Consider the following 57,066-nt stretch of genomic DNA (forward strand, 5'->3'; position numbering starts at 1 on the left):
TTATTAATAGAAAAGGTATGAGTGAGGATCAAAATACGATCCGATTTTTAAAAGATAATAATTTATGTAATTTAATTACGTGGGAAGAACTACAGAATATAGATATTAGAAGGTACATGGATACCCAAGATTCCATATATCAAAATGAGGTTCATAGTATTGTATCTCATATTTTCGAATTTGTTGTATTGTAATTTTTAGTAGGAAAGAAGGGTTTATACAAGAATGAAATCACCGTTATTTTTACAACCTGTTCTTCAAGAAAGGATTTGGGGAGGCAAATCATTAGGAAATTTCAATTATGATTTATCTTCAGAATCAATTGGAGAGTGCTGGGGGATTTCAGCTCATCCGAATGGTATGAGTGTTGTAGTAGGGGGGACGTACAAGGGGAAAACCCTTGACGAATTATGGAAGAAAGAGAAACACTTATTTGGAGAATACCCATCAAAGAAATTTCCGTTATTAACAAAAATACTAGATGCTAATAAAGATTTATCGGTACAAGTACATCCAAATGATGAATATGCAAAAGTTTATGAGAATGGTGAACTTGGTAAAGCAGAGTGTTGGTACATTATTGATTGTAAAGAGGATGCTCAGCTGGTATATGGGCATAATGCCTACACAAAATTAGAGTTTGAAGAGATGATTAGAAAAGGCGACTGGAGTAGTTTACTGCGTAGGGTTTCAATTAAACCAGGTGATTTCTTCTATGTACCGAGTGGAACTATTCATGCTCTTTGTGAAGGTACAGTAGTACTAGAAACACAGCAAAGTTCTGATACTACATATAGAGTATATGATTATGATAGACTAGATACAAATGGTAAGAAGAGAGAGTTACATTTAGATAAAGCAGTTCAGGTTGCGAGTATCCCACACGAAGATTATCAAGTTCGGCCAGAAGCCCAGAAAAGAAATGGTGCGCTAATTACAACATATGTGCATGAAGTATATTTTTCCGTATATAAATGGGAAATTGAGGAGGAAGCATCATTTCAACAAAGAGGAATCTTTCAATTAGTAAGTATAATTGAAGGAGAGGGTACGCTGGTTACTATTGATGGTGAGTTTTCTATTAAAAAGGGAGATCATTTTATTTTACCGATAATAATTGAAAAATTTGTTATAAAAGGAAATATTACTGCTATTGCGTCTCATTTGTAGAATAATAAATTCTCTTTTATTTTTAGCCAGTCTTAAGGTAGTATAAAGTTATTGCGTTATTTATAAATACTGATAAAGAAGGTAAAAAATTATGAAAAAGAAAATTTTATTTTGGGTTTTAGGTATAATAGGTTTTCTTGTGATTGCCGGAGGAGCTTATGCATACTATGTATATTCTAATGTATCAAATGCATTAGATGCCGTTCATAAGCCGTTAGATCGCGATAAATCTGATAAACGTTCAGAAAAAGTAAATGTGTCGGATAAAAAGCCCATTTCAATATTAATGATGGGTGTAGATCAACGTGGTGAAGATCAGGGACGTTCAGATTCTTTAATGTTATTCACACTAAATCCTAAAACAAAGTCAATGAAAATCACTAGTATTCCACGTGATTCTTACACAGAAATTGTGGGTAAAGGAAAGAAAGACAAAATTAATCACGCTTACGCTTTCGGTGGGATTGATATGTCCGTAAAAACAGTAGAAAACTTTTTAAATGTACCAGTCGATCACTATATTGAAGTTAACATGGAAGGTTTTAGAGACATTGTAGATGCGGTCGGTGGTGTAGATGTTAATAATGATTTAGATTTTAAGCAAGAGGATTTACAATTTGCAAAAGGAAGTATTCACTTAAATGGTGCTGAAGCATTAAAATATACAAGAGCAAGATATAATGACCCACGTGGTGACTTCGGTCGTCAAATGCGCCAACGTCAAGTTATCCAAGCAGTAATTAAAAAAGGTGCTAGTGTCTCTTCTCTAGCAAACTACGATGATGTACTAAAAGCCATTGAGAAAAACGTTAAAACAAGCTTAACGCAAGATCAAATGTTTGAGATTCAAAAGAATTATAAAGATTGCTTGCAGAACAGCGAAGAAATCCAAATCCCAGGAGACGGTCACAAAGCCGCTGATGGGATTTGGTATTACTATGTTCCAGATGCAGCGAAACAAGATTTAACGAATAAGTTAAGAGCGCATCTTGAATTGACTAAGTAATATGTAATAACCCAACTCCTTTGGAAGGAGTTGGGTTTATTTTTGCTTAGATTTATATTAGTATTATATATTGTGAGATTAATAGATGAGGTGAATCGATGAATAAGAAAGCAGTACTTGTCCTTGTGACTTTTGTATTGTTTGTCGCTTCGATTGTGAGCGGTAAATTATACTGGAATAAGAAGGTTGCGAATGCGACAGGACAGACGAGTGAAGTAACGAACGCAAAGGCTGAAGTGAAAGATAACGGAGCGAAGAAAGAAGAGAAAAAGCAAGATGCGAAATCATCTTTTAATGAAGCATATGCGAAGAATTTACCAGATGAAGTGAAAGAGAAATTGAAGAAAGCTGCTGCAGATAAAAAGGCAGTAAATCTTGTTATTGTTGGTGATGAAGCTTCTTCATCTGAAAAAGATGCTTGGGCAGCTAAGTTTACGGCTAATTTAGAAACTGCTTATGGTAAAGGTTTATGGAATGTGACAGTTAAGGAATATAAGGGTGAGAGTACAGAAGAATTAATCTCGAATAAACGTGATAAAGAGATTGCGAAAGAAAATCCAGATGTAATTTTATTTGAGCCACCATTTATTACGGACAATGGGAAAAGTGGTAATGGAAACTCTGTCGTGAATACACAAAAGTTTGTTCAAATACTTTCTACTAGTGCAAAAGGCGCTACGATTATGATTCAACCATCGAACCCAGTGTATGGTGCGAAGAATTATCCGAAAGCGATTGAAGCATTGAAACAATTTGCGACGCAAAATGGTTATACATATGTTGATCATTGGACAGCTTGGCCTGATGCAGCAACGAAGGCTATTTTACCTTACTTACAAGAAGAGTTCGGTTTCCCAAGTGCTAAAGGTCATGAGGTTTGGGCACAATATGTAACGGATTATTTTGTTGCTAAGTAATAAAGGTACACAAAAGGTATACGAGCAATCGTATACCTTTTATAATAAGAAAGTGAGTAAGTAAGAAATCCTAATATATGTATGTAGGAGGAAGACAATGAATTCAATCTTAATCTGCGGTGGAGCTGGCTACATCGGTTCTCACGCTGTGAAAAAATTAGTAGACGAAGGTTTATCTGTAGTAGTGGTAGATAACTTACAAACAGGTCATGAAGATGCGATTACGGAAGGTGCGAAGTTTTATAACGGTGACCTTCGTGATAAAGCATTTTTAAGAGATGTTTTTACACAAGAAAATATTGAGGCTGTTATGCATTTCGCGGCTGATTCTTTAGTTGGGGTTAGTATGGAGAAGCCTCTTCAATATTATAATAACAATGTGTATGGTGCACTTTGCTTATTAGAGGTAATGGATGAGTTTAAGGTAGATAAGTTTATTTTCTCTTCTACTGCGGCAACGTATGGTGAGGTAGATGTAGATCTTATTACTGAGGAAACGATGACAAATCCAACGAATACGTATGGAGAAACGAAGTTAGCAATCGAGAAGATGCTTCATTGGTATAGCCAAGCTTCTAATTTACGTTATAAGATTTTCAGATACTTTAACGTGGCTGGGGCGACTCCAAATGGTATTATTGGGGAAGATCACCGTCCAGAGACGCATTTAATTCCTCTTGTGCTGCAAGTAGCATTAGGGCAACGTGAGAAGATTATGATGTTTGGTGATGATTACAATACACCAGATGGTACTTGTATCCGTGATTACATTCACGTTGAAGATTTAGTAGCGGCTCATTTCTTAGGGCTTAAAGACCTACAGAACGGCGGAGAAAGTGATTTCTATAACTTAGGAAATGGTAATGGTTTCAGTGTAAAAGAAATCGTGGATGCAGTTCGTGAAGTTACAAATCATGAAATTCCAGCTGAGGTAGCACCGCGCCGTGCGGGAGATCCAGCACGTTTAGTTGCTTCTTCTCAGAAAGCGAAAGAGAAGTTAGGTTGGGATCCACAGTATGTAAATGTGAAGACAATCATTGAGCATGCTTGGAATTGGCATCAGAAGAAACCTAACGGGTATGAGAAATAAGTTTAATAAATAAGTAGCGAGTATCGTCGACAAAATATGTTCGACAATACTCGCTCTTTTTTTGTATGATTTTTGCTATACTAAACTGTACTATAATACAGAACGGAAGGAGGAAAATGATGAAAATACTTGTAGTTGATGATGAGTCGAGTATTCGTAATTTGATTCGTATGCAGTTAGAGATGGAAGGGTATGAAGTGTTGACAGCAGCTGACGGAAGAGAAGCTGTAGAGAAATGGAATGAAGGACCAGATGTATTGATTTTAGATGTTATGCTTCCAGATACAGATGGGTATGAGTTGCTTCGTTTGTTCCGTGAGAAGGATAGGGATATTCCAGTACTCATGTTAACTGCAAAGAGTCAGATGAATGATAAATTGCTTGGCCTGCAACTTGGTGCAGATGATTATGTGACGAAGCCTTTCAATTATGCGGAGCTTATTCTTCGTGTGAAGAATATGAGCAGGCGTGTGAAGAAGACAGAGGTAACTGTAAGTCACGAGGTAATTCGAGCTGGAGAGTTAATCATTTGTCCTAAGGAAAGAAAAGTACATGTTAGTGGACAAGAAATTCAGTTAACGTACCGAGAGTTTAATTTATGTCAGTTGTTTGTTTTGAATCCACAGCGTGTATTTATGAGGGATGAGTTGCTTGAGAAAGTCTGGGGTTTTGAGTATATCGGAAATACGAGAGCGGTTGATATTATGGTACAAAGACTTCGGAAGAAGCTTGGTACGAGCGGGGAGTATATTAAAACAATTTATGGCGTTGGCTATAAGCTGGATTGTTAAGTGGTGATGATATGTCGTTGAAACGAAATATGGTATTTGGGATAGTTGGGCTTTTAATCCCGATTCTTGTTCTTTTGTACGCGGTTGTTTATATTACGTTAGAAAAGAATATGTATCATAACGCAGCAGATTCTTTAGAAAAATTAAGTGTCGAAGCACAAATTTATACGATGAATTATTTAGAGAAGGAAGCAGAGGTGGAGACGCTAGGTCAGAATTCGCTTTTAATTGCTTCTTACTTGGCGAAGCGGATGGATGTCCGTGTACAGATGATTGGGAAGAACGGTGACGTTGTTGCAGATACACAAAAAGGGGCATTACTTCATCGGAATATTGATATTGAGAGTTCTTTGAAAGGGAAGAAATCTTATGTTTTCGAAGAGGGAGACCCAGCTCCAATTCTTTTGTTTTCCAGCCCAGTTTATTATGGAAACGATGTCATTGGAAGTATTCGTTTTATAAATGAGTTAACGGGTGAGAAGGAAGTTTTAACAAATGTGAGTTGGACGTTTTTGATGACGTCTCTTTGTTTAGTGGCTGCTGGTATTTTCTTTGCAATTCGTTTGGCAAAGTCCCTTCATAAGCCGATTGATCAATTAAGACAAATGGCCCAGCGGCTTGCGAATGGTGATTATAAAAGTAAGATTGAACTAAATGAGTATGTGGAAATTGCGCAGCTTTCAGCATCCTTTAATGCGATGGCTGATGGAATTGAACTGCATATTAAGCAATTGAAGGAAGAAAAAGAGAAACAGAAAGATTTCTTAGACCGTATTACGCATGAGCTGAAAACACCGCTAACAGCGATTATTGGTTATGTGGATTTAATTCCGAAGTTACAAGCGAAAGAAGATGTGCAGGAGAGTCTTCGTTATGTGGCTGTGGAAAGTGAGCGGTTATTATCACTTGTAGAGGAATTACTTAAATCTTCAAAGTACGGGACGAGTACGTTTGAAGTGTCGCCTACAGTTGTGAATATAAAGGAATTAGCAGAAGAAGCAGTTTCAATTGTGAAACCTCGTCTGCAGCAGTTTGAAATTGAAGTTATAAATGAGTTAACGGATGTATATGTTGTTGCAGATTTTGATAAGACGAAGCAAATCTTCTTAAATGTACTTGATAATGCGATTAAATATAGTGATGCTACGCAAATACGCATGAATGTAATTGTAAATGAGCATGAAGCGAAGATTTTTGTTCATGATGATGGTATTGGTATAGATGAAGCCGTGCTTGTGGAGTGGGGTGCATCGCCAGTGGGGAAAGTACTGCCTTCTAGTTACGGGAATGGGTATGGTTTGTATATTTGTCAGGAGATTATGAATAAGCAAGGCGGAAGTATGAAGATTGAGAGTAGTGAAGAGATAGGGACTACAATATTTATTACATTCTTACTTCCAAGACGGATGGAAGACATAAAAAACTTGAAAGCGGTTAAATGATACATTTATGAAACAATTATGCGGTATTTTCGAAACAACGTTTTTTTATCTTGGAGGTAGGCAGAAATGAAAAGGCTATCATTTCAAATTCTTATGTTTGTCCTTTGTATGATTGTTTCTCTCATTTTGTTTTATGTGATGGAGAAGCAAATATATAATCGAATTACAATTGTAAATGACAAACAAGCCGTTTTACAAAGAGTGAATGAATCCCTTCCAACTGAAGTAAGAGTAAGGCATGAAAAGTGGGGAGAAATTGTTGTAACGGATGAAGTTCGTTTACATACGATTGTTTCATTCTTTGACCGAATTCGAATAGAGCCGCGGGATGTTAAGAGCCAAGAACAAGTATTTACTGGAGAAGTAACGTACTTGAATGGACATAAGCGTACTTTTGCAGTAGGTGACTTGTTCCAGTATGAGGCGAACGTATACGGAAAGAATGGTATGGATCCAATGATTTCAGCACTTCAAACGTATTTGTTAAGTCTGTACTACACGCCAGAGCGTATTAGCGATTTCTTTGCTTCAGCAAAGGATGTCGTCGTCCGCCAAGGTGATGTAGAACGTGCGATGGACCTTACGCACATACTTGATTCGATTCGGTACGCAAAGCAAATTACAGATTACGGAGAAATACAGAAATTATTACAATCACAGAATGAACCAATTGCTTATATTACAGCTTATAAAACAGGGAAGCGTATAAAGAATGAGCGAGAAGACATACTTACGATTTCTGTATATCCATCTTACTTTGTTGTGCAATATCTCGGTGATAATAACGGGAATGTCATGTATATGAAGGGCTCCCTAGCAGATTTACTCGTAAAGGAGAATGTATCATGAGAAAGATAGCCCTTTTCTTCTTTTTGCTAATATTCGGAGGAGCGATGTCTAGTTGCTCTCGAGATACAACCTCTATTAAATATAATAAAAGTGGTCTCCCTATTTTGGATGATCGTCATCTTGTTGCTTACGTGGCAGCCCGCGAGGAAGTTGGGGAAGCATTGCTTTCATCATTTTGTAAACCACGCGGATGTACGTATGAATTTATTCGCCTTTCGACGGAAGAGCTTCTTCGGAGAGTGGAAGAGGAAGCTGGAAATCCGAAAGCGGATATTATTATTGGTGGTACAGTAGATGCACATCAAATGATGAAGCAACAGAACCTTTCTATTCCTGTTATGAGCCAGCATGCGAATCGTATTCCGAAGACTGTGAAAGATAAAGACGGTTATTGGTACGGTTATGAAGTGGAGAAACTGGCGATTGCGATTAATAAAGAGCGGTGGAATGAAGAAATAGCACCGCTCGGTCTCTCGTATCCATCAAGGTGGGAAGAGTTATTAAATCCAATATATAAGGGAAAGATTGTCATGCCCGATCCAAATGTTTCAGGTACAGCATATACGTTGTTTCAATCACTTATTGATACTTTAGGTGAAAAGGAAGCGAAGGAATATGTTAAGAACTTGGCAGAGCAAGTTGGAGAGGTAACGGTTAATGGTTACATACCAGCAGAACTTGTTGCGAGTGGTGAATATATGATAGGCATCAATTTTATGGGAGATCAAAGAATGCTTCAAAAACAAGGCTTTCCTATTGTAAGTAACGAACCTGAGCAAACAGGATTATCTGTTAATGCGATTTCGAAACTAAAGCGTGCGCCGAGTGGTATTATTGCGGATTTATTTATTGATTATTGTTTATCGGAAGAGGCAGGGCACATTTTAGAAAAAGTTTCGTTTGGTGTACCAACGATGTTTGCGAAGAATGAGAAAGAAATAGAAGGACAGCCGGTTAGAAGAACGAATCAAAGTATATCAAATAGTGGAATAATCGAGATATGGAATAGACAGCGTCTCTCTCAGAAGTGAGAAAAGGAGACGAAAATATATGTTTAAATGGCTTAAGCCAGCACCTGCAATTGAGCGATTACCAGCGAATATGATCGACCGTGTATATCGATTACTACGTATTCGTGTGTTAATCGGGATTTCAGTTGGATACGCTGCTTATTATTTAGTTCGTAGTAACTTTAATTTATCTACTACGTATTTAGTAGATGAATTTGGATTTAGCACGACACAAATTGGATTATTAGGCGCAGTAATGGCTGTTGTTTACGGGCTTAGTAAATTCTTTATGGGGAATTTATCGGATAAGGCTTTTGCGCAACGATTTATTGCAGTAGGTTTATTTTTATCTGGTCTTGTTAATATTTGTTTCGGCTATGCATCTTCCTTTGGGATGATTTTAACATTACTTGTTCTAAACGGTATTGTACAAGGTATGGGAGCACCACCTTGTAGCATTGTTATGACGAAATGGTTTTCAAAGAAAGAACGTGGTACGAAAACAGGTATTTGGAATATTTCACATAACGTTGGTGGATTACTTGTTCCACCATTCGTTGGAATTGGTGTAGGTATTTTTGGTGAAAGTCATTGGCAAGGTGGCGTATTTATTTTCCCAGCCATTATCGCTATGGTAATTTCAGTTCTTGTTTGGATTAATGCGAAGGATACACCAGAATCTGAAGGTCTTCCTCCAATTGATGAATATCGTAATGACTATGAAAATCTTGAAAAAGCAGATAATGCTAACAAGATGTCACCAAAAGAAATTTTAATGAAATATGTAGTGAAAAATAAATTTGTTTGGTTCTTATGTATTGCGAATGCATTTGTTTACTTAATTCGTTTCGGTGTTATTAACTGGGTACCAATTTACTTAACAACAGTGAAAGGTTTTACAAAAACAGAAGCGCATGCAGCGTATTCAATATTTGAGGCAGCAGCAATTCCGAGTTCTTTAATTGTCGGCTTTTTAAGCGATAAATTATTCAAAGGAAAACGAATGCCATTATGTGTTATGAGTATGGCTGGGGTTGTTGTTGGAACAATCGTATATTGGCAAGCAACTAATGTTCTTGTTGTGAGTATTGCAGTTTCTATTATCGGTTGTTTAATTTATGTACCACAATTTTTAATTGGTTTAAGTGCAATGGAATTAGTACCAAAATTTGCAGTAGGTACAACAGTTGGTATGTGTGGTCTGTTCGGTTATGTTGGAGGAAGTTTCATAGCAAACGCAGCAATTGGTATTATTGTTGATCGTTCTGGCTGGGATGGTTGCTTCATATTACTGTTAGCAGGTGGTTTATTAGCAACAATATTCTTACTGATTGTTCAAATGGGACATGAGAGAAAAGGTTCTAAAGTAGCGTAATAGTTTTATTCGAAAAGCTATCCAATTATCATTTTGGATGGCTTTTTCCATATAATATAATCTTTCCTTAAAACTATCTTAAAAGATAGGATGTCATATTTCTAATCATTGGAATTTTTGTTACAATATAAATGAATGTGTAAAACTTTGTAAAAATAATGTAATAATATGTAATTAGTTTTCAGAAAGTTTTGTACAATTTTTATATTAAACTATTAAGTTATAAAAAGGAGAGAGACTATGTTACCAAATACGGTTCGTACTCCAAGCAAGAAGAAGAAATGGATTATTGTCGGGGTTATTGCACTAATTGTTATTGTAGCAGCAGTTAATATTTTTATTATGCAAGGCAAGAAGAAGGGCGCAGCAACAAATGCTGATGCTGTAAGTTTTGAGAAAGTAACAGAGCGTAAGCTAAATAATACGAAGTTAATTTCTGGTCAGGTGAAGCCGGGGAATATTGAAAGTTTCTATGCGGATCCTACTAAAGGAAAAGTGAAAGAGATTGTTGTGAAAGAAGGGCAAGAGGTAGAGAAAGGTACGAAGTTATTCTCTTATGATAATGAGGAAATTAATCTTCAAATGAAGCAAGCTGAGCTGGATGAGAAGATGGCTGATATGCGTTATGATCAAGGGAAAAAGAAGATTGATTCGCTCAAGAAAGAAATAAAGAAGGCGAAAGATAGCGGAGCTGGGAAAGAAGTAACAGATCCGATGGAAGAGCAAGTAAGTGAGTTAGAGATGGCTCAAAAGACAACTGATCTTGAGAAAGAGAAAGGGAAGTTGCAGAAAGAAGAGTTAAGTAAAAAGCAGAAAGAGCTTACGATTTATAGTAATTTTACTGGTGTTGTTCAAAAGTTAGATAAAGATGCGGCGCAAAGTTCATCTCAAGCGTTAGGTGGTCAAGGGAAAGCCTTCTTACAAGTGGCGTCTAAAGATCCGTTCCAAGTTCAAGGGACGTTAACTGAGCTTCAAAAGTCACAAATTCAACCAGATCAAACATTTACTGTAACAGCGAAAGCAAATAATAAGAAGAAGTGGACAGGTAAGATTACAGAGGTAAGTGAGTTCCCAACGAGTGCAGAGATGGCTCAAGCTGGCGGTATGGGTGAAGCGACTCAAAATATGTCTCAATATACATATAAAGCAAGTCTTGATAGTCAAGATGGTTTATCTCCAGGTTATCACGTTTCATTGCAAGTAAATTTAGAGAATAAGACGATGATCGCTGTTCCAAGTAAGAGCATTGTAGAAAAGGACGATGATGCATTTGTTTATGTTGAGGATAAAGGTAAGCTTCGTAAACAAAATGTGAAAAAAGGTTCGAATGATGGAGATTGGACAGAGATTACTGAAGGCGTAACAGTGGGGCAAAAGGTGGTTAAAAATCCTTCCGACAACGTGTATGACGGAATGGAAGTGAAAGAGAAATGATTACGTTAAATCATATTGCTAAAACGTATTATCAAGGAAAATTGGCAGTGCCGATTTTGCACGGTATTAGTTTAACGATTCAAGGCGGGGAGTTCGTTTCGATTATGGGACCGTCTGGTTCTGGTAAATCAACGCTTATGAATATTATCGGCTGTTTAGATCGTCCAACAGAAGGCGAATATATGCTGAATGATGTGAATATCTTAACAGCAGACGAGTCAAGGCTTGCTTTAATTCGTAATGAATATATCGGTTTTGTGTTTCAGCACTTTAATTTGCTTCCGCGTCTTTCTGCGGTGGAAAATGTTGAGCTTCCGCTCGTATATGGTGGCGTGAAGAAAGCAGAGCGTCGCAAACGTGCTTTAGAGGCGTTAGGTAAAGTTGGATTAGCGGACCGCGTGCATCATTTACCAAACGAATTGTCAGGTGGACAGAAGCAGCGTGTAGCAATTGCAAGAGCAATTGCTAATAATCCAACGTTCATTATGGCCGACGAGCCGACTGGTGCACTTGATACGAAGTCTGGTGAGCAAGTTATGGATATTTTCACGAAGCTTAATGCAGAAGGTACAACAATTGTTATGGTTACGCATGAAGAGGAAGTAGCAGCGTATTCTTCCCGCCGTATTGTACTGCGAGATGGGAAAATTACAGAAGATAGAAGGTGTGCGGTATGAGTTTACTAGATAGTATAAAAATTGCCCTATCTTCTATTTTAGCTCATAAACTGCGTTCAGCTCTTACGATGCTCGGTATTATTATCGGAGTAGGTTCGATTATTACTGTCGTTGCAATTGGGCAAGGCGGGGAAGCGATGCTGAAGTCGAAATTCGCAGGTTCTGGTGGTAATAATCTTATGCCAATTCAATTTAAAGCAGATATTAATGATGAGTTTGCTATGGGCGGATTTCAAATACCGAAGTTAACGGAAGAGGATATTTTGGAAGTAAAACAAGTGAAAGATGTTTCACACGTTATTACGACAAACCAGAATTCAGAGGTGCTTGATGTAAATGATAAAAAAGCAAATCTGAATATTATTGGTCTTGATAATGAATATTTTGCGGTTAATAAAGTAAAGGTCGTAAAGGGACGTACTTTAAGTGAATCAGATATTACTCATGCAAATAATGTTGTGATGATTAGTACAAAAACAGAGGAAACATTATTTAAGGACGTAAACCCAGTTGGACAAATTATTGAGATGAAGGGGCAGCCAATGCAAATTATTGGTGTATATAAATCTGATAATGAGTTTATGGGATTTGAAATGGAAGAAGCGTTAATCCCCCTTACGTTATGGCCTGTTTTATACGGAACAGATGATATTCAAAATATCGCAATTCAAGCTAAAAATGTAGATGACTTAGAAGCAGCGGGGAAAAAAGCTGTTGATGTATTAAATAGTCGTAAGCCAAGTGAAATTCCAGGTAAATATGAACTGGTAAATTTAAAAGAATTCCAAGAAAATGTTTCTAAAGTAACTGGTATTATGACGATGATTATCGGCGGTATTGCAGGTATTTCATTAGTCGTTGGTGGTATCGGTGTTATGAATATTATGCTCGTATCTGTAACGGAGCGTACGCGCGAAATTGGAATACGTAAAGCACTTGGAGCAACACGTAGTAAAATTTTATTACAGTTTTTAATTGAAGCAGTTATGTTAACGCTTTTAGGTGGTTTGATTGGAATTGGTCTTGGATATGGCGGAGCATATATCGTTTCTACATTCGCAAAATGGCCACCACTCGTTTCATGGGAAGTTGTCGTTGGAGGCGTATTATTCTCGATGACACTTGGTATTATTTTCGGATTAATTCCAGCGAATAAAGCTGCGAAATTAGATCCAATTGAAGCATTACGTTATGAGTAAGTAATAGTGTAGTAGAGAGGGGGGCTCTCTACTGCAAATTACCGTTCTAGTGGGCGGTTCGTAGCCTCTATGTGAGGAAGTGAACCGCCCGTTAGAACGGGTTATATAAATAGAAGGAGGCGTTATAATGGAAGCTAATGTGAATACGCAAAAAGCTAGCGGCGAGAAGCCATCATTGTTCGGAATGATTACTTCTCCTGGTTTACAGTTTGAGAGAATGAAGACGACTGAGAAAGTTTGGGGTATGTTCTTCATAGTGGCGCTATTACAAGGACTAGTGGGTGGTTTAAATTCGTATATTACGTATACATCACCTGAGATGATTGAAATGCAAAAGAAATTAGGTGGTGCACTTGCAGAGCAGGGATCGCTTGTATCAAATTTAATTTCTAGTACGATATGGGGAATAGTAGGTGTTATGATTGCAACATTAGTTGTTGCAGCTATTTATAAAGTGTTTATGATGTTTTACGGGAATGATACTTCTTATAAAAAAATAGTAATGATTATTGTATACGCGGATATTATTGTTATTATTGGTGGACTCATTAATGGTATTATAGCTTTAATTTTAGGTGCTGCACCAACTGCGTATACAAGTTTAGGTCCGTTATTTGAGAAAGGCTCACTTGCATATGGAATCGCTAATTCAATTGAAGTGTTCTATTTATGGAATTTAGTTTTAATTTGGTTAGGATTACAAGTTACAGCAGGATTAAGTAAAGTGAAAGCAGCTATTCCAATTATCGTTTTATTCATTATTAAGGCGGTATTCTTAGCTGCGATTGTTGTATTGATGGCAAAGTTTTTACCTGGTTTGCCGGTATAATATGGTTGGACTAAAAGGTGGCTCTCCCGAGAGTCACCTTTTTTATTTTTACCCCTATTTCAAATACGACCAGTTGAATTTCAAATTCTGCCTAGTGTAATTTCAAATTTGGATAGCAGTATTTGAAATTACTCACAGTGAATTCTCTTCTTTATTTTTATATTGTGAAGGTACCGGCGGAATAACAAAGAGGTATACCTTTTAGAAGTGGGTACTGTGTGAAACCAGCAACTTTTAAAGAGGCAGTTGTGTTGTATGAAGGAATGATTGTAAATCAAATAAAGAAGCTAGGTATTCGGAAAGATTATGAAGAGTATTATCAATGTGGTTTAATCGGTCTTTGGCATGCCTATGAAAGGTTTGATGCGGAGAAAGGAAGTTTTCCTGCATATGCAGTTGTAACGGTGCGTGGTTATATATTAGAAAGGTTGAAGAAAGAGTTCGCAGTACAAGAAAAGTGTGTATATGTAGGAGAGTATGAGGATATCTTCCATGCTGAAGATATTGGAATGAGAGCGAAGGATTTGATGAGTGTATTAAATGAGAAGGAGAAGTATATTATTTTTGAACGCTTTTTTGTAGGGAAGACGATGGGGGAAATCGCTTTAGAGACAGAAATGACATATTATCAAGTGAGATGGGTGTATCGGCAAGCACTGGAGAAAATGCGAGATAGTTTAAGAGGATAAATAGTAACAAGTAGAATGGAAGGCAAGAGATGTTGCTTTCCATTCTACTTGTTAGTTTAAGGTAGTAAATGCAACAAGAGGTTTTTAAATTGTAGTGAATCTTGCATGTTCATACGTGATAGTACGTATCCAGCTTTTAATACTTGTTGTTTTAACTTATGGGGACTGATGTGTATTGTAGTAGTAGTACCATTTGAAAAATGAATTGTAGCTTGCTTGCTCTTTTTGAAAAATTCTATGTCATCTATATGGTTATAAAATAGCCATATACAGTTTGGAGAAGAAGGAGATTCTGTTGGAAAAGCGCAAATATATTCCCTATGATTAATTGGAATTGGGACGTTTTGTTTGAATTTAAAATTTGTTTGGACTGCATTACGTCTGCCTTGATAAGTAGAGTGAACATTCGTTAGACAAGATTTCTTTATGAGTTGGATGGCAGTTTGACTGGAGTGTATATGATTACCGCTACTGTCGATAAGTGTTGTGCAATAATAAGGGTGTTTGCAAGGCTCTAGCATCATTGTAGAATTAGAAATAAAAATATCATTTTCATCATTAGACATAATTCTAAGTCCTCCCTTATAAAATATTATTCTTAATATTATTATATACAAATTAAGTAAATTAAATGTTAATCTTTTGTTTCGTATTGTAAATTTTGGTTGTTCGTTTACAATACAATATGTAATAGTTTTTCTAATTTGCATCGCTTGTACATATATATGAAAATAGAAAAGAGTAGGCGGTGAGATAGTATGAAGAAAAAGTATATTATTATGGCTCTAGTTGTTGTTCTCCTAGTATATTTAGCAAATAGCAATCCGAGTAAAGGAGAATATACAGAATGGGCAGCGAAGCAGTTTATGAAACGTAACGATGTGAGTAAGAAACTAGATGAAGTTCAAAAAGAGAACGAAGAGGGTCTCCTTGGCGATTTAGCATCGGCTAGTAAGAAGTTGGCGAAAAAGTATGTTGAGCCACAAGTTGGATTATTAATCGATCATTATACAAAACGGAATGATTATATTTTCTTCTCAACATATACGACCGAGTTTGATTTAGGCGGAGAAAACTATAAATATGTTTGTGTTGGTGTTTCAAAGATCTTTATCCCAATTGAAATGCCGAAGAAAAAAGACGAACCTGCAAAATGATGCAGATTCGTCTTTTTCATTTATCCCGCTATTTGCGGGCAGTAAGACACCTCTCTCAAAATTCGGCTGGAGAAAAGAAGTTAGGTGGAGATCAACTGCCCGTAAATGCCCGATTGGTGAGGGCTGATAATCAGTGGGGATGAAAAAAAACCCACTGATTAAAGTTTCACTTTATAGCGTAATTGGAACTTCAGAGACATTTCTTTCTACGAGACGTGCTTCTTTTTTTCGAGTATTTTCATCAATTGATGAGAATACAGATGAGGCAAGAATGGTATCCATTACTTGATCTACGACTTGTGTATCGATGGGGATGATGGGCTTCTCGATAGAAAAAACAACTGTTTTTCCATTTTCTTTCGCGAAAATTAATTCTAGTACTTGCATGTGTTTTCCTCCTTTTTATTTATCACGTAAACGTCCGATTGGTGCGGGTTAATAATGAGTGGGGATGCCCCCACTCATTAAAATTTCACTCTATAGGCTAGAAAGATCTGATATGCTTACAAGCTGTACAGCGTGAAGTGATGATTCTTGTAATGAGGCAAGAGCACGTGCTACGTTGTGTACTTGCTCTAAGTTTGCGTTTGTTTTTACATGCTTAAATTGTTTGTTCTTGAAAACTGTTTTGCCGTTCTTATCTAATCCTTTGTTTAATACAAGACGTAGTGTTAAATCCATTACGATTGTTTCAACTGCCATGTTTATCACCCCCTTTCACTTTATAAATAGGGTGCAAATGTCATGTTTGGGCGTGAAATTTTATTTTTTTTTTGGTACTCTTAAAAGACTAGGAGAGGAGTTTCGGAAGAATGAATCGTAAATTATTTTGGATTCCTGTATTACTATGGATGGGGCTGATTTTCTATTCTTCAGCACAACCGTATAAAAAGCAGGATATGCGCTCAGATATTGAACAATATATAAATGTTGAATTTGTGAAAGAGCATTTTTCATGGGTATCTATCGATTATGGCGGAGGTACACCGGTTAGTATTGAAAATAAAGGTGTAGGCGGATTTGTTGAGTTTTTCCTTCGTAAAGGCGCTCATTTTATGGTGTTCTTTATGCTTGGTTCATTGACGTATTACGCTTTCTATCGATCGGGCTATTCGAGAAAAAGGTGCTTTATATACGCTCTCCTTTTCATTGCGGGGTATGCAACATTTGATGAAATTCATCAATCGTTTACAGGAGATCGTACACCAATGTGGCAAGATTCATTGCTAGATACGTGCGGCGGGTTAACAGGAATTATAATAAGCAATTGGTTTTGGCATAGAAAAAGGAGCTAATCTCATTTAGAGATTTGCTCCTTTTTATGTTTATACACCAAGCAATTCTTTTAATTCGTCCGTCGATAGTTCAGTCATCCAACTATCGCTTGTAATGACAGCGTTGTTTAATGATTGTTTTCGTTCTAACATTTCATCAATTTTCTCTTCTAATGTTCCTGTAGTAATGAGTTTATGAACATGAACGAATCGTTTTTGACCAATACGATATGCACGGTCCGTTGCTTGATTTTCTACAGCGGGATTCCACCAACGATCATAGTGAATAACATGGTTGGCAGCAGTTAAGTTTAAGCCTGTTCCGCCAGCTTTTAATGATAGGATGAAAATATCATACGTTCCGTTTTGGAACTGCTCAATCATTTTATCCCGCTCTTTCTTTGGTACACTACCGTTTAAGAAGAGGACGCGCTGACCGAACTTTTCTTCTAACACACGTTTTAGCATGTTCCCCATGCCAATGTATTGCGTGAAGATGAGGCAACTTTCATTTTGGTCTTTTATATTTTCGATGAGCTCCATTAGCGTTTTTGTTTTCATAGAGCGTTCAACGACATTTTGTGGTTCTTCTTCTTTTAAATAAAGAGCTGGATGGTTACAAATTTGTTTTAGCTTGTTCAGCATAAGTAATATAAATCCACGGCGCTCAATCCCGCTTAATCCTTCTACGTTTTGTAACGTATCTTGAACAAGTTGTTCATATAAGGAAGCTTGCTCTCCAGTAAGAGGGCAATAAGCTTTCTGTTCTAGTTTATCCGGTAAGTTTAATGCGACCGTTTGATCTTTCTTCGTTCGGCGCAGTAAAAATGGTGAGATAAAACGTTGAACTTGTTGGATTTTCCCTTCATCACGGTCTTTTTCAATTGGTGTGACGAAGCGGCGTTGGAATTGACCTAAGCTTCCGAGATATCCATGATTAATAAAGTCGAAAATGGACCAAAGTTCGGCGAGTCGATTTTCCATCGGCGTACCGGTTAAAGCGATTTTATGATTCGCCTGCAAGTTTCGTACTGCTTTCGACTGTTTCGTATGCGGGTTCTTAATATTTTGTGCTTCATCCAAAATAACAGCGTCCCAGCATAACGAAGTCAGTTCTTCCTCATCGAGCTGAGCTAATGCATAAGAAGTTAATACAACATCTGCCGATTGAAGGAAATCTTCAAATGAATTGCCCTTATCTCGGTTACTTCCGTAATGTAATTGAACACGTAAATTCGGCGCAAAACGCTCAAATTCTTTTTGCCAATTCCCAAGAACGGATGTCGGCGCTACGATTAATGCAGGGCCTGTTTTGAGATTGTTTTCTTTTGCATATAGTAAGTAAGTGATTGTTTGAATACTTTTCCCAAGCCCCATATCGTCGGCTAATAATGCCCCAAATCCAAGTTTTCGCAAATATAATAGCCACTCAATACCGTGTTGTTGATACGGACGGAGTGTTGCATTCAGTGAAGAAGGGACATCTACTTTTGAGATATCGCCAATGTGTAAGAGCTTTTGGAATAGTTCTTCATAATATCCGTCTAGTTCAATTTCAATATCCGTAAATGGGCTATCCTCTTCTACAATTTCTGTTTCAGCTGTATTGGAAAGATGTTGCTGAAGGACATCTTTCATTTCTAGTCCGTATTTATCGGCACGGCTCATGAGTTTTCTTACTTCTTCAATGAAGGCTGGATCTAGTCGCATCCATTGACCGTTTATATTGAATAACCGTTTGTTTTGCTCAACAAGTTCGAAAAATTCGCTTTCGGACAAATCAATGCCGTTCGTTGAAATACGCCAGTCAAAATTAACGAGTGTATTCATGCCGAAGAAAGATTGTGTTTGCGTGGCATTTTGCTTCAGCTGAACACGTAATTTTGGTTTTGTAGCTTTTAAATTTTGCCACCATGATGGTAGTAAAATCGTAATACCAGCTGCGAGTAATTCGTTACTTGCTTCTGTTAAGAAGTTCCACGCTTCTGTTTCAAAGAGTTCATTTCGGAACGTATCATCTTCCTTTAGCCACGGTACGAGCTTACTAAAACCTTCTTGTGTTTCGGTAACACGCTCTTCATAATCGTGCCATCTTTTCGGTAAGGACTCGATGTTTTCATATACATATATGCGATGAGCTCCGCGCTTTGGTGTAACAACCGTCTCAAGCTTCCACATTTCAAATTCTTCTTGCGGTTCTTGTAGTCTTAGGCCGACTGTAAACGGAAGATCATCTTCAATATAACCAATTTTTCGAAGCCAATCTTCTTCATGTAGTGCTGTTTCCAGCTGTCTTTTCGTAAAGTCATAATGTTCATATAGCCTTTTTGCATCTTCCCAGCCGTCATTTGAACGGTTATCTTGCAATATGCTTTCATTTACCGCCGCTGAGAATAGAGATGCTAATGTGTCATCTTCGATTGGTCTATTTTGAACTTTCCAAGATGGCTGTTTGGGCCAACGCTCCATATCGGGTACGAAGCTACCGCTTGTGAAAGTATCCCATAATTCATTTGCATCTTTCGTAAGAGCTGTAATAGGACCGTTCATTTGAATATGTGCAAAGGAGTTCATTGGTTTGTTTGCGATGTATTCAAATGTTTGTGCGTTTGTTAGTATAACACCTTGTTTTCCTTCAAAGGTTGCTTCTTTTAGAAACGTACCGTAGAAAGAAGTGGAGTGCCATGTAAATGCATTTCGTTTCCAACTTGTTACGGATAATGGAGTACCGCTGTCATCTTCTCCCCAAAGGAACCAACCTTGACTAATGTGCTGGAGCCTAATTGTTACTTCAGTTTGATTGATCATCGATTAATTTTCCTTTCCGTAATTCCTCTTGTAGTGCACGCAGACGTGAATGTAAATTGGCGATGTGAATAATGAAAGCGTCCCATTCGTCGGTACGTTTTAATCGTTTATATAATGTACGTAATTTCTTTAAGTAACGAACTGCACGTCTATATGATTTACGATTTCGCTCTTCAATTGCTTCTACGGCAGCAAGATGATAAAGAGGAAGTGCTGCTTCAGGCGCTTCTTTTTCAATATCTTTCAGTGGTTCCTTTAATAGTTCAATTGCTTCAAATCCATATAAGAGATGAAGTTCTGCCCATGTACGATACTGTTTCTTCGCGAGTACGTATTGTTCATAGTTTGCGAAACTATACGGCAGGAGTTCTTGCAAAATCATTTCGAATCCAGCTTGTTCATTTGTATGTGTTGCATATGTTTCATACATGATTACAAATAACCGAACGATATCTTTTATGAAGATTGTATTTTCATGTTCATGTATCGTCTCCTTTACTTGTTTGTACGTAAAGGAAAGCCAGTTTTTCGTACGATCCCACTGCATGGCACTTAATAGCTCTTCTAACCAATAGAAATACAGACTTACAACAGAAGCAGGTTGTTTTTTTAGTAACTCCATTGCTAATTGGTCTTCTTCATTTAAAAAGAGTAGATGAGAAGATGCTAATGCTTTGGAAAGTGGATTGATTTTCGTATCAATTCGTTTTTCTTCCTCTTGCAGTTGCTCTTTATTGTTTAAGAGTTCACTCCATACGTGACGATAAATGAAATATCGCTCTTGTGTATAGGAGTCAGTTGAGAAGAATACTTCGTGAATGAGACGAGCTGTTTCTTGCAAAATTGATTCCACTTCTTGAGGAATCGCTTCTGATTGTAAGTCCCGAACGATGGATTCTACTTTATCTACAAATAACCGAACGACGTTAACAGGCTGATGATAAGAATATGTTTTGTTTACTTCAAATGCCTGAATTTCTTCTAATAATTTTTGGAAGCAATAAAGTGCCGCGTGTAGGCGGAATAATTCATGTATCGCAATGACGCGCGGAGCTTTTCGCTCAAGTTTCGTATAGAAGTCCGTAAAGATACTCATAAGAAAATACATTTGTTTATAAGTAAGCCGCGCTTGTTCTTTTTTAAATGCATCATATTCTTTGTCAAAATACGATTGCCAACTTTTATAATCCGTTTCTTCAAAAGCTGATGATTGCAATACTTGTCTTGCAGTTCGAATAGGAGGAAGGGAAGGTTTCGTATTATTTTTAAATAAAGTTAATACATCCCCTACTTGCCCGAAACTAGACGCTGCAGATAGTAATACAGCTAGCATATGCTCACATTGTGTTGGTGCGAAGCAATCGCAATAGCTTTCAGAGACATTACGAATCGGAATGTGAACGCTATATACACTGCCTTCCGCATCTACAGTTCCTGATAGTGTATAACCATCAAAGTCAACGTTATAGACAACACCACTACGATATAGGTGCCGAGCTGTAGCGACATGTTCCTGATCAGCCGTTTGCTGTGGATCTAGTCCTTGAACGAACTCATTCGCAATCATCATAATTTCATCTTTCGTAATTGAGTGTTGCAGCATAATATTCCTCCGTACACAGATTTCTTTCCTTTACCATTATAAACAAAAAACGACCAAAACAGAAAAAATGAAATTTGAATTACAAAAAAGGATGTTGCCTAGTTAAACTTTCCTACTAAGCAACATCCTTTTTTGTAATTAAGAGCGCGATTTCTGTAATACCGCTTTTACATATGGATCATGTAATATTTGTTCTATAATTGGTAACATGTTTTCTTCGAATGGTATGTCGATGGGAAAAGGCTTTTGTGAACCTGGTTTGATTCCATATTGGACAATTTTGTAATGTGTATTTCCTTCATGGCCGAGCACAATTAATTTATAGCGATTGTCATCGCCAGCGAGTGAGAAATCAATGGAAGTAGCGTCATATGTGACTTCATCTTTATATATATACGGTTTTGGTGTACCGATCCAGTCTACTTTTGCTTGTATATTCATGGGTATAACCTCCTTATATGTATTATAAAAAAATAAAAGCCAGTTCTCAACAAAGAGAACTGGCTGTAGCAGTCATTGGTTATTTTAAAATTTTCACTTTAACAGTTTTGCGTCCCCATTTTTGGGCAGCGCTATCTGATCCAAGTAGAATGTCGATACGGTTACCTTTAATTGCACCGCCAGTATCTCCAGCGATAGCTTCTCCATAACCTTCAACCCATACTTTAGATCCTAATGGGATTACTTTCGGGTCAACAGCAATCATTTTCATATTTGGATTCGCTGTTAAGTCATGACCCATTGCAGTTAATACGCGGCCACCATATGTGCCACCGTTTTCGCTTGGGTGAGCTGTATATGCTGTAGCTACAACTGTTAACTCACGACCACCAGAAGGTTCGCTAGTTTCAGCAGCTTTCACAGCAGGCTTAGCAGCTGGTTTTGCTTGTGCTGCAGGTGCTGGAGCTTTAGCTGGTGCTACAGTTTTAGCAGGAGCAGGTTGTTCTTGTTTCTCAATAACAGGTGCTGTACCTGTTAAGAAAGGAACGTGAACATAAGCTGTTTTCCCGTTATATTCAAATTGTAACCACTCATTTTGTACTTGGTTCGTTGTTTCGATCATATCGTCTTTCTTAAGCGTCCCAAGAATTTCTGAGTTTGTGTTCGCTTCAGCACGTACGTTTAATACGTTAGCTGTTACGTAGTAGATGCTTTTTGTAAATTCTGTACTTACGAATGCGTCTTTACCATCTAAAGTGATTTTTGACCATCCGTTTTCTGTGTTTTGAACATCTATTTTATTACCGTTTAGTAATTTACCGACAACTTTTGATTCCATAGTAGGGTTTTCGCGTACGTTTAGTACGTCTGTTGTTACAACAGTTTCTGCATTGGCAGATGATGTGAAAATCCCAAGACCAAAAACTGCTGCTGTTGCTATTCCAATTAATTTTTTCATGATAGCCTCCATTGCGTTTGTTTTCGTGTCCTCATTATAGCAACAGATTTTTTCGGATTTCGGGAAAACACACAATTACAAACCATTCGTAATAAGTCGTTAACATCCTGTAATATAGCAAAAAATATAGGAAAGCGTTTTTCACTCTATGTGATTGTTAGGTTTCTAGTTATATTCAAAATATTTAATGCAACATATTTTTTTCGGCGTAAATAAAAACATTACAAGAGTGTTACATGATGTTTACTAAACGATTACATTCCTTGAGTATTTTACCGTTTTATGGGTAATATAGTTATATAAACATAAACATTTCGTTTGTGAATCTATAAACATGTGCTATATACTAACAAAAAAACCGCATAATTGTTACAAGGAGAAAGGGTTGCAAAGAAGAAAACTACCCTTTTTTACATCTGTAACACATCCTTTTTTGGGAAAATACATTCCCATCCGCATTTTTCTCGCACAATTTGACAGCAGTATTTCTACCTTGTAGCTCTTGCAGAGTGAAAAGGTTATACGGAAGGTAAGGCTGTCCATCAGAATTCTAATTGGTGAAGGTGAAAGTAAGAGAGTTGAAAGAAAATCACCGCAAAAGTTATAGTTTTCTATCCGATTTAACTTATCGGAATTTATGTTATTTATAAAAGTGAAACCTACGAAGGGGGATTTGATGAGGAAACTGACAAAAACATTCATCGTATCATTAACATTATGTATTGCATTTACAATTTGGGGGATTATTCCCGAATCTATTATTGGAAAAGGTAGCCTTGGAAATGTAACAACCGCAATTCAAACTGCATTAGTTAGTAAGTTTGGATGGTTTTATATTATTTCTGTTTCTATTATTTTAGGTGTGTCTATCTTTTTAATTGTCTCGAAATACGGTTCTATTCGTTTAGGTAAAGATGATGACGAACCTGATTATAGTTATATGACATGGTTTGCTATGTTATTTAGCGCTGGTATGGGTATCGGCTTAGTTTTCTGGGGCGTTGCTGAACCATTAAACCATTTGTACGCACCTCCGTTTGGAGAGGGTGCGACGGAAGAAAGTGCGCGTCTCGCACTGCGCTTTTCATTTTTCCACTGGGGATTACATCCGTGGGGGCTATATGCATTTGTAGCGCTGTGTATTGCTTACTTTACTTTTAGAAAAGGAAAAGCAAGTACAATTAGTGCGACAGTAGGTCCGTTATTTAAAGGCGGGGAACATGGGCGTATCGCTCATTCATTTGATGTGTTAGCTGTTTTCGCGACTGTGTTTGGTGTTGCAACGTCATTAGGTCTTGGCGCGAAACAAATTGCAGGTGGTGTTAGTTATTTAACATCTATCCCGAACTCATTACCGACACAGCTTGTTATTATTGCAATCGTAACTGTTCTTTTCATGTTATCTGCGCAAACAGGTCTTGATAAAGGAATTAAATATTTAAGTAATGCGAATATTATTTTGGCATTTGCACTTATGATTATTGTATTGTTTGCAGGTCCAACAAACTTTATTATGAATTACTTCACTTCAACAATTGGTTCTTACATTCAGGAGTTGCCAAGCATGAGCTTCCGTTTAAGTCCATTAGATGAAGGCGGAAATCAATGGATTCAGTCATGGACAATTTTCTATTGGGCATGGTGGATTGCATGGTCTCCATTCGTAGGTACGTTTATTGCTCGTGTTTCACGAGGCCGTACAATTCGTGAGTTTGTTATCGGTGTATTACTCGTACCGACCGTAATTGGTGCACTTTGGTTCTCTGTTTTTGGCGGAACTGGTATTCATATGGAGTTGTTTGGTGATGCAACTATCTTTGAGAAAGTGAAAGAGATGGGAACAGAAGTAGGATTATTCGCTATGTTTGATCAGATGGGAAGCTTTGGATCAGCTTTATCTGTTTTAGCTATTCTTCTTATTTCTACATTCTTTATTACATCTGCAGATTCTGCGACATTCGTTCTAGGGATGTTAACGACACACGGTAGTTTGAATCCACCAAACCGTATTAAATTAGTTTGGGGTATCGTTCTAGCCGCACTAGCTTCTATCCTATTATATGTTGGTGGATTAGAAGCATTGCAAACGGCAGCTATCATTGCGGCATTCCCGTTCGTCTTTGTTATTTTCTTTATGATGGCAGCATTATTTAAAGAGTTACAAAAAGAAGGACGTATGAAGCGACATAAATAATAGAAGGAAAAGGGCTGATTTTATATCAGCTCTTTTTTATATAGAAGGAACTCGAACTGCAAGTAAGGGAAATAAAGTACCTCACTATATAAGTAGTATGCCTTTTATACAAAGAAAAAATGATAAATTTCGACAATGTTCGATATTTTACAAACTCTATTCACATTTTTGACAAAAAATTGTCGGAAATGTGTTGTCACGTTTATGTATATGTGCTATATTATTCCCTGTAAGCGATTTCAAATAGTTTTAAAGCGTATTCAAGGGGGACATCTAGAATAATGAAACGTTACGAAAGAAAGTGGAAGCATATTTGTTTGAAACGTGTGGCACATCGTAGTGTCCAAGAAAGCACGGAACCTAAGACTGAAACGCGCAAAGAACAGCAAGAGAAGCAATTGGTTCTACAAAAATAGCAATCACTTTTTCGTATATAAATGAAGGTCGATCGTTCGTTGGGGGATGGACGTGAAATTACTTTCAGCTAAGGGGTATTGTCTGATATATAATTTATACGGCAATAAATAAGCACAGAGCTTACGGCGCTCTGTGCTTATTTTTATTATTTATCTTTTTTGAATCGAACTGTTTTATCCCAGCCAATGACTTGTTTCTTGCTCTTTGCACGTAAGTATAAGATTAAGCTACGAATAAATAAGTACGTAAAGAGCTGTGCGTACGTAAAGTACATAATGACACTAATGAAAATATTAGTCGGTGTAAAGGTTCGTTCGACACTTTGCGCACTAAATAATTGCGAAACATATGTAACATATGCGACGTACCACATAAATAGCAGCGGAATACTATATTGAATTTGGAATATCCCAAGTAGCCCGATTATAAACCAAACGTTTGAAATGATTAGGAATAGCCAAAATACGACATACACTAAAACTTGCTGTAAGGAATGGACAAGAAGTTTTCCTTTAAAGAAACTTAAGGAAGAAAACATCTTTTCTAAAATGTATAAATTTCCTTGGAGCCAACGTGTACGTTGTTTAATAAGAATTTTTAAATGCTCAGGTTCTTGTTCCCATGTAACTGATTCTGGGACGATTGGTAAGAGATAGCCTTTTTGGGTAATTCGTAATGTTAATTCAGCATCTTCTGCAATAGCATAAGGATCATAGCCACCAAGCTCTTCTAGTGCGGAGCGACGTAGAAGCATGTTCGTTCCTGTTAGTGAACCTGTTTGGAATAATAGCCAGCGTCCAGACTGCATAAGGAGCTGGAAGATTTGAAACTCTAGTGAAATCATTCGCGTTAGCCAGTTTCTTTTTTCGTTTACTGTCCGAACGTGTCCAACAGCACCAACAGCATCCCGGGTTGTTTCAGCGTGTTCCACAAGCATTCGCAGAGCATGTGGTTCAGGTTGATTATCTGCATCATAAACACAGAAATATTCACCATCGGAAATGCTAAGACCGTAGTTTAATACACGTGATTTCCCTTTCGGTTCACCAGCCGGGACACGAATGTGCCGAATGTGAGCATAAGCTTTGTCAAAGTCATCACCAATTTCAGGTGTTTCGTCTTGCGAGTTATCGTTTAATAAATAAACGGTTAGTTTTCCTGGATATTCAATCTTTGCCATTGCTTCTAATGTATCTTTAATTACGACACCTTCGTTATGAGCGGGTATTAAAATATCGACGCTCGGATAATGTTCCAGTGTACGATCTTTTCGTTTACTATTTCGGTGAACTAAGCCTGCGATTGTTAAGAACGAGTAGTAAACGAGTAAGCCCGAGAATAGGAAAGCTGTAAAGATTAATACATATTTAATGGAGAATGTAATGCTAATCCAAAAGACAAGTACACAAAACAAAATAAATAGTAGGAGCATAACGAGTGTCATCATAATGCAGTCGGTCCTTTTGTTGCAATGTGTTCTCGCGTCATTTTAATGTCTTGAATTGCTTGATTGGCAAGCCATTGCTCCATTTTTGGCTGTAGACGGTTCATGACGATATCTGCACCGGCATCATTTGTATTTTGTAATAAGATGACTAACGTATTGCTGTCATACTCGGCAGCGAGGTCAAAGTCAGTTCGTACGGTTTCAACTAATAGGGAAGCGACACGATCCATAACACTTTCTTTCGTATACTTACTAAAGGAAGTGAAATCAAAATAAATAATAATGCCTGTTTCATTACGACGATTCATTGCAGTCGTTATTAATGCTTGTCGTCTTTCAAATTCTTGTCTTGTTAATAGTTTCGATTCTCCAATGTATTGTTCCAACTCTTTCACGCGTGCAATTAAATTTCTATTTTCGTGAATGACCTTTTTTAATAAGTGGGTTGATATATAAACAATGAAGAAGTTAGCTGCCATCAGGAAGTGGGTAATAATATATTCCCATTGGTCTGATGTACTCCATAAGTGAAGCCATGCTTCATAAAATAAATAGAACACGGAAATGATCGTTCCGAGTATGAAGAAAACAAATGCTGTTTTATCAGCTAAGAATAGGAATAGTACATTTGCAATTACATATATAATTGTAAAAATGAGCGCATGCTCATATTTCGTTACATGTACAGTAGTAAAATAAAATACAATTTGTAAAATCCACATAGATAGGATTTTGTAGAACTTATCTTTCACAAAACGTTCCTCCTTAAAGGTAATTCATACAAGGACACTTGTAGTATGTGCAATTATTAAGAATTAGACTATAAATCCTTTTAAATAGCACAAGAATGAGTAGTATCCTTTTAATACAAGAAAAAATAAACAGACTTACTAATTATTGTATCATAATGTCTATACATCTAGATATGGAGTGTGTGTATATTATATAAAAAATCCCCCTCTTTAAAAGAGGAGGATTTACATAAAAATTTATAGGAACATCATACCTGCAACTGCTGCATTTAAGAAGTTCGCTAATGTACCAGCGATAACTGCTTTAATCCCTAATTCTGCAATTTGTTTACGGCGAGTAGGAGCTAACGTTCCTGTTACACCTAATTGAATTGCGATAGAAGAGAAGTTTGCGAAACCACAGATTGCGAATGTTAAAATTAAGTTTGTTTTTGCAGAGAACTCTGCCATGTGTGGTCCTAAGTTTGCGTATGCAACGAATTCGTTGATTGCAAGTTTTTGACCGATAAAGCTAGCTGCTTGTATAGCTTCACCTGGAGAAACCCCGATTAAGATTGCAAATGGTGATAATAAGTAACCAAAGATTAAATCAAGGCTAAGTTTAATATCGAACCAAGAACCAACCCATCCTAATAATCCATTTAATAAAGCGATTAATGCGATGAAAGCCATTAACATTGCTGCTACGTTAATAACAAGTTGTATACCTTCAGATGCACCGCGTGCAGCTGCATCAATAACGTTTGCATCTTCACGTTCTGTAGAAAGTTCAACGTTATTATCTACCTGTTCTGTCTCTGGCATAATTAGTTTTGCAATTAATAAACTTGATGGAGCTGCCATAATTGCTGCTGCTAATAAGTGTTCTAACGGAATTCCCATTGCTGCATAACCGACAAGAACGGAGCCGGCAACAGCTGTCATACCACTTACCATAATAGTGAAGAATTCACTGTTTGTTAAGCGTGCTAAGTAAGGTTTGATTAAGATTGGTGCCTCAGTTTGTCCTAAAAATACAGTTGTTACTGAGTTTAAACTTTCTGCTTTAGAAGTTCCAAGAAGTTTACTTAATGCACCACCAACGATACTAACAAATTTCTGCATAATACCGAAATAATATAAGATTGCAACTAATGAACTAATAAATACGATTGGAAGTAGTGCTTGAATAACGAAGATAAATCCCCAAGGTCCTTTTGCGTTGACTAAATCCCCAGCAACGAACTTAATTCCCTCGTAAGAAAAATTAATTAACCCTTGAACACCGTCAGCAGCGTATTTTAGACCTGCTTTACCAGCATCCCATCGTAGTACGATAAATGAAAATGACATTTGTAATGCTAGCGCGATTAAAATTGTGCGCCAATTAATAGCTTTGCGGTTGGAAGATAGTAAGAAAGCAATTGCTAATACTCCAATCACGCCGCCAATTCCCCATAAAAGATTCATGCAGTGTAGCTCCTTCCTCATAGTAAAAAAAGTGTATAAACCAGTTGTCTATACTTTTGCGAATATAACATCTTAAGTAACTTATCATAATGGACATCGGAGGTCAAACGTCTAACGAAAAGTTTAAATAAAAAGAAAATTCTTCAAAAAAACACATATAAAATGAATCATCATGAAATAGGTTACGTTTTTTATAAAAATATATACATTATGATAACGTTATGGATTATTTTTGCAGAATATGGTGTATGAAATGGAAAAATAGATGCATTATTTTTATAGAGAGAAGATACGGAAAGGGAGTACTGAGGTGAATGCATAACAAAAAGCCTTCTAGTAATCTAGAAGGCTTTGAAACTATTAATTAAGGTGCTTTCGTGTATCCTAAGAAATGGCTCTTCCAATAAGAGTTACTTAACGAAGCGATTGCTACACCTTTATCTCCAGCTTGGATAAAGGATCCGCCTCCAAGGTAAATACCCATATGAGAAGGACCTGATTTATAAGTATTTTGGAAGTAAATTAAGTCACCTGGTTGTGGATTTGAAGTTTTTTGTAGGCTGCTCCAATATCCTGCAACACTTTGACGACTAATGTTATGACCAAATTTCTTAAATACGTGGTAGATGTAACCACTGCAGTCAACACCAGTAGCAGAAGTACCGCCCCAAACGTATGGTACGCCTTGCATTGATTTTGCGTATGCAAGTACGGAAGAACTGTCACCGCTATTATTGCCTGTATTATTGTTGTTATTATTTTGGTTATTATTTTGGTTGTCGTTAGGCTTATTATCTACTGCGCCACCAACTGGTGTTTTAGATAGGAAACGTGTTCCGATGTAACCAGTTTGACCGTTGTAGTTAATTTTACTCCATCCAGAGTTTTCAGAGATTACTTGAACCTTCTGTCCTTGTGGAAGTGCGCCTATGATTCTATAATTTGTACCTTCGCCGCTACGTACGTTTAATGCAGAAGCATTAATGTAGTAGTCACCAATTGCACCTTGATTAGGTTGTTCAGGTTGTTTTGGTTGCTCAGGAGTAGCAGTGCCACCTTTAACGAATTTCATGAATTCGCTACTAACGTAGCCTGTTTTTCCTTGATAGTTAACTTTAAACCAGCTACCTTCAGAGCCAATTACGTTTAATGTCGTACCATTTAATACGCCACCAATTACGCTATGGTAAGTAGCAGGGCCTGTGCGAACGCGTAGAGATGTTGCGTTAACAACGTAAGTACCACCAGTTTGAACGGTTACATTATTGTTTTGTTCTTGTTTGTTATCTTGATTGTTTCCTTGTGCAACGTTTTCGTTAGAACCGCCTTTTGTTACGTAGTCTTTGCTTACGTAAGCAGTTTGTCCCGCATAGTTGATTTTGAACCAATCTTGCACTTCGCCAACAACTTGAACTACTTGTCCTTTTGTAACAGAACCTACAGTTGTATGAGAAGTACTAGGACCTGTACGAACACGAAGAGAAGATACATTTACTGTATAGTTTCCACTTGCTGGTTTTATAGATTCTTGGTTGTTATTATTCGTATTGTTGTTTGAAGAACCTGCATTAGAAGAAACACCAGATACGAATTCGCCACTTACGTAGCCAACTTGTCCATTATGGTTGATTTTCACCCAACCATTTTCTTGACCAATCACGTTTAATGTTTGTCCTTCATATACACGTCCTGAAACAGAACTAGAAGTGTTAGGAGCTGTGCGCACACGCAATACATCAGCAGTAACTTTATTGTTTCCACCTGTTGTACTTACATTGGAACTGTTTGCACCATTTTTTGATACAAATTCACCGCTAACAAAGCCAGTTTGTCCATTATGGTTAATTTTGAACCAACCATTTTCTTCGCCAATCACATTTAAAGATTGACCGTTATAAACGCGTGAGATGATGTCGTGAGAAGTACTTGATCCTGCACGAACATGTAATACGCTAGCGTTTACCTTATAAGATGAGCTGTTTGATGCAGAAGCTTGGACAGTTTGTGTAGCAGCTTTTTGTGTATTTTGTTCAGGGGCAGCTTGAACGCTATCAAGTGTAGGTGCTGCTCCTCCTGCTACAGACACTGCCGCAAGACCGGCAAGGTATTTTTTCATAATTTGTCGATTCCTTTCTGTCTGTAATGTAGTGAAGAAATATTTACCAACTGTTAAAAATTCTAAAGAGCATGTCGATTACTGTCAAGACTTATGCGGGAATCTGAATATGACAAAAAGATTACAAGAAAAAATCAAGGCATGAATTTCACACCTTGATTTCCATTTAAATACATATATTGAATGCAGACAGGATAGAAATTATTCGGATTTAAGAAGATGACATGTTGGATTGAAACAAGCTTTGAGAAAAGGATTTTTGTAACATTTTTGTGATAGGCCCAACTTGACCATCTTGAATCGCTGTTCCATCCAGATGTGTCATCGGTAAAATTTCAATTGTAGTTCCTGTAAAAAAGCATTCATCTGCTTGATAAACGTCACGAACACTGAAAAGTTCTTCTTGCACAGGAATGCGAAGGGTTTTTGCTAAAGAAAGGACATATTGACGAATAATGCCGTTTAAAATAAGGTGATTGGCTGGATGCGTGTACAAAGTGCCATTTTTGATTAGAAAGAAATTAGAACAGCTCCCCTCCGTTACAATACCATTTCGTACAAATAGTGCTTCTTTACAGCCTTTGCGCTCAGCTTTCGTAGCAGCTAGTACATTTGGTAATAAATTTAATGATTTAATATCGCAGCGGAGCCAGCGAGTATCTGGTTCTGATATGGCACGTACACCATATTCAATCCATAAAGCTGGTCTTTCCTTTTTGGTAATATAGGCATAGATTGTCGGAGGAGCGTCATATGAGAATGCATGGGTACGAGCTTGTACACCGCGAGATACTTGCAAATAAATGGTTCCATCTTCGTGGAAATTATTACTTTCAATGAGCTTGTAAAGTAATATGATGAGTTCTGCTTTTGAGAAAGGGAGAGATAATTCTATTTCTTCCATGGAGCGATATAATCTTGTTATGTGTGGATCTAATAAATGAAAGTTCCCTTTATATAGGCGCATAACCTCATAGACACCATCTCCAAACTGCAAGCCTCTTTCTTCAAGTTCTATGTACGTTTTTTGCTTTGTTGTATCAATAACTGCATCATTCCAAAGTACAAATCTTTCATATGCCAATTGTCGTCCCATCCTTTCGTAAGTACATAAGTAACATGAAACTTTCATTCGGAATAAAAATCACTATAGTCATTTTTATGTGAGTAATTCTTTACATATGACGTATATGTATTGGTAAATCGCAAAGAAAATAGTGGTAATTTATAGCATTTTGTATATATAAATTCGAAAATAAGAAATAAGAATCCTGCTTGTAAATAAAAAAAAGCAACATTCTTATGGAATGCTGCACAAGGAGGGTAGCTATCTTTCATAGGGACATCGTCTTATTGAATGTTTTGTTTATGGAAACAAAACATGTTGAAAGACAATTATAAGAAAGTAGAAACAAACGATTCACACATTTCTTTAAGGGATCTTATTGAAGATGAGAGATAAGAAATATGTAGAACCTCGTTTACATATTTTATTATAGAGATGTTTCATTAATCCTATGTGAATATTTGGTAAAGGTTATGTAATTTTAAAGTTAATGAATATAAGGGAGAGGAGGGAGGAAAATAAAAAAAGAGGCTGAGATTACTCAGCGCTCTTCTTTTCTTCTTTTATAGCGGTTTTTACTTCACCAGTTTTGATCTTGTTACTGTCAGAGAAGCGAAGTAAGTCACCTTCAATGATCTTGTCAGACATATGCAATTCATTTTGGGCACGATCAATTAGTGGTTGAGATTCTTCTTTCGGTAATTGTACAACTTCACCTGTGTTACGGTCGTAGAATGTACTGTTCGTGTACATGTACTTATCTGTAACGAAGCTACCGTCACGAAGAACAACGAAACCTTTATTATCTGGTGAGAATACATCATGACCGAATTGGATTTGATTCGTAGAATCTACACCAAGTAAGTTTAGAATTGTTGGTTTAATGTCAATTTCACCAGTTGGTTTTGAAATTGTTTTACCTTCTTTTTGACCTGGAACGTGAATAAACATCGGTGTTTTTTGTAAGTTCATATGGTCAAATGCAGTAATTTCTTCTTTTCCTAAGAACTGTGCCATTGCACGGTTATGGTTTTCAGAAATACCGTAGTGGTCACCGTAGAATACGATAACAGAGTTGTCGTAAATGCCTTCTGCTTTTAGACGCTCAATAAAGTGTTTCATCGCTTCGTCTAAATAACGAGCAGTTACCATGTAACGGTCAAATACGCCATCACCAGAATTGTATTCATCGATTAATTTCGTACTGTCATCATAAGTGAATGGGTAATGATTCGTTAAAGTAAGGAAGCGAGTATAGAATGGTTGCTTCACTTCTTTTAACATATCGATAGATTGATCGAAGTATTCGATATCTTTTAATCCCCAGTTTAATTTTGTTTCTGGCGTAATCTTGTAATCAAGCTCGTTGTAGTAACGATCATAACCAAGTGCCGGATACATAATGTTACGGTTCCAGAACGTTGCGTTGTTTGCGTGGAATACCGACGTGTGGTACCCTTGCTGACGTAAAATTTCTGGAGTTGCTGTGTATTCATTGTTACCGTGTGTGAAGAATACGGCACCACGGTCTAGTGGGTACATTGAAGTATCTACTAAGAACTCAGCATCAGATGTTTTCCCTTGACCAGTTTGATGGAAGAAGTTATCGAAGTAATAACTTTCTTTCGTAAATTGGTTTAAGAATGGTGTAACTTCTTGTCCGTTAACTGTTGCGCCAATTAAGAATGTTTGTAATGACTCAAGAGAGACAACAATTACGTTTTTCCCTTTTGCAGTACCGAACATATTTGGATCTGGTTTACTTTGTGTTGTTTTCACATAGTTTTCTGTTTCTTGTAATTTACTACCGTCAGCAAATGCTTTTTGTGAACTAGATTTCGCTTGTAAGCCAAGGTCGTATGCTTGGTGTACATATAATCCTAAGTTTTTAACAAGCATAACGCGGTCGAATGAACGTGTTAATAGTTCTGGACGCTCAGCTTCTGCAAATCCTAGGTTTACGAAGAAAATAGCAATTGTTGATACGAAGTATAGGGAACGCATCGGACGTGCTACACGCTCTGTTGGTGCAAAGTTTTTCTTCTTTTTCAATAGAACGAAGAATACAAGAATATCCGCAAATGCAAGGATAATTTTGTAGTTAAATAACTCTTTCACACTAGAACCTAAGCTTCCAAAGTTAGATGTTTGTCCTAGTACTGGTAAAGTAACGAAGTCATTGTAGAATCCGTAGAACATTACGTTACCAACAAGAATGAACGTTAAGACAAAATTAATTCCCAGTGCTATATAGTTACGTTTTTTTCCTTTTGCAAATAATGCAAGGCCCACAAACAGTAATGATGCTGCTAATGGACTAATGAATAAAATGAATTCTTGCATGAAAGATTCAAGTTTTAAATCAAAGCTTGTGCGTGTAATAATGTAGGTTTTCAGCCAGACGGCCAAAGCTACGAATAAAGTGAAGCGCACATTTTGAAATTGTGATTTCAAGGTTTCTTTCATTCATTTCCACCCTTTCTCTATCAGGCTTGGTCGATTTTGGAGCGAAAAATGTTAAAATAAAAAACACATAGTTTTCTTGGCCATAATTAGAGGTTCTATATTCACCCATATACGACTATAACTATGCATACCCTTTTTTAGTTTCTTGTGTTGCTCATAAGCATAACGTCATTTCTGTATTATACAACAAAATTCATTTCTGAGAAACACTATAACATTTTACATTTTTTGTATGTGATTTGCTACTACCAGAGAAAACTTTAACATTCGTTTATATGCTCGTCAACTAGAAAATATAACAAAAATAGAACAGAATGTTAAGTGAAATTGAAAATTTCCATGGTTGAGAAATAAGAAATGAATATGTGTAAGTGGTTATCTAGAAACCTAGTATATGAAGGAAAGTATGTAAAAATTAACGAACACTTGTTCTTTTTATCTTTGTTTGTTACAATAAAATTCATTGGTAGATTATGTGTAATTTTGATGAACTTTTACTGATATCATATTGTAGCTTATTTTTTTAAAAAAATAAGGAGGCTTTTATATGGAACAAAAATTTTCAGTTGAAGCGTTTTGGAAGAAGGTAAAACATGTTGCAAAGCAAGCCGGGCAGTCAGTCATTTATGCAAGTTTATTATTGTTTTACGTTTTGCAAAGACGAGACGTTCCGAAACGAGTGAAAATGATTGTAATTGGAGCACTTGCTTATTTTATTGCACCGATTGATGCCATCCCAGATTTCATTGCTGGAATTGGTTATACGGATGATTTAGGGGCGTTAATGGCCGCACTATTACAAGCGTCGTTATACGTCAATGAAGATGTGAAAGATAAGGCACGAATGAAGTTGGCAGAATGGTTTGGTTCGGATATAGACACATCATTTATCGATCAGAAATTAGATCAATAGGTGAGAACTGTCATATGGTGACAGGGCGAACGTAAGCGAGGAAGTGCATTATGCCATCAGGAAGAACGCATACGAAAATAAACTTAATATCCTTGCCGGTTGTTTTGTTTATGCTTTTCTCGTATGGATTAACAGATTTTGATTTTTTATTAACTTTTGCAATTGGCTTTTTAGTGGGCACTTCATTTTTAACACCGGATTTAGATACGTACAGTAATGCGTACAATAAATGGGGATTCTTGCGTATATTTTGGTACCCGTATAAGAGAATAATGCCGCATCGCTCCTTTTTTACGCACACGATTATACTTGGTGATATAATTCGTATCGCATACATGTTAATTGTGTTTTCTCCGTTTTTATTCCTATTAAATGTAATCGCACTTGACGGGAATTTAATAGAAATTGCGAAGGAACATGAGGTTGAACTTGTAACGTTCGTAATGGGAATTGTCGTAGCGAGTACGCTCCACATTATAGCGGATAAAGTGAATACGCGCCGAAAGAAAATGATGAGAAAAAAGAAGAAACGCAGAAGATAAAAAGACACTTGCAAATTGCAAGTGTCTTTTTTTAATCAAACGTTTGTTTAAAAAGGAAATTATGCTTTCAGCACTTTAATACCTTTCACGATATTCCAAATGAAGTAGTATAAGCTAATGATGCCGCAAATACATAAGACAATCATTGCTCCGATTCCAAGTGTTACGTCTGGTTGATCCGATCCGATACCCATAATTCCTAAAATAGTTACGCCGATGAATGTAGCGATACTTGGAATAATGTGTGTCCATAGAGCACGTTTTGCATGTGGTTTTGTTTCAGCATCGCCTACAATCCAAACGATAATAGGGAATAAGATAGGGGCAAATAGTACACTAAAGTATGATAAAGCAGCTAATATTTTGTTTCCGTTCATATATATCACCTCATAAATAATGTCCGTTGTTATACTATTATTATGCAATAATTTTTGCGAGCTTCCTATCGATGAACATTACAAGAACGTGACGTTTTTGTAAGATTTTCTAGTGAAATAATAAAATTTTCAAAAAAATCTTTTTTGAAAGAAAATAATGTGCTAAAGTATAAATGAAAGTTATTGAAAACGTTTTCCTGAACGTTTTTTATTTTTAGACTAAAAGGTATGATGACCTGATAGTCTATTGATGAGGTTATTCTATTTAAAAGGGGATTCTTTAGGGGGAGAGAACAATGAACACATGGACACAAGTTTATGATCCGTTCGGAAACATTTGGATTTCGGCGGCGGTCGCACTTATTCCGATTATCTTTTTTTTCTTAGCTTTAGCAGTTTTCCGCATGAAGGGGTATGTGGCAGGATTTATTACGGTTGTACTTACAATTTTAGTAGCGCTGTTCGCTTATAAGATGCCGTTCACGATGGCGATGGCAGCAACCGGATATGGTTTCTTATACGGATTATGGCCAATCGCTTGGATAATCATTATGTCGGTATTTTTATATAAAATTTCTGTGAAAACAGGTCAATTCGATGTGATTCGTGCATCTGTATTATCTATTACAAATGATCACCGTTTACTCGTTATTTTAATCGGATTTTCATTTGGAGCATTTTTAGAAGGAGCAGCAGGATTTGGGGCACCGGTAGCGATCACGGCGGCGCTTCTTGCAGGTCTTGGTTTAAATCCTCTATATGCAGCTGGTCTTTGTTTAATCGCAAATACTGCACCAGTAGCGTTTGGCGCAATGGGGATCCCAATTACAGTTGCCGGACAAGTAACGGGTATTGATCCACATAAGATCGGACAAATGGCTGGACATCAGTTACCGTTCTTATCATTATTTGTTCCGTTCTTTATCGTATTTTTAATGGATGGATTTAAAGGGGTAAAGCAAACGTGGCCTGCGCTGTTTGTAGCGGGTAGTTCATTTGCAATTACGCAGTTTATTACAGCGACATTCTTAGGACCAGAACTTCCGGATATTACATCAGCGCTTGTAAGTTTAGTAAGTTTGGCGCTGTTCTTAAAAGTATGGCAACCGAAAGAAATCTATCAATCAGGGCAAGCAAATAGTGAAGTAGCTGCGGCAACGACTTCGGCATCGATGCCGAAATTAACGTTAGGAAAAGTCGTAAAGGCATGGTCTCCATTTATCGTATTAACAGTTATGGTAGTTATTTGGAGTCAAAGTTTCTTTAAGGCGTTATTCGCTCCAGGTGGCGCTTTAGAAAGTCTTGTATTTAAGTTTGAAATTCCAGGCTTGCACAATTTAGTAATGAAAGCAGAGCCAATTGTAAATAAACCGACGCCTTATGAGGCGATTTTGAAGCTTGATGTATTATCAGCAACTGGAACAGCGATTTTAATTGCTTGCATCATTTCCATGTTTATTTTGAAAATGAGTGCAAAAGATGCAGTAGTGACATTTAAAGAAACGTTAAATGAACTGAAAATGCCAATTCTATCAATCGGATTCGTATTAGGATTTGCATTTATCGCAAACTATTCTGGCTTATCTTCTACATTAGCGTTAGCGCTAGCTGGAACTGGCGGATTATTCCCGTTCTTCTCACCATTCCTAGGATGGATTGGCGTATTCTTAACAGGATCTGATACGTCAGCGAACGCACTGTTCTCAAACTTACAAGCAATTACAGCACAGCAAGTCGGTGTATCTGAAGTGCTTCTCGTTGCAGCAAATACAACGGGTGGTGTAACAGGGAAAATGATTTCTCCGCAATCGATTGCAATTGCTTGTGCGGCAGTTGGACTTGCTGGAAAAGAATCAGATTTATTCCGCTTTACAGTGAAGCATAGTTTGTTCTTCGTAATTATTGTTGGTATTATGACGTATGTGCAGGCATATTATTTAACGTGGATGATTCCATAAATAATAAAAGAAATAAACTTTGCATTTTTCAGATTATCGTGTATGATGGGAAAGTATTGAAAATTAAATCAGTGATAAACTAGGGGTGCCTAACGTATGCGTAGGCTGAGAGAGAAGCGCGTGATCTTCTTAACCCTTTGGACCTGATCTGGCTCGTACCAGCGTAGGGAAGTTAACGGCTTTACATAATGATGTCTTTTATGAGCCAGGTCCTTATTTTTTTATGGACCTGGCTCTTTTTATTTTGGCATGCGCTGGCCATATCTCGTCCTTGTCACGAACAGGGGAGGCAACAAAGGTTATGAAACAATCTGTTTCAGCTGAGCAAATTGAATTGAAGTCGAGTTTACCAGGGAGTAAGAAAGTATATGTGGATGGACCACGCGCAGGCATGAAAGTGCCGATGCGTGAGATTGAACAAAGCGAAACGAACGGCGTCCCGAATCCTCCAGTCCGTGTGTATGATACGAGCGGTCCTTATACGGATCCGGCGTATAAAGTGGAGCTGGAAAAGGGAATTCCAACGCCGCGTCACTCTTGGATAGTAGAGCGCGGAGACGTAGAAGCATACGAAGGGCGCGAAGTAAAACCAGAGGATGACGGTGTGAAAGTGGCTTCGAAACATACACCTGTTTTTCCGCAAATGGATCGCCAGCCGCTTAGAGCGAAGCAAGGTGCAAATGTTACGCAAATGCATTATGCGCGTAATGGCATTATTACGTCTGAGATGGAATACGTTGCAATTCGTGAGGGAGTAGAGCCTGAGTTTGTTCGTAAGGAAATTGCAGAAGGCCGTGCTATTTTACCAGCGAATATTAATCATCCGGAAGCAGAACCGATGATTATCGGGCGTAATTTCCACGTGAAGGTAAATGCAAATATCGGAAACTCTGCTGTATCTTCTTCTATTGCAGAAGAAGTAGAGAAGATGACGTGGGCAACGCGCTGGGGTGCAGATACGATTATGGATTTATCTACAGGTAAAAACATTCATACGACGCGTGAGTGGATTATTCGTAATGCGCCTGTACCAGTTGGAACTGTGCCGATTTATCAAGCGCTTGAAAAGGTAAATGGAATTGCAGAAGATTTAACGTGGGAAGTGTATCGTGATACGTTAATTGAGCAAGCGGAGCAAGGTGTGGATTACTTTACGATTCATGCTGGTGTATTACTTCGTTACATTCCAATTACTGCAAAGCGTACGACAGGTATCGTTTCGCGTGGTGGTTCGATTATGGCGCAGTGGTGTTTATTCCATCATAAAGAAAACTTCCTATACACTCATTTTGAAGAGATTTGTGAAATTATGAAACAGTATGATGTTTCGTTCTCTCTTGGAGATGGATTACGTCCAGGATCGATTGCAGATGCAAATGACGAAGCACAATTCTCTGAGCTTGAAACACTTGGTGAATTAACGAAAATTGCTTGGAAACATGATGTGCAAGTGATGATTGAAGGACCTGGACATGTACCAATGCATTTAATTAAAGAGAATATGGAAAAAGAACTTGATATTTGTCAGGGCGCGCCGTTCTATACACTTGGACCGTTAACGACAGATATTGCACCAGGTTATGACCATATTACATCGGCAATTGGAGCTGCAATGATTGGTTGGTTCGGAACTGCAATGCTTTGTTATGTAACACCGAAAGAACATTTAGGATTGCCAAATAAAGATGATGTTCGCACGGGGGTTATTACGTACAAAATTGCAGCACATGCGGCTGATCTTGCGAAAGGGCACAAAACGGCTCATCAGCGTGATGATGCACTTTCGAAAGCACGCTTTGAATTCCGTTGGCGCGATCAATTTAATTTATCTTTAGATCCTGAACGCGCGATGGAATATCACGATGAAACGTTGCCAGCAGAAGGAGCGAAAACAGCTCATTTCTGTTCGATGTGTGGACCGAAGTTCTGTAGTATGAGAATTTCACATGATATTCGTGAATATGCGAAAGAAAATGATTTAGAAACGACAGAAGCAATTGAAAAAGGTATGAAAGAGAAGGCGCAAGAATTTAAAGAAACTGGTAGTCATTTATATCAATAACACGTTACACCTCTTTACTTGATTGATCACACTGTAGTACCTAATTTAATTATAGAAGAATCCCCCTTTGCTAAGACGGTAGCAAAGGGGGATTCTATTTTTTATAAGGCGAAGAATAGTTGTACCCAGTAGTATAAGAGGAATAATGTGACGACTGTTGTGAGCGGAATAACGATGAGAGATACGCTTAAATAGTCTTTCCATTTCACTTTAATTTTGTTTTGTTTCAGGATATACATCCAAATGAGAGAAGCTAACGTACCGATTGGTAATAATAGTGAACCGATGTCGCTACCAATGATATTTGCGAGATAAATCGTTTTTAATGTGACTGGATCTAGTCCCATTTCTGTTAATGTGATTGTACCAATCATAAGGGCAGGGTGATTATTGAAGATGTTAGAGAGGATAGATACAAGTCCGCCCATCGTAAAGCTTGCATAGAGTAGATGTTGATTTACAACAGGTCCGAGCCAATTTACAAGTGCCGCTGTTAATCCGACATTGTGAAATCCGTAAATAATGACATACATAGAGAAAGCGAAAATTAAAATGTGCCACGGTGTCTTTTTCAAAATATCGACTGGGTTTGTTCGTAAGTAGTACCATCTCCAAATGAGAAGAACGAGTGAACCGAGTACAGCAACAATTTCGATTGGAATCGCTAAGAAGGATGCAACGAATAGAAGACAGCGCATAAGGAAGACGAAGCCTAATACTTTTAACATAAATTTTGTACGTTTTTGTTTCGTATCAACAGAATTTTTTCCTTTTAATGGATGGAAGTTTTTCGTGAAGAAAATCTCTTCAATATCATATGAAGAAACAGGTAATTTTTTCGGAAGTTTTTTCTTTAAAACTGTGTACATGAGCCATGACATAAACAATAGTCCTAGTGTTGCAGGTACAAACATCATAGCTGTATGCATGTAAAGAGTCATATTAACGATATTTAATGCGATTAAGTTTACGATATTACTTACACCGATTGGTGCACTAGATGCCGTAGCGATTAAAGCACCGCTTAATAAATAAGGAATTTGTTGATGAGGTTTTAATTGAAGATTTTTTAGAAGGAGAATTAAAATTGGAGTTGTAATTAAAATACTACCATCGTTATTGAATAAAAGAGTCATGAGAAAACATAGCAATTGAATATACCAGTATAAACGGTGACCAGATCCCTTTGCTAAATTTGCAAGCTTCGCTGCGGACCAATGGAAGAAGCCGAAGCTTTCTAATATAACCGCCATAACGATGGTCGCTAATATTGTTATGGAGGCACCGCCAATTTTACTTATAATGTCCATGACGTCTGGTTTTGATACAAGTCCAGTAATCAGGATAATACCAGCACCAATTGCTGCTGGCCACGCCTCATTTAAACCACGAGGTCGCCAAAAGATAACAATCATCGTGAAGAAGAATACAATAATAGTAATCCATATTTCAGTACTCATATTTTGCCTACCTTTCTATTTTTTCCTTGAACGAATGTAGCTTGTCTCAAGGTTATATTGATAGTATATTCGGCAAAAAATAAGAAGAACTAGACATATAATGGAATGAAGTGAATATGTGTTTTTTCAGCTATAGGACAAGTATCATTAATAGTGAAATAACTATTGTGAGAGGAGTCTATAAGTTTGGTGGACACTCAGATAGTAAGTGGGTTTTATATCGGCGTAACTCAAAATATATCAGCGATTTACCGATAAAACATGACAAGAGGAGTCTATCCCCAAAATACCTCTTGGAACAGACTCCCCCGCTATATTATTTTCCCTTTAAAAAAGTTCGATCCTTCAAGAATAAATTCCAGAAGAAAATGAATCCTGGGAGTAAAATTGCAATCCCAATTGCGTAAAGAATAAGCAGTGCATAAAATGTTTCAGGTGTCGTAAAGCTTGTAAATACAGTTACGTCTGGATAAATGATGTACGGTAAATGGGCGATGCCGTAAGCGTAGCTTGCAAATCCATATTGAGCAACGACAGCCAAAACGGCGATGCGAGGAAATCCAAGTGTGTCGTACTTCTTGTTTGTCCACCAAAGTGAAGAGTACCCGATAACGAATAAAACGATAGAAACGGTAAACCATTGGAATTGCTTGATTAACCCTTCCATAAGCCAGTGTGTTTCGGGATCCATTACAACGAGGGCGATAATAGCTGTAACGAGCGTTGCAGGACCAAGTATGATAGCATTTCTTCTATAAATTTTATATGCATCTTCTGAACCTTGTTCTCTCGAAAAATCAGCAAGAAAGAGAGAAGATAGAAATAGTTCCGAAGTTAGTCCGAAGAGCATATAACAATAAATAACAGGACTAGAAAGAAGTTTTCCATATAGGAGTACTTCTTTTCCTTCAGACATTGTAATATAAGCACCTTCTGTAACGGGTAGAACGGTAATTAATAGAGCTGGAATTAAAAGCCCTGTAATACCTGAAATAATACGAAGAAGATGTTGGTATTTTGGCAGTGAATAAGCAAATACCATAAATGTACTACGAATTGCAACGAGTACTAGAATTAGCATAACTGGCACGAACATAACGGTTGCAAGGGTAAAGGCAGCCTTCGGAAAGAAACCGAGAAAAGCGACAACGACAAAGACGAGAAATGTATTGGTTACTTCCCAAGTTGGTGATAAGTATCGATTCGCAAGTTTAGCAGCAATCGTCGGATGTTTCGCGTATACCATGCCCCAAAAACCAGCTCCAAAATCAATGGATCCTAATATGCTATAAACAAAAATCAGAGCCCACAAGATGATGATTGCAATACTTTCCTCATGCACGAGAATCGCCTCCTTGGTTATGCAAGTCATTCTTTAACGGATGTCTCTTAAAGAATGTCCGTAGTACAAAGACTGTTAAAATACCGAGTCCAATATATAAAATGATGAATAGAACAAATAAAGGACCGATGAAATCAGCGCGTGTAGAAGCGTCCATCGTACGTTGCATACCATAAATGGTCCATGGCTGACGACCGCTACAGCTGAAAACCCATCCGAACTCAATACCGAGCATCATAACTGGTCCACATGCGGCAGCTGCCCAAAGAAGCCATTTCGGTAACTCCGCTCCTTTTTTTCGGTAAACAAAGTACCAATATAAGAGAGCAATCGCCGCAACTGCGAAGGTAAAAGCAGCTGTGCCGACCATTAAGTTGAACAGTGTATGTGTGTAAAATGGTGGCCACGTTTCTTGTGGGAATTCATTGAGCCCTTTTACGACGGTACTAGGATCGAGCCCTACTAATAAGCTGAGCATGTTCGGAATTTCGAGTGCATAGTTTAGTTCAAGTGTATTCGGATCAACAACCCCACCAATTGATAACGGAGCGTGTGATGTCGTTTCGAATAAAGCTTCAGCAGATGCTAGTTTTTCTGGTGAGTGTTTATGTAGGGCAATCGCAGATTCATGTCCCGAAATCCACATCGTAGCACCTGTGATGAATGTAACAACAAGTCCTAACAGTAGCCCCTTTTTATGATAAGCAATCTCACGTTCACTCAAATTCTTCTTTAATAGTTTAAATCCAGCGATAGAGGCAATGACAGCTGCCCCGGCCGCATAGGCCGTAATAACAACGTGGAATGCACTTGTGCCAAAGCTTGGATTAAAGAAAGCTTTCCACGGATCAACGTTAAAAACTGATCCATCTGGCCCCATTGAAAAGCCTGCGGGTGTATTCATCCATGTATTTGCTGATGTAATCAGCACGGCAGATGCCGTGGCACCAAGCATTACGAAAAAGAGCGATATTAATCTCATAAACGGAGGTAGTTTATCAGCTGCGTATACGTAAATAGACATGAATAAAGCCTCTAAAAAGAAGGCGAAAATCTCAATTTGAAAGGGAACAGAAATAACTTGCCCAACAATTTTGGCGAAACCAGGCCATAGAAGTGAGATTTGCACACCAACAATTGTTCCAGTTGGAATTGCTACACCAAGAAGGATTGCAAATGCCTTCGTCCATCTTTTCGCCATAATGGCATAGTCGGAATCTTTCTTCCAGTGATAGAGTATTTCACTTATGAAAATCATCAATGAAAGCCCGACACCAAGTGTTGCAAAGATAATGTGGAATGCTAATGAAGAACCAAAAAACGCTCTTGCTAATGTTACGGTATCCATATGTAAACTCCTCTTCTTTTTTTGCCATTATTTTCTGATTGAATTGGAAGATTTATTCAAAAAAACTACCAAAAATATATATGTATTTAAAAAGTGAATATGGTAATATAATGTTTGAATATTTCAAATAAAAAGAAATGAATATTTGATAATATTTTGTTTGTTTTTTGTTTAGGAATCTTTTATAATCTTTTATGCGAACATAAGTTCTGCTTTCGGGATGAAGAAGTTTATGTGAAATGGAGAGGGTGTTTTATGTATCCTGAAGTCATTAAAAAGATGGCATTTTCAAAAGAGCATAGAGATTTATTATTAAAGCTGTACAATAAAGAAATTACGCGTCGTGAATATGATCGACTTGTGGAATCGCTATATAGACCTTCTAAAGAGGCTTATGAGGGATAAAGTGCGGGAGACAATCTAATAGATTGTCTTTTTTAAATTGACGTATGTTCTGTTAAAATTAAGGTTAGCCTTATTAGGGAGGTGAAAAGATTGCGGAAACGTCTATATATAGGGATTGGAGTTATGCTCTTAATCGCTTTAGGTGGAATTGTATTTTGGTCAGCATTACAAGGAAACCGTACAGAATATTTTATTTTAAGACATATGGTCAATGAAAATGGGACGCTTGCTACATATCGTTTAGCAGATACAAAGGCTGGAACGTGGGAAGCAAAAGGCCGTGAAGCTTTATCAGAATCAGCAGGACTATGGCTACAATATACACTTGATAAAGACGACCAAGCGTTATTTGATGAACAAGTAAAGGTCATTCAAAATAACTTTTTACATAAGGATCGCATCGTTGTATGGAAAATCTCTGAAAAGGGAGAAATGCAGTCAGCTACAAATGCACTTATAGATGATCTTCGTATTATAGAACAATTATATCGTGCTTATGAAATGTATAAGGAAGAGCGTTATAAAAACCTTGCAGATCAATTGAGTGATGCTGTACTTCGTTATAATAAAAAAGGTAATTATTACGTTGATTATTATGATGCAGATACAGGTAAACAAAATAATTTTGTCACAACATCCTACATAAATCCGCACGCATTTTCTTATATGAAAAAGTACGGGAAAGTTTCTGCTCAGCAGTATCAAGAAGTAATTCAGTTTTTAGCTGATTATCCGAGAAATGGATGGGCATTCCCAAAAGAGTATAAAGAAGATGGTACATTTACATACGATAAAGAAGTGAATCTTATTGACCAATCGTACGTTGCTTACCATCGTAGTTTAGGTGGTCTTTCATCAGATGCATATTTGGAATTTATAAAGAAGAAGTTCCAGGAGGACGGGAAGTTATACGGTCGATACAATTTAGAAACGGGAAAACAAACGGTGAATTATGAATCGCCAGCTGCTTACGGGCTAACAATTTTATATGTACTACACACAGGGGATACAAATTTTGCAAAGGAATTATATGAGCGAATGACTACATTCCGAAATGATAATGTGTTTAGTAGATATTACGGTGGATACGTCACAGGTGAAAATAATAATACGCATATTTTTGATAATGTTTTGCCGCTTTTAGCGGAAATAGAATTAGAGAAGAGTAAGAAATAGAAGGTGCCATCCTTTTGAGGGGCACCTTCTATTTGTGTCGTAATTCGTTGATAAATCAATATTTCTTGTCGAAACGTCGATATAATTTCATGTCCTAATGTTAGAGAAGTAGTCAATCACGAATTCACGAAATTGCTGAGCAGTTTTCGATAAGTAGCGTTTCTTCGACCAACTTAAGCCGATAGTTCGCTCGCAATTGGGTTCAATAATGCGTAACTTATTTAATGCTAAAGTAGAGTTTTTTAATAAAGTTAAACTTGGGACAAAAGCGATACCGAGGCCTTGCTTAATAAGGTCGCTAATCACGGTTGGTTCATCTACTTCAAAAGCGATATGTGGAGTGAAGCCAGCTTCTTTACAAAATTCATCTGTTAAGTGCCGAAATCCATAACCAGTGTTCATACTAATAAACGGTTCGTCTTTTACTTCATGCAGATAGATACTTTCACGTCCTGATAAACGATGACCTGAAGGGACGACTAAGAAAATTTCTTCTGTAATAAGTGGTTCCCAAATAATCTCCTCGCCTTCAATTGGCACAGAAGAAATGCAAAAGTCAATTTCTATATTATCTAGTTGTCGTTTCATAGAAGGAGTAGATGCGAGAAATTGTTGGAATCGAACGTTAGGATGTTCTAGTAAAAAAGAACCGAGTAGTTCTGGTAATATTCTTGGAATAGAAACGGCTAGCGTAATAGAGCTTTGTTGTAAGTCAGCTAAATCTTTAATTTCTCGTTCGCCTTCACTTAATTCATGAAAAATGCGCTCTACTCGTTTTAAAAATACTTTTCCGAAAGAGTTTAATGTAATCTGTCGACCTTGGCGATCGAATAACGGGACGCCTAAGTCTTTTTCTAGTCTAGCAATTGTTTTGCTGAGCGAAGGCTGTGCGATATGCAATTCTTCAGCGGCTTTTGTCATATGTTCTAATCGTGCAACTGTTTGAAAGTATTTTAGTTGAAGAAGTTCCATTTTGACTCTCCTTTCTATAGACCAAAAGGAATGAATTGATAATTAAAGATGTATTATACAGTATGAAAATGGACGTGTATAGTAAATCTGTTAAACCATTCTAATGGTGTTAAATTAGGAGAAGGAGTATGTTTCATGAAAGGAATTCAACTTATCTTTAAAGATTGGAAAGCGATGTGGCACCATAAACATGGACGTATCGCTTTAATTTTTTTGTTAATCGTTCCTTTAATTTATTCAGGATTCTTTTTAGCTGGATATTGGGATCCATACGGACGATTAGATAAATTACCTGTTGCGGTTGTGAATTTAGATAAGGGTGCTGTGATGGATGAAAAAACAATTCATGCAGGAGACGATTTTGTTAAAAATTTAAAAGAGAATAAGGAGCTGGCTTTTCATTTCGTATCAGAAAAAAATGCTGATGAAGGGCTAAAAGAAGATAAGTACTATATGGTTGTTACGATTCCAGAGGATTTCTCTAAAAAGGTAAGCACACTTATGGATGAGAAACCAGAGCCAGCACAGCTTCAGTACAAAGTAAATCCGGGTAAAAACTTTGTAGCGGCGCAAATTGGAACGACAGCTGTTGAAAATATGAAAACAAAAATTTCAAATAGTATTACGAAATCTTATACAGAAGGTGTCTTTTCAAAGTTTCAAGACGTAGCACAAGGGTTGAGTGATGCAAGTAATGGTGCTGGGAAGTTACATGAAGGAACGACAGATGCAAGAAATGGGGCAAATCAGCTTGCAGATGGTATTCATCGTTTAAGTGATGGGACGTCGAAAGTAAAAGAGGGAAGTGACAAGCTTGCGTCTAGCCAATCAGCTTTAACCGGGGGAGCAAATGAGTTAAGTCAAGGAGCGACATCACTTCATAGTGGTATGGAGTTATTAGCACAAGGTGAAAAAACTTTACAATCAGGGGTTAGTGAATTAAGTGCTGGTACAAATGAATGGGTGAATGGAAGTGAGAAACTTGCTGAAGGGCAAGTGAAAGCGGACAATGCAGCAAATAGTGTAAAACAACAATTAGAAGAGTATGTGAAAAGTCATCCAGAAGTGCAGCAAGATCCTGCTTTTCAAAAGATTATTGCTACTTCTAATGGATTAGCCCAAGCAACAAACGCTTTAAAGAATAGCCAACAACAGTTGACACAAGGTGCACAGAAGCTTGCAGATGGTCAGCATAAGGTTGAGGAAGGTATAAGTACATTCGGAGTTAAGTTAAATGAAGCTACTGCTGGAACGAAAAGGATAGCAGGTGGTGCTGCGAATTTAGCTAGTGGATTTACGAAATGGGGAACTGGATTTACATCCTTGCAAGAAGGTATAAATCACCTTGCGAGTGGTGGAACAGAGCTGAATCATGGGGCTGATCAGTTAACGAACGGACTTGTTAAACTTGACGATGGTGCGAAAGAACTTTCTACGAAATTAGGAGAGGGCGCAGAGAAGATAGCAGATGTTCGCAATGATGATGCACGCAATACGATGTTCTCAGAGCCGGTTCAATTAGTGAAGTCGACAGTTTCTGACGTGCCTAATTACGGTTCAGGTATTGCACCATATTTCTTATCACTTGCATTTTATGTTGGCGGAATTATGGCATCGAATATTTTACCACTTGGCCGTAGACAAAATATGAAAGTAAGCGGAACGGTACATTTTATTAATAAATTAGGATTAGTATATTTAATTGGACTTATTCAAGCATTACTTGTGGATGTGGTTGTGCTAGGAGTTATGAAATTAGAAGTTGCAAGTGTGCCACTCTTTGTTTTATCAAGTATCGTTATTTCCTTTACATTCATGACGTTTATTCTTATGTTAGTAACGGTGTTTGGTCTTGTTGGAAAATTTTTAGCGGTAACGCTTCTTGTCCTGCAATTAGCGACGAGCGGGGGTACTTTCCCAGGAGAATTAAATATAGCTATTCTTAGCAAAATTGGACAATTTCTCCCAATGTCCCATTCTCTTAGAGGGCTACAAGATGTGATTTCTTTAGGAGATTGGTCGCAATTACAAATGCAAATTTTAATATTGTTATGCTATCTCGTTGTTGCTGGTGGAATTGCTTGGATTACGAGCCATATACAACATAGGGAAACGAATGCAGAACAAGTTTCTTAAAAGGAAAGAAGCTATCCGTTTTTTTCGGATAGCTTCTTTTTTATTTTCGTTCCATTACCGCAAAGTAATTATTTTCATTATCCGCAAAGTTGAACGCTCTACCAGTAGGTAAATCTACAATTTGTCCAACTGTTACGTTTTTCTCAGAAAGATCTTTATACAGCTGATCTAAGTTGTTAGAGAAGAACATAAGCGAAGGGGTATTAAGATTTAGTTCAGGTTGCATTTTTGCAATTAACGCTTTATCGTGAAGGACGATGCTTGTTCCAGCTTCTTTTGCTGGCGCAATTTCAATCCAGCGAAATCCTTTTCCGTTATTTTCTTCTGCGATGATTTGGAATCCTACTTTTTCTGTCCAAAATTGTACGGTTTCATCTTGGTTATTTACATATAGCATAATTTGTCCAATTTGATTAATCATAGATGTCTCCTGCTTTCTTTTCTTATATGTGTATAATTATATCAAATATATGGTTTGAATAGTTTTTCGTGATTTTTTCGAAGTGCAATTTTTGCCCATTTCATACTTGTCGTAGGCGAAGGACCTGCAATCCATATATGAAATGGCAGTGTACTGCAAATGACCATTGTTGAAATAGATATAACAGCTGTTAAGACAAAGAGTAATAGACTATATAGTATAGTATTTTCTTGCAATGTGAATAAGGAAAGAAATTGTGTGCATAGTTGCAAGAAGAAAAAATGTGCTAAATAAGCGCCATATGTGTAGTTTCCAATGAATCGTAACGTTTTATATAAAAACCCCCGGCGCTGTACAATTGTAATAGATAACACGTACAGTATCATAATTTCACAGACAATGTATAAAAACATAGACGGTTTTAAATAAGTAGAAACGGTTAAATGGATAGAGTTTGCTCCGTAAAAACTAAATAACTCATAATTGATAAATAAAAATAAGATGAAAAATAATATTGTGATCAGCGGGATATGTTTCATAACAAATGTACGCCAAGTTTTTAGTGCTACAGCAGCGATTCCTCCCATGACGAAATAGAACGAATAGAAGAAGAAGGACCGATCTGTATAATGTAAAATGGTTGAGCTAGTCAGTTTCTCTCCATTAAAAATGTAGTGCGAAGAATACCACATTAAGAGGAAATATAGACAAGCAAAGATGGTCATATATTTATATATGTCTTTTTTATTTTCTGTTCGTTTTTGAAACCAATAAAATAGTGTGCAAAGTAAAGGGAACAATAAGTGAATTTGGAACATCATAATAACGTACCAAAGATGAGGTGCGGCTGTTCCGAGTAATAAACTTTTTATTCCGCTTTGTAGTGTAATCATATCGTTTGTTGTTAATAAGTAAAGAATAGACCAAAAGAAGTAAGGAATGAGTAAGTGTGTGGCTTTTTCAGAAATATATTCTTTGTATACTAATTGCTTTGTATAGTGACGAATTAAATGAAATCCAACGATAAATATGAATGCAGGTGCTGAAAATTTTGCGAGATTAAATAACATACCCATAATGAGGGACTGTTCAAGTAAGACATTTCCTTGATTCATTGTATATAATAAGGAACTTTGCAAAACGACAGCAAGAAATGCAATGCTTTGCAAAACTTTAAATTCTGGTGCGCTTTGTGTCATGGTCTCCATCTCCTTTTCCATACATGATTATAGTACGGAGTAAGGATGAGAGGTGTGGAATATTTGTGAAGATTTTAACAAATTTGTGGCGGAATGGATTAACAACAAAAAAGAGGATGCTTGTTAGGAGCATCCTCTTTCTATTTATTAAGCAAATTTATTTTTAATCCAGTTCTTACCTTCTACAAGGCGAGCTGTCATTACGGCACAAGCGTTATCTGCTGTTACGTTTAACATCGTTGCAGGAGGATCGATGATAGTACTAATTGCTGCGATAATTGGCAATGCTTCTGGCGGGAAGCCGTATAGAGAAACGATTAACATTTCACCAATCATACCGCCGCCTGGAATAGCGCCCATTACTGTTCCTACTAATAGAGAAACAACAAGTGCGATTGCTAATGTTTTTGGCCCTTCAAATTCCATGTTGAAAATACCGAATAAGAAAGCAATCTTTAATACGCCGCCTAAAACAGATCCGTCTTTATGAAGTGTAGACCCAAGAAGGACAACTGTTTCACGAACGTCAGACGAGATACCCATTTTCTTCGTTGCTTCTAAGTTCGCCGGAATACTTGCGGCACTACTACAAGTTGCAAGTGATGTAACTGTAGGAGAGACCATGTTCTTCCAAAATATTTGAACACCTTGTTTGCGACCTGCAAGGTATGCATAGAATGTGAAGAATACAAAGAAGTAAATAAGTGAAGCTGGATAGTATACCATTGCAGCTCGGAAGTACGTCCCAAGCAGTTGTGGTCCGAATTCACCAACTAATGCTGCGAAGTAAGCAGCAAGTCCGATTGGAGCGTAGTACATAATGAAAGATACGACTTTCATTGAAATCTCTGCACCAGCTTGGAGGAATGTAGCGAATGGTTTTCCTTTTTCACCAACTGCTGAAGTTGCAATCCCCATTAATATAGAGAAGAAAATAAGTGCTAACATATTTTCACGAGATAGTAACTTTGAGAAGTCAGATACTGTTAGAATGCCAACGATTTGATCAGCAACGCTAACAGCTTTTTCAGCTTTATCAGGTTGTGTTAATTCTAATACAACACCTTGTGCTGGCGGGAATACTTTCACGATGATAATCATAAAAATAGCAGCTAAAATACTCGTAAATAAGAAAGTCCCAGCCATACTAGACATAATTTTACCGAAACGTTTTAATCCATCCATATTAGCAATAGACGACGCGATGCTAAAGAACACTAAAGGTACAACAATCGTAAACATTAAGTTTAAGAAAATGTCACCAAGCGGCTTTAAAGCAACTGCATCGGCACCCATGAAATAACCAATGAAACCACCAATTAGGATAGAAGATAATAAAATAAGTGGAAAGCGATATGCCTTCATAAATATACCCTCCTATCAATTATAAAAAAAATCATACTGAATCATTATAGCGAGTTAGGGTCCTCTTTACTAGGAAAATACCGATAGGTGGAATAGCGTGAAAACCGAGAAATTTTTGTTTTTAAGCTCGGCATACAGTTAGAAATCTAGACATATATATTTGTAACCTAGTGGTGGCAAGGGTTGCACCATAATTTAGGTTTTGAAAAAGGGGGTGAAGCGGGATGAATATTTTACTTTGCTGTGCAGCGGGAATGTCTTCCAGTTTGATTGTTACAAAAATGGAGAAAGCAGCACAGGCAAGAGGGGTAGAGGTAAAGATTTGGGCTGTATCAGGTTCTGAAGTGAATAGCCACATCGACCAAGCAGATGTACTTTTACTTGGACCGCAAGTACGTTATTTATTACCGAAAATGAAAGAATTATGTAAAGAGAAAGGAATACCCGTTGATGTCATTCAATCTGTCCATTACGGGCTTTGTAATGGAGAAGCTATCTTACAAGCAGCTTTGTCGATGAAATCATGAGGAGAGTGGGATAGATGATACAGTTTTTAGAGAAATATGTAATGCCAGTAGCAGGAAGGATTGCAGAGCAGAGGCATTTACAAGCGATTCGTGACGGAATTATTTTAACGATGCCATTCTTAATTATTGGATCTTTTTTTCTTATTATTAGTGCTTTACCAATACCAGGGTATAATGATTTTATGGCAGGTTTGTTTGGAGAGAACTGGCAGAAAGCTTTAGGGTACCCAGTAAGTGCTACTTTTAATATAATGTCTTTAGTGGCTGTTTTTGGAATCGCTTACAGACTTGGTGAGTATTATAAAGTGGATGCTTTAGCATCTGGAGCATTGTCGCTTGTGACATTTTTGCTCGCAACGCCATTTCAAGTTGCATATATCATACCAAGCACGAAGGAAAGTGTGATTGTAGACGGAGCAATTCCAGCGGCGTTAATGGGGAGTCAAGGACTGTTTGTGGCGATGATTATTGCAATTATATCTACTGAAATTTATCGATTTATTGTACAAAAAAAGATAATTATAAAAATGCCAGAGACAGTTCCACCAGCAGTAACGCGTTCATTCGCTGCGCTTATTCCGGGTTTTATTGTTGTGACGGTTGTTTGGATCATTCGATTGATTTTTGAACAAACGACTTTTGGTAGTATTCATAATGTTGTAGGAAAGCTTTTGCAAGAACCACTTAGTGTACTAGGGGCTAGCCTTGGGGGTGCAGTAATCGCAGTTATTATTGTCCATGTACTTTGGGCGTGCGGAATTCATGGCGCTGCAATTGTTGGTGGTGTAATGAGCCCGGTTTGGTTGTCGTTAATGGATCAAAACCGAATTGCTTTTCAGGCTGGTCAAGACGTACCGAATACGATTACCGCACAATTTTTTGATTTATGGATTTATATGGGTGGTTCTGGCGCAACATTAGCTTTAGTTGTAGGAATGTTATTGTTTGCGCGAAGTCAGCAGTTAAAAAGTATCGGCCGCTTGTCGATTGCACCTGGTATTTTTAATATTAATGAAATGGTGACTTTCGGTATGCCGATTGTTATGAATCCACTGTTACTTATTCCATTTATATTAGTTCCAGTTGTGTTAACAATTGTTTCTTACTTTGCGATGGAATGGGGATTAGTTGCCCGTCCGAGCGGAGCTGCTGTTCCTTGGACTACACCGATTCTTTTTAGTGGATATTTAGGATCAGGCGGAAAAATTTCAGGTGTTATTTTGCAGCTCGTTAACTTTGCACTAGCATTCTTCATTTATTTACCATTCTTAAAAATATGGGATAAACAAAAAGTGGCGGAAGAAAAGGGGGAGTAAAGAACTAAAATGGATATCATAGAGACGAAAGCTTTTCATTTAATTTTGCATGGGGGAAATGCAAGAAGTTGTTCAATGGAAGCAATTGATTGCGCGAAGCGTGGAAACTTCGAGGAAGCTGAGGCGAAGTTGCAAGAAGCTTTACATGAATTGCAAGAGGCGCACCGTGTACAAACAGAGCTTATACAGAAGGAAGCTGGTGGTGAAAAGACAGAAGTTACTCTTCTGATGGTGCACGCGCAAGATCATTTAATGAATGCAATTACGGTAAAGGAATTAGCGAGTGAGTTTGTAGAATTATATAGGAAGATGTCAGCAGCTGAATGAACCTTGCGTATGCAAGGTTTTTTTATGTTTTGAAAAGATGCTGTTATGACGAAACAAAGACCACTTACGCAAGATTACATTTATTATTTTCAATTTTATGTAAAAATAAAAGTGTAAAGGGGGTGGGAAATAGATGAAAGTTCGCATTGAGTTAGACCCATCACAAGTAGATGCAGAAATAATTATAAAAACAAAAGAAGTAACGGAAGAAATTCAGCAACTTTTAAAAATAATAGAAGGTGGAAATGCGAGTCAAATCGTTGGTGTGTTAGATCAACAATATTATTTGTTGCATTTACATGATATTTATTGGTTTTATACAGAGGAAAGAAAAGTTATGGCAAAAACGAAAAAAGGGAATCTTGAAGTGAAGGCTCGTTTATATGAATTAGAGGAACAATTAGCTAGAAAGCGTTTTGCCAGATTTTCTAAGTCGATACTTGCGAATTTAGAGCATGTAAAAAGTTTTGAAATGTCTTTTAGTGGTAGTATGTGTGCTCACTTTTCTAATGGAATGAAAGAATATGTTTCGAGGAAATATGTACCGCTTATTAAAGAGGCTTTAAATATAGGAGGGGGCTAAAAGATGATTGATAGAGTTATAAATAAAGTTGCTTTTGGATTAGGGATGGCGATGGTATATAGTCTATTGTTTTTATGGATCGGTTATGTAAAAGGGATAGAAACAATAGAAATGAAAACGTTAATTACGTATTTAGTTACAGCCAATATAGTAGGACTTATCTTTTCTTTCGCTTCATTTATTTTTGAAAAAGAAGAATGGAGTATATTAAAACAGACAAGTATTCACTTTATCATTTTACTAGGGACATTTTTGCCTACAGCAATTTGGATTGGTTGGGTTCCAAATCGTTTCGGTCCCATTCTTGTTTGCATAGGAAGTTTTATTGTTATGTACTTCATTATATGGTTTGTGATGACACTATATTGGAAACGAAAAATAGAAACATTAAATCATCAATTAAAATGAAAGAATTATGTATGTGTGCGTACCATCAGTGGAGCTTTCGTTCCACTGATGGTAGTTACAATCCTCCTTTTTACGGATGAGTAAGAGCAATAATTAATCGACAGTAACAATTTCTCCTACACCACGAATTAATCTTTTTATATGCATCCGCTCTGGTTTTAATATATTTACGATATAATCAATTGCTATTTGCGGTTCAACGGTTGTACCGCACGTATAGCAATCAATTGCTGCAAAATTTTTCTCCGGATAAGTGTGAATAGAAAGGTGACTTTCTGATAGCAATACTAATACTGTAACGCCATACGGCTGGAATTTTTTTGTGCTTACGTTTAACACATTTGCACCAGAGTAATCAGCAGCAGAAACTAAATGATGCTCTAAAAATTGAATATCATCTAATAGAGAAAAATCCACTCCCCATAAATCTACGATTATATGCCGGCCAAATGTAGAATAGTCCATATGTTTGTACCCCCTTAGTTAAAATTTCATTTCTTGTTGATAGCAATGATGTAGGGTAAGGTCCGATTCTAAATTTAAAACGGCATTGTTACGGTGATCTAAATGTTCTTCTTTAAATTGAAATAAAGGAGCAAGAAGAGAAGGTAATGTTCGAGGAGTTGGTACTACGTATAATTGTTCAATTTGATTGAGTACATGTGAGGAGTTAGCAGCAATATGAAATCCCCAGTCAGTTCCGAAAGAAGGAACAATGATATGATAACTTTTTACAGTTAATCCGGCATTTTCAATTGTATTACCGATACTCCAATATACAAGAGGTGCATCAGCAGGTGAATTAGATTGGCAGACGAAAGCGCCATCTTCTGTTAAGAACGTAGCTATACGAGCAAAAAGTTCGCTTGTATATAAAGTACTTAAAACTGCTGTTGATGGATCAGGAAAATCAATAATAATTACATCGTATAAGGAGGAGGGAGAATTTAGAAATTCTTTCGCATCACATATGTGCACATTCACGCGCTCATCAAAAAATGCGTTTTTGTTTAAAGATACGATTTCTGGTACATTACGAGCTAGATCAATCATCGCCTCGTCTAAATCAACAAGATCTACATGTAGCACAGTTTCATATTTCAAAACTTCTCGTAAGGCAAGACCATCGCCGCCACCTAATATGAGGACACGTTTTGGATCAATGACTTTAGACATGATTGGATGCACAAGCGCTTCATGATAAATTTGCTCATCAACGGAACTAAATTGTAGTTGGTTGTCCAAATATAAACGAACATCGCTTACTTGTAGCAAATTAATATTTTGATAATTGCTTTTTTCTTCAAATAAACTTGTATGCTCGCCAGCTTGTATTTCTTTTAAGGAAATTTCATCCCATATATCTAAGTTATGTGAATTTGTTTCTATTGTAGGCTCTAATGGTGTTTGCTTATCGTGTTTTTCCTGTTTATCCTGTTTATCCTGTTTGTCCTGTTTGTCCTGTTTGTCCTGTTTGTCCTGTTTGTCCTGTTTGTCCTGTTTGTCCTGTTTGTCCTGTTTGTCCTGTTTATCCTGTTTGTCCTGTTTGTCCTGTTTGTCCTGTTTGTCCTGTTTGTCCTGTTTGTCCTGTTTGTCCTGTTTG

Annotated in this window: 53 protein-coding genes and 1 riboswitch (1 of these 54 cut by a window edge); of the genes, 30 read left to right on the top strand and 23 right to left on the bottom strand. The window is 37.2% G+C overall.

Going from position 1 to position 57,066, the window contains the following annotated elements; all coding sequences use genetic code 11:
• The 15 genes from BAQ48_RS11950 to BAQ48_RS12020 all read left to right on the top strand — a co-directional run.
• Positions 1-194: the final stretch of a glycosyltransferase gene (locus BAQ48_RS11950; protein ID WP_071711237.1), read on the top strand. The gene continues 874 nt to the left of window position 1, outside the view; the window shows 194 of its 1,068 coding nt (coding positions 875-1,068); its start codon lies off the left edge, out of view; it ends in the stop codon at positions 192-194.
• 31 nt (positions 195-225) lie between these two features.
• A complete protein-coding gene (gene manA / locus BAQ48_RS11955) occupies positions 226-1,170 on the top strand; it encodes a mannose-6-phosphate isomerase, class I (RefSeq protein ID WP_071711238.1) in 945 nt (314 codons plus the stop codon).
• A 91-nt stretch (positions 1,171-1,261) separates the two neighbouring features.
• On the top strand, positions 1,262-2,176 hold the full coding sequence (tagU, locus tag BAQ48_RS11960; RefSeq protein ID WP_071711239.1) for a polyisoprenyl-teichoic acid--peptidoglycan teichoic acid transferase TagU: 915 nt from the start codon (positions 1,262-1,264) through the stop codon (positions 2,174-2,176).
• 98 nt (positions 2,177-2,274) lie between these two features.
• A complete protein-coding gene (locus BAQ48_RS11965) occupies positions 2,275-3,093 on the top strand; it encodes an SGNH/GDSL hydrolase family protein (RefSeq protein ID WP_071711240.1) in 819 nt (272 codons plus the stop codon).
• A gap of 97 nt (positions 3,094-3,190) precedes the next feature.
• On the top strand, positions 3,191-4,183 hold the full coding sequence (gene galE / locus BAQ48_RS11970) for a UDP-glucose 4-epimerase GalE (RefSeq protein WP_001084647.1): 993 nt from the start codon (positions 3,191-3,193) through the stop codon (positions 4,181-4,183).
• A 119-nt stretch (positions 4,184-4,302) separates the two neighbouring features.
• Positions 4,303-4,974: a response regulator transcription factor gene (locus BAQ48_RS11975; protein WP_071711241.1), complete on the top strand. Its 672-nt coding sequence runs from the start codon at positions 4,303-4,305 to the stop codon at positions 4,972-4,974.
• 11 nt (positions 4,975-4,985) lie between these two features.
• Entirely contained in the window at positions 4,986-6,416 is a 1,431-nt protein-coding gene (locus BAQ48_RS11980) for a sensor histidine kinase (protein WP_071711242.1), read from the top strand.
• Positions 6,417-6,482: 66 nt separating this feature from the next.
• On the top strand, positions 6,483-7,265 hold the full coding sequence (locus BAQ48_RS11985; RefSeq protein ID WP_071711243.1) for a DUF3919 family protein: 783 nt from the start codon (positions 6,483-6,485) through the stop codon (positions 7,263-7,265).
• Positions 7,262-8,296 (top strand): ABC transporter substrate-binding protein, encoded by a 1,035-nt coding sequence (locus BAQ48_RS11990; RefSeq protein WP_071711244.1) that lies wholly within the window; start codon positions 7,262-7,264, stop codon positions 8,294-8,296. The genes BAQ48_RS11985 and BAQ48_RS11990 overlap by 4 nt, the downstream gene beginning before the upstream one ends.
• Positions 8,297-8,315: 19 nt before the next feature.
• Positions 8,316-9,650 (top strand): MFS transporter, encoded by a 1,335-nt coding sequence (pgtP, locus tag BAQ48_RS11995; protein WP_071711245.1) that lies wholly within the window; start codon positions 8,316-8,318, stop codon positions 9,648-9,650.
• A 240-nt stretch (positions 9,651-9,890) separates the two neighbouring features.
• Positions 9,891-11,084, top strand: a complete 1,194-nt coding sequence (locus BAQ48_RS12000) for an efflux RND transporter periplasmic adaptor subunit (protein WP_071711246.1) — start codon at positions 9,891-9,893, stop codon at positions 11,082-11,084.
• The gene (locus BAQ48_RS12005) at positions 11,081-11,761 is read left to right on the top strand and encodes an ABC transporter ATP-binding protein (RefSeq protein WP_071711247.1); all 681 of its coding nucleotides are present in this window, start codon (positions 11,081-11,083) and stop codon (positions 11,759-11,761) included. Before BAQ48_RS12000 ends, BAQ48_RS12005 begins: the two co-directional genes overlap by 4 nt.
• A complete protein-coding gene (locus tag BAQ48_RS12010) occupies positions 11,758-12,960 on the top strand; it encodes an ABC transporter permease (protein WP_000054356.1) in 1,203 nt (400 codons plus the stop codon). Before BAQ48_RS12005 ends, BAQ48_RS12010 begins: the two co-directional genes overlap by 4 nt.
• Before the next feature lie 127 nt (positions 12,961-13,087).
• Positions 13,088-13,789 (top strand): YknW family membrane protein, encoded by a 702-nt coding sequence (gene yknW / locus BAQ48_RS12015; RefSeq protein WP_071711248.1) that lies wholly within the window; start codon positions 13,088-13,090, stop codon positions 13,787-13,789.
• A 218-nt stretch (positions 13,790-14,007) separates the two neighbouring features.
• Positions 14,008-14,478 carry a sigma-70 family RNA polymerase sigma factor gene (locus BAQ48_RS12020; RefSeq protein ID WP_071711249.1) on the top strand — a complete coding sequence of 157 codons (471 nt, stop codon included), beginning with the start codon at positions 14,008-14,010 and terminating at the stop codon, positions 14,476-14,478.
• Between the two features lie 56 nt (positions 14,479-14,534).
• Here the strand turns inward: BAQ48_RS12020 and BAQ48_RS12025 are convergent, their stop codons facing one another.
• Complete coding sequence (locus BAQ48_RS12025) at positions 14,535-15,044, bottom strand: competence protein ComK (protein WP_071711250.1); 510 nt, start codon at positions 15,042-15,044, stop codon at positions 14,535-14,537.
• Positions 15,045-15,236: 192 nt separating this feature from the next.
• Here BAQ48_RS12025 and BAQ48_RS12030 point away from each other — a divergent pair, with 192 nt between their 5' ends.
• Positions 15,237-15,635 carry a DUF4359 domain-containing protein gene (locus BAQ48_RS12030; protein ID WP_071711251.1) on the top strand — a complete coding sequence of 133 codons (399 nt, stop codon included), beginning with the start codon at positions 15,237-15,239 and terminating at the stop codon, positions 15,633-15,635.
• A 171-nt stretch (positions 15,636-15,806) separates the two neighbouring features.
• Here BAQ48_RS12030 and BAQ48_RS12035 read toward each other — a convergent pair whose 3' ends face one another.
• Positions 15,807-16,022 (bottom strand): DUF2922 domain-containing protein, encoded by a 216-nt coding sequence (locus BAQ48_RS12035; RefSeq protein WP_071711252.1) that lies wholly within the window; start codon positions 16,020-16,022, stop codon positions 15,807-15,809.
• Positions 16,023-16,112: 90 nt separating this feature from the next.
• Positions 16,113-16,337, bottom strand: a complete 225-nt coding sequence (locus BAQ48_RS12040) for a DUF1659 domain-containing protein (protein WP_071711253.1) — start codon at positions 16,335-16,337, stop codon at positions 16,113-16,115.
• A gap of 110 nt (positions 16,338-16,447) precedes the next feature.
• Here BAQ48_RS12040 and BAQ48_RS12045 point away from each other — a divergent pair, with 110 nt between their 5' ends.
• Positions 16,448-16,930, top strand: coding sequence for a VanZ family protein (locus BAQ48_RS12045; RefSeq protein ID WP_071711254.1), 483 nt, complete (start codon positions 16,448-16,450; stop codon positions 16,928-16,930).
• A 30-nt stretch (positions 16,931-16,960) separates the two neighbouring features.
• On the opposite strand, the gene BAQ48_RS12050 is transcribed toward BAQ48_RS12045, so the two are convergent.
• From BAQ48_RS12050 to BAQ48_RS12065, 4 genes are all read right to left on the bottom strand, one after another.
• Entirely contained in the window at positions 16,961-19,717 is a 2,757-nt protein-coding gene (locus tag BAQ48_RS12050) for a DEAD/DEAH box helicase (RefSeq protein ID WP_071711255.1), read from the bottom strand.
• Positions 19,701-21,320 (bottom strand): SWIM zinc finger family protein, encoded by a 1,620-nt coding sequence (locus BAQ48_RS12055; protein WP_071711256.1) that lies wholly within the window; start codon positions 21,318-21,320, stop codon positions 19,701-19,703. Before BAQ48_RS12055 ends, BAQ48_RS12050 begins: the two co-directional genes overlap by 17 nt.
• A 138-nt stretch (positions 21,321-21,458) precedes the next feature.
• Positions 21,459-21,761 carry a DUF3910 family protein gene (locus BAQ48_RS12060; RefSeq protein ID WP_071711257.1) on the bottom strand — a complete coding sequence of 101 codons (303 nt, stop codon included), beginning with the start codon at positions 21,759-21,761 and terminating at the stop codon, positions 21,459-21,461.
• 79 nt (positions 21,762-21,840) lie between these two features.
• Positions 21,841-22,719 carry a cell wall-binding protein EntA gene (locus BAQ48_RS12065; RefSeq protein ID WP_071711258.1) on the bottom strand — a complete coding sequence of 293 codons (879 nt, stop codon included), beginning with the start codon at positions 22,717-22,719 and terminating at the stop codon, positions 21,841-21,843.
• Between the two features lie 676 nt (positions 22,720-23,395).
• Here BAQ48_RS12065 and opuD point away from each other — a divergent pair.
• The gene (opuD, locus tag BAQ48_RS12075; protein ID WP_071711260.1) at positions 23,396-24,913 is read left to right on the top strand and encodes a glycine betaine transporter OpuD; all 1,518 of its coding nucleotides are present in this window, start codon (positions 23,396-23,398) and stop codon (positions 24,911-24,913) included.
• A 562-nt stretch (positions 24,914-25,475) separates the two neighbouring features.
• Here opuD and BAQ48_RS12085 read toward each other — a convergent pair.
• The 6 genes from BAQ48_RS12085 to BAQ48_RS12110 all read right to left on the bottom strand — a co-directional run bounded on the left by BAQ48_RS12085 (position 25,476) and on the right by BAQ48_RS12110 (position 34,626).
• A complete protein-coding gene (locus tag BAQ48_RS12085) occupies positions 25,476-26,777 on the bottom strand; it encodes a glycosyltransferase family 2 protein (protein WP_071711261.1) in 1,302 nt (433 codons plus the stop codon).
• Complete coding sequence (locus BAQ48_RS12090; protein WP_071711262.1) at positions 26,774-27,529, bottom strand: diguanylate cyclase; 756 nt, start codon at positions 27,527-27,529, stop codon at positions 26,774-26,776. Before BAQ48_RS12090 ends, BAQ48_RS12085 begins: the two co-directional genes overlap by 4 nt.
• Positions 27,530-27,766: 237 nt before the next feature.
• A complete protein-coding gene (locus tag BAQ48_RS12095) occupies positions 27,767-28,978 on the bottom strand; it encodes a NupC/NupG family nucleoside CNT transporter (RefSeq protein WP_071711263.1) in 1,212 nt (403 codons plus the stop codon).
• A 364-nt stretch (positions 28,979-29,342) separates the two neighbouring features.
• Positions 29,343-31,094 (bottom strand): C40 family peptidase, encoded by a 1,752-nt coding sequence (locus tag BAQ48_RS12100; protein ID WP_071711264.1) that lies wholly within the window; start codon positions 31,092-31,094, stop codon positions 29,343-29,345.
• Between the two features lie 211 nt (positions 31,095-31,305).
• Positions 31,306-32,190 (bottom strand): D-amino-acid transaminase, encoded by an 885-nt coding sequence (locus tag BAQ48_RS12105; RefSeq protein ID WP_084064583.1) that lies wholly within the window; start codon positions 32,188-32,190, stop codon positions 31,306-31,308.
• Positions 32,191-32,697: 507 nt separating this feature from the next.
• Positions 32,698-34,626, bottom strand: coding sequence for an LTA synthase family protein (locus tag BAQ48_RS12110; protein WP_071711266.1), 1,929 nt, complete (start codon positions 34,624-34,626; stop codon positions 32,698-32,700).
• Positions 34,627-35,173: 547 nt separating this feature from the next.
• On the opposite strand from BAQ48_RS12110, the gene BAQ48_RS12115 reads away from it, so the two are divergent.
• Together BAQ48_RS12115 and BAQ48_RS12120 are read left to right on the top strand one after the other, a co-directional pair.
• Positions 35,174-35,539, top strand: coding sequence for a YkvA family protein (locus BAQ48_RS12115; RefSeq protein WP_071711267.1), 366 nt, complete (start codon positions 35,174-35,176; stop codon positions 35,537-35,539).
• A 50-nt stretch (positions 35,540-35,589) separates the two neighbouring features.
• The gene (locus BAQ48_RS12120) at positions 35,590-36,081 is read left to right on the top strand and encodes a metal-binding protein (RefSeq protein WP_001139078.1); all 492 of its coding nucleotides are present in this window, start codon (positions 35,590-35,592) and stop codon (positions 36,079-36,081) included.
• Between the two features lie 59 nt (positions 36,082-36,140).
• On the opposite strand, the gene BAQ48_RS12125 is transcribed toward BAQ48_RS12120, so the two are convergent.
• Complete coding sequence (locus BAQ48_RS12125) at positions 36,141-36,458, bottom strand: magnetosome magnetite crystal formation protein family (protein ID WP_001014097.1); 318 nt, start codon at positions 36,456-36,458, stop codon at positions 36,141-36,143.
• Between the two features lie 296 nt (positions 36,459-36,754).
• On the opposite strand from BAQ48_RS12125, the gene lldP reads away from it, so the two are divergent.
• On the top strand, positions 36,755-38,416 hold the full coding sequence (gene lldP, locus BAQ48_RS12130) for an L-lactate permease (protein ID WP_071711268.1): 1,662 nt from the start codon (positions 36,755-36,757) through the stop codon (positions 38,414-38,416).
• A gap of 71 nt (positions 38,417-38,487) precedes the next feature.
• A riboswitch (TPP riboswitch) is annotated at positions 38,488-38,603 on the top strand.
• A gap of 114 nt (positions 38,604-38,717) precedes the next feature.
• The gene (thiC, locus tag BAQ48_RS12135; protein WP_071711269.1) at positions 38,718-40,478 is read left to right on the top strand and encodes a phosphomethylpyrimidine synthase ThiC; all 1,761 of its coding nucleotides are present in this window, start codon (positions 38,718-38,720) and stop codon (positions 40,476-40,478) included.
• A gap of 101 nt (positions 40,479-40,579) precedes the next feature.
• On the opposite strand, the gene BAQ48_RS12140 is transcribed toward thiC, so the two are convergent.
• From BAQ48_RS12140 to cydA, 3 genes are all read right to left on the bottom strand, one after another.
• Positions 40,580-41,938, bottom strand: coding sequence for an arsenic transporter (locus tag BAQ48_RS12140; RefSeq protein ID WP_071711270.1), 1,359 nt, complete (start codon positions 41,936-41,938; stop codon positions 40,580-40,582).
• A gap of 316 nt (positions 41,939-42,254) precedes the next feature.
• A complete protein-coding gene (locus tag BAQ48_RS12145; protein ID WP_000544162.1) occupies positions 42,255-43,280 on the bottom strand; it encodes a cytochrome d ubiquinol oxidase subunit II in 1,026 nt (341 codons plus the stop codon).
• Positions 43,273-44,628 carry a cytochrome ubiquinol oxidase subunit I gene (gene cydA / locus BAQ48_RS12150; RefSeq protein ID WP_071711271.1) on the bottom strand — a complete coding sequence of 452 codons (1,356 nt, stop codon included), beginning with the start codon at positions 44,626-44,628 and terminating at the stop codon, positions 43,273-43,275. Before cydA ends, BAQ48_RS12145 begins: the two co-directional genes overlap by 8 nt.
• Positions 44,629-44,883: 255 nt before the next feature.
• Between cydA and BAQ48_RS27950 the strand changes: the two genes are divergently transcribed.
• A complete protein-coding gene (locus BAQ48_RS27950; protein WP_000283175.1) occupies positions 44,884-45,033 on the top strand; it encodes a hypothetical protein in 150 nt (49 codons plus the stop codon).
• A gap of 90 nt (positions 45,034-45,123) precedes the next feature.
• Positions 45,124-46,209, top strand: a complete 1,086-nt coding sequence (locus tag BAQ48_RS12160; RefSeq protein WP_071711272.1) for a transcriptional regulator — start codon at positions 45,124-45,126, stop codon at positions 46,207-46,209.
• Positions 46,210-46,296: 87 nt separating this feature from the next.
• Here the strand turns inward: BAQ48_RS12160 and BAQ48_RS12165 are convergent, their stop codons facing one another.
• Positions 46,297-47,181 carry a LysR family transcriptional regulator gene (locus tag BAQ48_RS12165; RefSeq protein WP_071711273.1) on the bottom strand — a complete coding sequence of 295 codons (885 nt, stop codon included), beginning with the start codon at positions 47,179-47,181 and terminating at the stop codon, positions 46,297-46,299.
• Positions 47,182-47,316: 135 nt separating this feature from the next.
• Here BAQ48_RS12165 and BAQ48_RS12170 point away from each other — a divergent pair, with 135 nt between their 5' ends.
• Complete coding sequence (locus tag BAQ48_RS12170; RefSeq protein ID WP_071711274.1) at positions 47,317-49,317, top strand: YhgE/Pip domain-containing protein; 2,001 nt, start codon at positions 47,317-47,319, stop codon at positions 49,315-49,317.
• Between the two features lie 40 nt (positions 49,318-49,357).
• Here BAQ48_RS12170 and BAQ48_RS12175 read toward each other — a convergent pair whose 3' ends face one another.
• From BAQ48_RS12175 to BAQ48_RS12185, 3 genes are all read right to left on the bottom strand, one after another.
• On the bottom strand, positions 49,358-49,738 hold the full coding sequence (locus BAQ48_RS12175) for a VOC family protein (protein WP_071711275.1): 381 nt from the start codon (positions 49,736-49,738) through the stop codon (positions 49,358-49,360).
• A gap of 41 nt (positions 49,739-49,779) precedes the next feature.
• Positions 49,780-50,937, bottom strand: a complete 1,158-nt coding sequence (locus BAQ48_RS12180) for an acyltransferase (protein WP_071711276.1) — start codon at positions 50,935-50,937, stop codon at positions 49,780-49,782.
• A gap of 147 nt (positions 50,938-51,084) precedes the next feature.
• The gene (locus BAQ48_RS12185) at positions 51,085-52,302 is read right to left on the bottom strand and encodes a dicarboxylate/amino acid:cation symporter (protein ID WP_000649358.1); all 1,218 of its coding nucleotides are present in this window, start codon (positions 52,300-52,302) and stop codon (positions 51,085-51,087) included.
• A gap of 224 nt (positions 52,303-52,526) precedes the next feature.
• Between BAQ48_RS12185 and BAQ48_RS12190 the strand changes: the two genes are divergently transcribed.
• The 5 genes from BAQ48_RS12190 (at position 52,527) to BAQ48_RS12210 (ending at position 55,463) form a co-directional block, all read left to right on the top strand.
• Entirely contained in the window at positions 52,527-52,829 is a 303-nt protein-coding gene (locus BAQ48_RS12190; protein WP_071711277.1) for a PTS sugar transporter subunit IIB, read from the top strand.
• A 14-nt stretch (positions 52,830-52,843) separates the two neighbouring features.
• On the top strand, positions 52,844-54,145 hold the full coding sequence (gene celB / locus BAQ48_RS12195; protein WP_071711278.1) for a PTS cellobiose transporter subunit IIC: 1,302 nt from the start codon (positions 52,844-52,846) through the stop codon (positions 54,143-54,145).
• A 9-nt stretch (positions 54,146-54,154) separates the two neighbouring features.
• On the top strand, positions 54,155-54,472 hold the full coding sequence (locus tag BAQ48_RS12200) for a PTS sugar transporter subunit IIA (protein ID WP_071711279.1): 318 nt from the start codon (positions 54,155-54,157) through the stop codon (positions 54,470-54,472).
• A gap of 133 nt (positions 54,473-54,605) precedes the next feature.
• Positions 54,606-55,055, top strand: coding sequence for a LytTR family DNA-binding domain-containing protein (locus BAQ48_RS12205; RefSeq protein ID WP_071711280.1), 450 nt, complete (start codon positions 54,606-54,608; stop codon positions 55,053-55,055).
• A 3-nt stretch (positions 55,056-55,058) separates the two neighbouring features.
• A complete protein-coding gene (locus tag BAQ48_RS12210; protein ID WP_071711281.1) occupies positions 55,059-55,463 on the top strand; it encodes a DUF3021 domain-containing protein in 405 nt (134 codons plus the stop codon).
• Between the two features lie 93 nt (positions 55,464-55,556).
• On the opposite strand, the gene speD is transcribed toward BAQ48_RS12210, so the two are convergent.
• Complete coding sequence (speD, locus tag BAQ48_RS12215) at positions 55,557-55,928, bottom strand: adenosylmethionine decarboxylase (protein WP_071711282.1); 372 nt, start codon at positions 55,926-55,928, stop codon at positions 55,557-55,559.
• A gap of 18 nt (positions 55,929-55,946) precedes the next feature.
• Positions 55,947-57,066 (bottom strand): polyamine aminopropyltransferase (locus tag BAQ48_RS12220; protein ID WP_071711283.1); only part of this gene is annotated, 1,120 nt, incomplete at its 5' end.

It is taken from the genome of Bacillus luti, assembly GCF_001884105.1.
Classification (GTDB): Bacteria; Bacillota; Bacilli; order Bacillales; family Bacillaceae_G; genus Bacillus_A; species Bacillus_A luti.

What these genes read in the sequence shown, in the direction of transcription:
- BAQ48_RS12060 (WP_071711257.1), bottom strand. Translation starts at nt 21,761, where the DNA reads ATGAATATACAAGCAAAAGTAGACTGGATCGGTACACCAAAACCGTAT.
- BAQ48_RS12055 (WP_071711256.1), bottom strand. Translation starts at nt 21,320, where the DNA reads ATGCTGCAACACTCAATTACGAAAGATGAAATTATGATGATTGCGAAT.
- BAQ48_RS12000 (WP_071711246.1), top strand. Translation starts at nt 9,891, where the DNA reads ATGTTACCAAATACGGTTCGTACTCCAAGCAAGAAGAAGAAATGGATT.
- BAQ48_RS11980 (WP_071711242.1), top strand. Translation starts at nt 4,986, where the DNA reads ATGTCGTTGAAACGAAATATGGTATTTGGGATAGTTGGGCTTTTAATC.
- BAQ48_RS12140 (WP_071711270.1), bottom strand. Translation starts at nt 41,938, where the DNA reads ATGAGTACTGAAATATGGATTACTATTATTGTATTCTTCTTCACGATG.
- BAQ48_RS12050 (WP_071711255.1), bottom strand. Translation starts at nt 19,717, where the DNA reads ATGATCAATCAAACTGAAGTAACAATTAGGCTCCAGCACATTAGTCAA.
- yknW (WP_071711248.1), top strand. Translation starts at nt 13,088, where the DNA reads ATGGAAGCTAATGTGAATACGCAAAAAGCTAGCGGCGAGAAGCCATCA.
- thiC (WP_071711269.1), top strand. Translation starts at nt 38,718, where the DNA reads ATGAAACAATCTGTTTCAGCTGAGCAAATTGAATTGAAGTCGAGTTTA.
- lldP (WP_071711268.1), top strand. Translation starts at nt 36,755, where the DNA reads ATGAACACATGGACACAAGTTTATGATCCGTTCGGAAACATTTGGATT.
- BAQ48_RS12065 (WP_071711258.1), bottom strand. Translation starts at nt 22,719, where the DNA reads ATGAAAAAATTAATTGGAATAGCAACAGCAGCAGTTTTTGGTCTTGGG.
- BAQ48_RS12170 (WP_071711274.1), top strand. Translation starts at nt 47,317, where the DNA reads ATGAAAGGAATTCAACTTATCTTTAAAGATTGGAAAGCGATGTGGCAC.
- BAQ48_RS12185 (WP_000649358.1), bottom strand. Translation starts at nt 52,302, where the DNA reads ATGAAGGCATATCGCTTTCCACTTATTTTATTATCTTCTATCCTAATT.
- BAQ48_RS12030 (WP_071711251.1), top strand. Translation starts at nt 15,237, where the DNA reads ATGAAGAAAAAGTATATTATTATGGCTCTAGTTGTTGTTCTCCTAGTA.
- BAQ48_RS12200 (WP_071711279.1), top strand. Translation starts at nt 54,155, where the DNA reads ATGGATATCATAGAGACGAAAGCTTTTCATTTAATTTTGCATGGGGGA.
- BAQ48_RS12190 (WP_071711277.1), top strand. Translation starts at nt 52,527, where the DNA reads ATGAATATTTTACTTTGCTGTGCAGCGGGAATGTCTTCCAGTTTGATT.
- BAQ48_RS12205 (WP_071711280.1), top strand. Translation starts at nt 54,606, where the DNA reads ATGAAAGTTCGCATTGAGTTAGACCCATCACAAGTAGATGCAGAAATA.
- BAQ48_RS11975 (WP_071711241.1), top strand. Translation starts at nt 4,303, where the DNA reads ATGAAAATACTTGTAGTTGATGATGAGTCGAGTATTCGTAATTTGATT.
- opuD (WP_071711260.1), top strand. Translation starts at nt 23,396, where the DNA reads ATGAGGAAACTGACAAAAACATTCATCGTATCATTAACATTATGTATT.
- BAQ48_RS12120 (WP_001139078.1), top strand. Translation starts at nt 35,590, where the DNA reads ATGCCATCAGGAAGAACGCATACGAAAATAAACTTAATATCCTTGCCG.
- BAQ48_RS12115 (WP_071711267.1), top strand. Translation starts at nt 35,174, where the DNA reads ATGGAACAAAAATTTTCAGTTGAAGCGTTTTGGAAGAAGGTAAAACAT.
- celB (WP_071711278.1), top strand. Translation starts at nt 52,844, where the DNA reads ATGATACAGTTTTTAGAGAAATATGTAATGCCAGTAGCAGGAAGGATT.
- BAQ48_RS11990 (WP_071711244.1), top strand. Translation starts at nt 7,262, where the DNA reads ATGAGAAAGATAGCCCTTTTCTTCTTTTTGCTAATATTCGGAGGAGCG.
- BAQ48_RS12010 (WP_000054356.1), top strand. Translation starts at nt 11,758, where the DNA reads ATGAGTTTACTAGATAGTATAAAAATTGCCCTATCTTCTATTTTAGCT.
- BAQ48_RS11965 (WP_071711240.1), top strand. Translation starts at nt 2,275, where the DNA reads ATGAATAAGAAAGCAGTACTTGTCCTTGTGACTTTTGTATTGTTTGTC.
- BAQ48_RS12110 (WP_071711266.1), bottom strand. Translation starts at nt 34,626, where the DNA reads ATGAAAGAAACCTTGAAATCACAATTTCAAAATGTGCGCTTCACTTTA.
- speD (WP_071711282.1), bottom strand. Translation starts at nt 55,928, where the DNA reads ATGGACTATTCTACATTTGGCCGGCATATAATCGTAGATTTATGGGGA.
- manA (WP_071711238.1), top strand. Translation starts at nt 226, where the DNA reads ATGAAATCACCGTTATTTTTACAACCTGTTCTTCAAGAAAGGATTTGG.
- galE (WP_001084647.1), top strand. Translation starts at nt 3,191, where the DNA reads ATGAATTCAATCTTAATCTGCGGTGGAGCTGGCTACATCGGTTCTCAC.
- BAQ48_RS12105 (WP_084064583.1), bottom strand. Translation starts at nt 32,190, where the DNA reads ATGGGACGACAATTGGCATATGAAAGATTTGTACTTTGGAATGATGCA.
- pgtP (WP_071711245.1), top strand. Translation starts at nt 8,316, where the DNA reads ATGTTTAAATGGCTTAAGCCAGCACCTGCAATTGAGCGATTACCAGCG.
- BAQ48_RS12040 (WP_071711253.1), bottom strand. Translation starts at nt 16,337, where the DNA reads ATGGCAGTTGAAACAATCGTAATGGATTTAACACTACGTCTTGTATTA.
- BAQ48_RS12100 (WP_071711264.1), bottom strand. Translation starts at nt 31,094, where the DNA reads ATGAAAAAATACCTTGCCGGTCTTGCGGCAGTGTCTGTAGCAGGAGGA.
- BAQ48_RS12035 (WP_071711252.1), bottom strand. Translation starts at nt 16,022, where the DNA reads ATGCAAGTACTAGAATTAATTTTCGCGAAAGAAAATGGAAAAACAGTT.
- BAQ48_RS12025 (WP_071711250.1), bottom strand. Translation starts at nt 15,044, where the DNA reads ATGTCTAATGATGAAAATGATATTTTTATTTCTAATTCTACAATGATG.
- BAQ48_RS12005 (WP_071711247.1), top strand. Translation starts at nt 11,081, where the DNA reads ATGATTACGTTAAATCATATTGCTAAAACGTATTATCAAGGAAAATTG.
- BAQ48_RS12085 (WP_071711261.1), bottom strand. Translation starts at nt 26,777, where the DNA reads ATGATGACACTCGTTATGCTCCTACTATTTATTTTGTTTTGTGTACTT.
- BAQ48_RS27950 (WP_000283175.1), top strand. Translation starts at nt 44,884, where the DNA reads ATGTATCCTGAAGTCATTAAAAAGATGGCATTTTCAAAAGAGCATAGA.
- BAQ48_RS12125 (WP_001014097.1), bottom strand. Translation starts at nt 36,458, where the DNA reads ATGAACGGAAACAAAATATTAGCTGCTTTATCATACTTTAGTGTACTA.
- BAQ48_RS12175 (WP_071711275.1), bottom strand. Translation starts at nt 49,738, where the DNA reads ATGATTAATCAAATTGGACAAATTATGCTATATGTAAATAACCAAGAT.
- BAQ48_RS12095 (WP_071711263.1), bottom strand. Translation starts at nt 28,978, where the DNA reads ATGAATCTTTTATGGGGAATTGGCGGCGTGATTGGAGTATTAGCAATT.
- BAQ48_RS11985 (WP_071711243.1), top strand. Translation starts at nt 6,483, where the DNA reads ATGAAAAGGCTATCATTTCAAATTCTTATGTTTGTCCTTTGTATGATT.
- BAQ48_RS12165 (WP_071711273.1), bottom strand. Translation starts at nt 47,181, where the DNA reads ATGGAACTTCTTCAACTAAAATACTTTCAAACAGTTGCACGATTAGAA.
- cydA (WP_071711271.1), bottom strand. Translation starts at nt 44,628, where the DNA reads ATGGATACCGTAACATTAGCAAGAGCGTTTTTTGGTTCTTCATTAGCA.
- BAQ48_RS12180 (WP_071711276.1), bottom strand. Translation starts at nt 50,937, where the DNA reads ATGACACAAAGCGCACCAGAATTTAAAGTTTTGCAAAGCATTGCATTT.
- BAQ48_RS12045 (WP_071711254.1), top strand. Translation starts at nt 16,448, where the DNA reads ATGAATCGTAAATTATTTTGGATTCCTGTATTACTATGGATGGGGCTG.
- BAQ48_RS12210 (WP_071711281.1), top strand. Translation starts at nt 55,059, where the DNA reads ATGATTGATAGAGTTATAAATAAAGTTGCTTTTGGATTAGGGATGGCG.
- tagU (WP_071711239.1), top strand. Translation starts at nt 1,262, where the DNA reads ATGAAAAAGAAAATTTTATTTTGGGTTTTAGGTATAATAGGTTTTCTT.